The sequence below is a fragment of the Brevundimonas sp. genome, from assembly GCF_031412435.1.
Classification (GTDB): Bacteria; Pseudomonadota; Alphaproteobacteria; order Caulobacterales; family Caulobacteraceae; genus Brevundimonas.
On the sequence record NZ_JANODA010000022.1, the window covers coordinates 1 to 42,311 of the forward strand.

The window sequence follows — 42,311 nt, forward strand, 5'->3', positions numbered from 1 at the left end:
TCTTGAGAAGGTCTACGGCCTGATGGAGGGCGAGATCTCCGTGCTGCAGGTCGAGAAGAAGATCCGCTCGCGCGTGAAGCGCCAGATGGAGAAGACCCAGCGCGAATATTATCTGAACGAGCAGATGAAGGCGATCCAGCGTGAGCTGGGCGAGACCGACGACGCGCGCGACGAGATCATGGAGCTGGAGAAGCGCATCCGTAAGACGCGCCTGTCCAAGGAAGCCCGCACCAAGGCCGAGGCCGAGGTCAAGAAGCTGCGCAACATGAGCCCGATGTCGGCCGAGTCGACGGTGGTCCGGAACTACCTCGACTGGCTGCTGTCGATCCCGTGGGGCAAGACCAAGCAGAAGCCCATCGACCTGAACAAGGCCGAGGCCATCCTCGAGGAGGACCACTACGGCCTCGAGAAGGTCAAGGAACGGATCATCGAGTATCTGGCGGTGCAGGCGCGCACCAACTCGCTCAAAGGCCCGATTCTGTGCCTCGTCGGCCCTCCGGGCGTCGGCAAGACCTCGCTGGCGAAGTCGATCGCCAAAGCGACCGGGCGTGAATACGTCCGTATGTCGCTGGGCGGGATGCGCGACGAAGCGGAAATCCGCGGTCACCGTCGGACCTACATCGGGTCGATGCCGGGCAAGATCATCCAGTCGATGAAGAAGGTGAAGACGACCAACGCCTTTATCCTGCTGGACGAGATCGACAAGCTGGGCGCCGACTGGCGCGGTGACCCGTCTTCGGCCCTGCTGGAGGTGCTGGATCCGGCGCAGAACAATGCGTTCGGCGACCACTATCTCGAGGTCGACTACGACCTGTCGAACATCATGTTCGTCACCACGGCCAACAGCCTGAACATGCCCCAGCCCCTGATCGACCGGATGGAGATCATCCGCGTCAGCGGCTACACCGAGGACGAGAAGGTCGAGATCGCCAAGCGTCACGTCCTGCCCAAGGTCACGACCGACAACGGCCTGACGCCGGCCGAGTTCGTGGTCCCGGACGAGCAGATCCGAAACCTGATCCGCTACTACACCCGGGAAGCCGGTGTGCGGTCGCTGGAGCGGGCCCTGGGCGGTCTGGCCCGCAAGGCCGTGCGCGAGATGTCCAAGCAGAACCTGCTCTCCATCACCGTCGACGAGGCCAAGCTGGCCGAGTACGCGGGGGTGAAGAAGTTCCGCTACGGCGAGACGGACGAGGAGGATCAGGTCGGCATCGTCACCGGCCTGGCCTGGACCGAGTTCGGCGGCGACATCCTGACCATCGAGGCGATCAAGATGCCGGGCCGCGGTCGCATGACCGTCACCGGCAACCTGAAGGAGGTGATGAAGGAGTCGATCTCCGCCGCCGCCTCCTACGTCCGGGCCCGGTCGCTCAGCTTCGGCGTCAAACCGCCGGTGTTCGAGAAGACCGACATCCACGTCCACGTGCCGGACGGCGCCACGCCCAAGGACGGGCCCTCCGCCGGCGTCGCCATGACCGTGGCCATGGTCTCGGTCCTGACCGGCGTCCCGATCCGCAAGGACATCGCCATGACCGGCGAGATCACCCTGCGCGGCCGCGTCACCGCCATCGGCGGCCTGAAGGAAAAGCTGCTCGCGGCCCTGCGCTCCGGCGTGAAGACCGTGCTGATCCCGCAGGAGAACGAGAAGGACCTCGCCGACGTGCCCGACAACGTGAAGGGCGCGCTGGAGATCATCCCGATCTCGACGGCCGACGAGGCTCTGAAATGGGCCCTGACCGGCTCGCTGACGGCCGTGGAGTGGGATGAGGTGGCCGAGCCGCTGAACCCTGGGCCCACGGCGCCTCCCGCGGTCGATGGATCCACCGTCGTCAGCCACTGACCCGAACAGCCTCCCCGCCCACCGGCGGGGAGGTTTTTCTTTGGGCGGAAGCGACTTGAACCGGCGCGCGGGGGAGGGCACAACCCGCGTCCGTGGTGAGGGCGGCTAGCTCAGCTGGTCAGAGCATCTCGTTTACACCGAGAGGGTCGGCGGTTCGAACCCGTCGCCGCCTACCACGAAACCCTAGGACAATCAGTTGTTTGTCCAGATTGTCCCGACGGTACATGCTCCGTATGCAGAGCAAAAAGAGCCAAGGGGGGCAATAGGGGGGCAGTTTCTGCGGATTTTGGTGAACTGCACAGCGACGCGCTGAACCGCTTTCGCAGGGGGGCGCAGACCTCTTTGTGTCCCTGCAAGGCTGATAAGATGGGGGTAGCCGCGCAAGGAACAGCGCAGCGGCGGGAGAAACGGCGCGGCGCGGCGCGCGCGGAAGACGGCAGTGATGAGGTCTCGTTGCGCCAGGCAAGGCGCCGCCTTCGCTCATGATGGCGCCGCCAAGCCGCCCGCCGTCCGAAGCGGCCAGTTCGAGGGCTCTCTGTCAGCCACTGGCATTGTCTTTCAACAGCTGTTCCAGCCAGTCGTGGCGATCACCCGCCCGAAAACCCGCCCATGGCTTCGCGCTTCGAACTGGCGTTCAGGCTTGTTCAGGCGGTTTCGTGATGGGTCGGGTGCGGTGAGCCTTACCCCTCGTCCTGGCGTTTTACGCCTCAGCGCCTGTAATCGAACGGCCGTCCCGAGGGGGGACAGCGGGGTGATCAGCAAGTCGGGGTGTCCTGACAGGCCGCCCGGCCCGTGTTCGGGGTCCCGTCGGTCTGCACTGGCTGCTTCTGGTCATGTCGGCGGGCGGAGGGTGTCGCCTCTCCGGTGGGCGAGGGTGAGAGCTGGTGGAATCGTCACTGCAGGGCCGGAAGCGGGGCTGAACACGGCTGACGGCGCTTCTCTTCAACGCCGTCCGAACGCCCGGGCATGGCGTGGGAGTCATGTCGCAAACGCAGGGGGGCTTCCGGGAAGCCGAACCTCGATAGACAGGGACTTTGACGCGATACAGCCGGCTGCGGTTTTTAAGACGGCGTCGGCGAGGAGCCACAGTCACGCGTTGGCTCTTGGACACGGGATCGGCCGGTTAAGCCTGAAGCTCGCAACAGTCATGTAGAGGTCAGCGATGTCTGCCGACGATACCGGCGCCCCCGGGAAGATACCCGCCGCCCAATATCTGCGCATGTCGACCGATCGACAGCAGTTTTCCCTGGAAGCACAGGCGGTGCTGATTGCAGCCTTCGCCGAACTCGAAGGGTACGAGATTGTCGAAACCTATCAGGACGCGGGGCGCAGCGGCGTTACCATCACCGGTCGCGAGGGGCTGAAACGCCTGTTGCGCGACGTCGTCTCCGGCCCTGCGTACAAATCGATTCTCGTGGCGGACGTCAGCCGCTGGGGACGATATCAGGATCCTGACGAAGCCGCGCACTACGAGTTTCTGTGCCGCGATGCCGGGGTCCGCGTGCGCTATTGCGCCGAGGCCTTTGCGGACGACGGCAGTATAACGTCCGGCCTGGTGAAGAACATGAAGCGGCTGATGGCGGCCGAGTACAGCCGGCAACTCTCGGACCGCTGTCGCGCGGGTCTCCATCGGGCGGTTCGTGCCGGCGGTCGGGGCGGCGGTCCGACGCCATATGGCTTCGTCCGCGGAACGCTCGATCCGGCGACGAGCGAACTTCGGGCCTTGGGTCCCGGCGAACTGAAGGGCCATATCGGCGACCAGGTGCGTACGGTCCACGGTCCCCCGGACCAGGTTGCGACAATCCGCCGGATCTTCGCAATGCATGTCCGGGAAGTTCGCAGCCCAGGAGAGATCGCGCACCGCCTGAACGCATCAGCGACGCCCTATTCCCGACCAGGACCCTGGGACACGGACCGGGTCAAACGCGTCCTGGCGAACGAGCTGGTCGTCGGCATCCAGGTCACCAACAGAAGCCGGTTCCGCTTCGGTGAACGGGAGTATCTCGCCGAGGATCAGTGGGAGAGGATCCGTGTTGGAACACCCGTCGTCACAGCCGCAACCTTCGCAAAGGCGCAGGAGCGCCTCAAGAGTTCACTGGGCCTCAATCACACCGACGACGAACTACTTGCCGGAGCCCGGCGCATCGTCGCGAAGTACGGCCACCTCAGCCCCTCCCTGATTGCTCAACATGCATGGGCCTCTCTCGGGACCTATAATGTCAGGTTCCGGTCGATGGCCGGAATCGCGCGGCGAATAGACTATTCTCCTGCAAGCGGGCAGCAGCGTCTTTATGCGGATCAGAACGCGTTGGGCGCGGACCAGGTCAGAAGCGGTCTGTCGCGCCTGCTGGCGCAGGAAGGATATCTGAGCCAATCCCTGATCAATCAGACGCCCTACCTTCCTCACGCAGATACGCTCAGGAAGCAGTTTGGATCGATGAGAAACATCTATGCCTTGATTGGGTACCGGTTTGCCCGATCACACCTGCCCCGGACGGAGAAGGTGGATGCGGCGGGCGAATAAGGGGCCTGCCGACGTCGCCGACATCGAAACCCCGTCGGCGTCGCTCACGACGGGGATGTCGCGGAACGGGCGGATGGAGCGGGCCACAAGCTGGGCCAGGCGGCGGGTATGCGCCCGGCAATCGATTTGGACTGACAGAGCGCGCCGTTGCAATGCGGGCGCCCGCCTTTCGGTCCAACCGGCATCCCTGACCCTGCCGAGGTTCGCCGTGATGCGGACCCCTCTGGCTGAATCCCTTTGCCGTGCGCGACCAGGGTCTCAGTCGGCAAATGAAAGCCTGGCGGCCAGGGCGTCGTAGACGGCCCGGACCTTCAAGCTCGTGCGTAAGTCCCGGTGGGTGACAAGCCAGACGGGAAAGGAGAGGGGCTTAAGCTCGGGCAATAATCGCTGGACGGTCGAATCCGCGTCGCCGACACGAAGCGTCATGATGCCGACGCCCGCGCCCGCCCTGACCATCGCCCATTGCGCGAGGTGGGACTCCGAGACGATGCGCATGTTTCGCTCCGAGATCGGGAAGCCGAGTTCGCGCAGGCCCTTCAGGACCCAGTTCTGGCCCGGGTAGCCGACCATATCGACACTCTCCAGATCGGCCGGCGTGACCGGGACCGGGTGACGCGAGAGCCAGTCGTTTGACGCGTAGAACCCGCCCTGATCGGACCCCAGACGTTTGACGATGAGGTCGCGATGTTCGGTCGGATAACTGCGCACGGCGATGTCGGCCTCGCGGCGCCTAAGGTCTGTCCGATCGTTAGCGACCACGATCTCGATCGACAGGCCGGGGTGCTGTTGCGTTATGTCGGCGACCACGTCCGGCAACAGGCTCGTGGCGTAGACATCGCTGGCGGAAATCGCCACCGACCCCTGGAGGGTCTGGGTGCGACCATCGGCGGCCAGGCTGGTGCGTGACGCGGCCTCGCCCATTTCGCGAACATGATCCAGGAGCTCATGACCGGCGTGGGTCAGGACAAAGCCGCGCCCCGCGCGCTCGAAAAGGACGACGCCGAGCGCCTGCTGCAACGCCTCGACCTGCCGGCTCAGCGTCGGCTGGCTAAGGTCCAGCGCATCGGCGGCCCGCGACAGGGAGCCAAGCTCGGCGGTCGCGAGGAAAGCCCGCGCGTGGTTCCAGTCGAACCGGAGAGAGCGCCAATCGATACGTTCCTGCATAGGTCAGCTTCACCGCCAGGTCTGGTTATTGCAAGAGGGCCGGGGGCATCCTGCGATCAGGGAGCTTCACCATGTCCGATGTTTCGCTGACTGATCATCATGCCTCTGACACATCGCGTCGCAGGGCCGGCTGGCGCTCGGTCCCCGTCGCGCTGACCGCGGTCGTCCTGGTGGTCTTGATCCCGCTGCTTGAGGTGAACGCCAGCCATCTCGTGAACCCGGAATGGCCCGCCCACGCCAGGTTCCATGAGGCCTGGCAGCTTCTTACGAACGCAGGCTTGGCGGTCATGGCCCTGTGGCTGGCGCTGTGCCGCCGGCAAGAACGGATGGCGGCGGGTCTGTGCCTGGTCGTGGTGGGATCACTTCTGGCCGCCCACCTTCTCGGCAGTCTCTATGGCGGCGAGATTTCGCGACCCGGAAGCGATGAATTCGAGCTCTTCGGCTTGAGCTCTCCAGTCCTGATCCTGTCGGTTCTCGCCGTCGGGCTGGTCGCGGCGATCTGGCCTGCCGGTGCGAAATCGATCCGTTCTTGAATATCCGGTGACGGTCCTGGGGGCGGCCGGTCGTCAGTCTGGTCGCCGAGATTTCGCTGCGAGCACGCGAACCCGGCGCCCCGTAAGGCTCAGGCGCTGGAGTCGCGTCGTGCGGCTGCGCGCGCTTCCTTTGGGCTCTGGCCGGTCCAGCGCTTGAAGGCGCGGGAGAAGGCGGCCGGATCCGAGAAGCCGAGGAGATAGGCGGTCTCGGAAATCGAGACCTTGCCGCCGTCCATGTAGTGACGAGCCAGGGATCGGCGCAGGTCATCCAGGACCTCGGCGAAAGTCGTTCCTTCTGCGCCGAGCTTGCGCGACAAGGTACGCTGGCCCAGGCCGAGTTCCCGGGCTGCAAACGACAGATCCGCTGTCCCTGTATGGAGGGCTGGCATCAATGCGCCCTCGACACGACCTTTGAAAGTGCGGGTGCGTTCCAGTCGTTCGAGCATTTCCGTGGCGTGCTCGCTTAATATGCCGAACACATAGCCGGGCGCGGCCGCGACCCGGTGGGTGAGCCATCGCTCATCGATCCGCAGGGCGTTCCAACCCGCATCAAAGCGGACAGGCGCCCTGAACACCCGCTCGTACTCCCCTGCGTAGGACGGCGCCGGGTGCATCACCTCCGCTTCCAGGACGAACGGCGTGTCGCCGAAGGCGCGGGTGCCGCAGATCATCAGGGCGAAGGTGGTCTCGACCGTCTCCGGCCATCCGGGCGGTATCCGGCGATTGTCCACCAGCCAGAGGTCGCCGTCCCGTCGCTGGAGCTGGAAACGATCGCCTGATCCCATGTGGCTGGCTTCCATGACGAGCTGGCCAAATCGGTTCATCTCGCGAAAGGCGTCCAGCATCGTGGGCGACGCCCGGCAGATGAGGCCGAGGACCGACATCTGGGACAGGTCCACCGCCTCTCCGAACAGGAGGGCGAGGGCGGGCTCGCCCGTGAGCGCCTGGCTGGCCCGCATCAAGACGAGATAGCGGGATGAGCCGATGCGGCCGTCGTAGTCCATCAGTTCCGACGGGTCGATGCCGGAGCTGGCGAGGAGAGCCTGGCGATCCGCGCCCCTGGAGACGGCGAACTCTATGAGTTCGCGCACGACGCCGGCGCCGACCGTGGGTTCGGCAAGCGCGGCGGGTTTGGCGTCCAAAGCCAAGTTTTTGGTCGGCTGGGGCATGGTTCGTCCCTTAGGCCCTGGCGTAGCGTTCACCAACTGCGTCGAGCGTCGGGGACATCGTGAACACTAGAGTAAAACCCGGCCGGATTCCCGGTCGCGTGCGACACGAACTCGCGGACCGTGCGCTCCAATGGTCGACGATCGCCTGGTTCTCGGTCGCCACGGCGGGGCAGGCGATGTTCGCCCTGTACATCCTGCTCTTCTACGGTGGCTCGACCCTGCGCGGCGATGTCGCGGCCTGGAGGGAGGTGCTTCCCAACCGCGTCAACGCGGGCGACACGATAGGCATCGCCACCATGGGGCTTCATCTCGCCCTGGCCTTGATCGTGACCGTCGCGGGCCCTCTGCAACTGATCCCGAAGCTTCGGGCGCGGATGCCCGCCCTGCATCGCTGGACAGGTCGCCTTTACATCACCGTCGGCTTCATCATCAGCCTCGGCGGGCTCTACATGATCTGGGGCCGGAGGGACGCTGTAGACACTCTCATCGGTTCGGCTCCCCTGACACTCAACGCACTCCTGATCATGGGTTTTGCGGTCATGGCCTATCGCCATGCCCGCGCCCGGCGGATCGACGATCACCGGCAATGGGCCCTGCGACTGTTCATGGCCATGAGCGGCGTGTGGTTCCTTCGGATCGGCGTCATGGTCTGGATCCTGACCATCGGCGCCGACGGCCTCGGCGGCAGGCTCGAGGGACCGGTCGGGACCTTCCTCAAGTTCGCCTGCTATCTCGTCCCGCTTGCCGTCCTTGAGCTCTACTTCCTCGCAAGGCGCCAGGATGCGGCTGCGCCGCGATGGGGGATGGCGGCGGTCATCACCGCGCTGACCCTGCCGACGGCCGTCGGCATCGGCATGGCGGCCATCGTCTTCTGGCTGCCTCACATCTGACGAAGCCGTTCCCCGGAACCTTGAGATCGCACCAGCCACGCCAGGTTTGAGAAATGCAAGAATGAAACTTTCATATCCATCCATGAATACTTACAGAAGAAACGCCGATTCATGACAAGGAAGTAACTGGCAAGTTCAGGATATAAAACGGATACGACACCCTAGTAATCAAAGTCGATACATCTAGGGGTAAAGCCAATGAAGCGTACCAGGTTGTTTCTGCTCGCCGGCACGGCGCTTGTGACCACGGCGGGGGCGGCGGTCGCCCAGACTGCGCCGACGCCAAACCCGGCGCCAGCCCAGGCCCAGGCCCCCCAGACGGGTTCTCCAGGCGCTGCAACCAATCTCGGCGACGTCGTCGTCACCGCTCGGACGACCGAAGTTCGGAGCTCGATCGACTCGACCAGCTATAGCCTGGCCAATGATCTGCAGGCATCGAGCGGAAGCCTGGCCGACGCCCTGCGCAATGTCCCGTCGGTCGAAGTGGATCCGCAGGGCAACGTCTCCCTGCGTGGCGATCCCGACGTCACCGTCCTCGTCGATGGGAGGCCTTCGGGCGTCCTGACGGGTGAAGGCCGCGCCCAGGCCATCCTGCAACTGTCCGCCAGCGGGTACAGCCGCATCGAGGTCATGACCAACCCGTCGGCGGCCTACAGTCCCGAAGGGTCCGGCGGGGTGATCAACCTCATCACGCGTCCGAACGTCGTGAGAGAGGGCGCGGCCATAACGGGATCGGTCCGCGCCAATGGGGGTGACAATGGTCGGTGGAACGTCGGCGCCAACGGAACCTGGGCGCAGGGCGGGCTCACACTCTCGGGGGACCTGAACCTCCGCAAGGACCTCATCCTGCAAGAGACCGATCGCCTGCGTCATCGTCTTGACCCGGTGACCGGCGCCATCGTCCAGACGACCCGCCAGACCCAGGACGTGGACGGATACAACGACGTCCAGTCCGCGCGCTTCAGCGCCCAGTACGACGTCGACCCGCAGCTCACGCTCAGCGCCGAGTTCAGGGGCGCACAGATCGATAACGGGGCGAGCGCCGACGAGACCTATGAGACAGCCGATGGAACAGGCGCACTGGCCGGCCGCTACGTCCGCGACCGGGACGTCGTCTTCGACGGCGACAGTGTGGGCGTGACATCGCGGATTCTGCGGCGGTTCGCCGGCGACGGCCACGAGTGGACGAATGAGCTTCGGGTCGACCGGAACCGGAACGCGTTTTCCCTCGGCGCGGTCTACCACTACGATCTGCCCGCGGCGCCCGACCTGCTTGAGCAGTCGTATATGCGAAACAGCCAGGCGCTGATCGGCTTCACGAGCGGCTACACCCGGCCGATGACGGAGGGTGGCAAGGTTCGCGCCGGCTATGAGTTCGAGGCGCGTGACGTGAGCCTGGACAATGCGACGAGCCGGGGACCGACGCGGGGCACGCTGCTCCCCGACCCCTCGGTCACCAATCGGTTCCAGGCCGAACAGGCTGTTCACGCCGCCTATGTCACCTGGGAACGGCCCATGGGGAATCTGACGGCCCAACTCGGCCTCCGGCTGGAGTATGCGGATCTTCAGCTTAACCAGATCACCACGGGCATGCGGTCCGAACAGGACTATTTTCGCGCCTATCCCACCCTGCATCTCGGCTATCAGCTGACCGACGCCCAGCAGCTTAAGGCCAGCTACAGTCGTCGAATCCAGCGGCCGTCCCCCGGCCTACTCAACCCCTTCACCACCGACCAGGATCCGCTGAACAGACGATCCGGAAATCCCGATCTCGTTCCGCAGGAGACCGACGCCTTTGAGGTCATGTGGCAGATGCGGAGCGGGCAGACCTTCTACCAGGCGACCGCCTATTTCCGGGATACGCGCAAGGCCTTCACCGACCTCGTGACGGACGCCGGGGGTTTCCTGCTCACGCGACCGGAGAATCTCGGGTCTCGCCGCGACACGGGCCTGGAACTGGTCGCCAACGGCGCGCTGCACGCGACGCTGAGATACAGCGCAAGCGTCAATGTGTTCCGCCAGGAAATCGACGCCGGGGATCTGGTGGCGGGCGTGGGCCGCTCGGCGACGATGGTCGCGGGTCGCGCCAACCTCAACTGGCAGCCGACGCCCGGGGACTTCCTGCAGGTCTCGGCGATCTGGCCGGGTGACGTGCTCCAGGCCCAGGGGATCAAGGAAACCGGATCGACGATCAACCTCGGCTACCGCCACACGCTCACGCCGAAGCTTGCCTTCCAGGCGACGGTTCGGGATGTCTTCAGCACCTACGGGGACACGAGCGTCTACGAGACCTCGACCTTCCGGGATCGCAGCGAGCGAAGCTACGGCGGTCGCGCCTGGTACGTCGGCCTGACCTATACCTTCGGCCAGGCGCCCAGGCGAACGGCGGAGCCGCAGTTCGACTTCCAGGCTCCGCCGGGCGGCGGGTGAACAGCAAAAGCGCAGGAGAGACCTTCCATGTTCGACAGTCTCAATCTACCGGTCGGGCGGCGACGCTGGCTGGGCGTTGCGCTGATCGCCGCAGCAGGCTTGAGCGCCCAGCCCGTCCTTGCACAGGACATGTTCGGCGCCCTGGAGGCCCAGGGCGCCTTCGCCGAGCAGCAGAACTACGCCGCCAGCCTGCATGCCTACTACGGAGGCGGGCAGCGCGAGGCGCTGGAGGAAGACCGGTCAAACGTCTCGGCCGCCACGCTCACGCCAGAGCAACTCGAACGTCTCGAGCGATACAGCCGCGAGCGTGAGGCCGAGCAGCAGGCGGCGTATGACAGGTGGCGAACCGGCAGCTGGCAGTATTTCCAGGGGCGCGAGGACGCTGGTCCGGGCGAGTTCTGTTCCGCCATGTACCAGAACCCCCAGGGGATCGTGACGCTGAGCGGGTTCGACGACAGCTGGGAAGGCGGGCTGCTGATGTTGACCGGCGACAAGATCCCCAGGCCACGACGGTTCGAGGAAATCACCGTCACGCTCACACAATCCGGCGAAGCGCCGGTGACCATCCGGGCGTTCAATCGCGCTCGCGATCCGCGGATGTATGACATGGGTACGATCGTGATTGCAGTGCCGACCATGGAGGGAGCCATCGATGGCATGGCCGAGGAGCAGGAGTTCGTCCTTTCCGTACGGGGTCGAGAAGCCTTCCGACTGGCCTGGAAGGACGGTTTGACTGCAGCGGGCGAGTTGCGCAAATGCGTTGCCGATCGCTGACCGGGCCGCTGCATCTTGTCCGGCGGGCGCGACAGAGCACGGGTCTTCCATCCAGGTCGTCGCTTGCCGGCCGGCGACGCGCGTCGTCATGATCCGCGATGCCGTCCTCCCTCAAGGGCCGGCCCCCAGCGGATTCGCACTCCTCGATTCCCGACCGATCGCATGCATCCAGTTGCGGCAGTGGCTGGCGGACCTGGACGGCCCGCCCGTGTCCATCGCCGTGGTATCGGACGCTGCGGAGGACTTCCTGAGGGCCGCAGCCTTGTCCCTCCACGTCCCGTAGCGACAGCGGCACCTTCACGTAGATCATGACGACCGTCCGGATCGCCTCCCAAAGCCACCTCTCAGGCGCTTTTCTCCGACGCCGAGATGGTGTCTCCAACCCTCATCGGGACGGGCCGGATCGCCTCCCGGGGTGGCGCCCAGTCTGCGAACTGGCGATGCAGTTCGCAGACTGGCGCCTGGTCGACGGACCGGTTTTCCCTCTGGCGGCAAGGACCGCTGTCGGCCCGAGGCGGACGTTCGTCGACCCCTTCCGGATACAGGGCTTGAGCGCTGGCGAGCCTGCTTCGAACTGGACCTGGCGCGTTTCTGCTTTGGGTTTGGGGCTCTATGCCCGAGACCCAATCCGAACGCTTCGAGTCCCGGCACAGCCTCGCAGCCTTTCTCCAGGTTTGGGAGTTTCCCGCCCATGGCGACTGCGACTTTAACCCATGGATCGTACGTTCGCGGGCTCGCGAGGGCTTTCGGCGGCGCGCTCATTTTCGCCTTCCCGCTCTTGATGACCATGGAGATGTGGTCCCTTGGCGTTTCCATCACGCCTCTGCGTCTGGGGGTGTTCCTCGCGCTCAGCCTGCCACTCTTGTTCGGCCTGTCGTACTACGCAGGTTTTCGAGAGACCTTTGGGTGGCTCGATGATGCAATGGATGCTCTGGCGGCTCTGGCGGTTGGCGTCGTGACCTCGGCCGTCCTCCTGGCCTTGTTCGGCGTGCTGACACCGGCCGAGCCGGCCAATGCAATGCTCGGCCAGCTCACTCTCCAGGCCGTGCCCGCCGCCATTGGCGCTCTGCTTGCCCGGCGTCAGCTGGCTTCAGGCAACGATGCCGGTACCGACGGGTCTGAGGAGGAGAATACACGGGAGACCTACGGCTCAGAGCTGTTCTTGATGGCCGTGGGGGCGCTGTTCATCGCCTTCAACGTCGCGCCGACCGAGGAAGTCGTTTTGATCGCATACCAGATGACCCCGTGGCATGCCTTGGGTCTCATGATCCTGTCACTCGGCCTGCTCCACACAATCGTTTATTCGCTCGGATTCGCCGGCCAACATTCGCACGAGCAACCATGGCAGGCCTTCATGCATTTCACCGTCCCTGGCTACCTGATCGCGCTGTTGGTGGCGGTTTACGTCCAGTGGACGTTTGGTCATATGGACGGCCAGTTCGGAGCCCAGCTTGCGATGACAACGGTGGTTCTTGCCTTTCCAGGCGCCCTGGGCGCCGGCGCTGCCCGGCTGCTGGTGTAGGTGTGGTGAAGACCTCACCGAAACAGCCGGCCCGGCGGCCTATCCTTGAGTGGGTGGTCGCGGGCTTGGGCCTGTTGGGGGTTATGGCCGCTTTCGGTCTGATCCTGACGGAGGCGCTTGCGGGACCGGCCGGGCCGCCCGAGCTGGGTCTCGCAGCCGTCGAAACGCGTTCGACAGGGTCTGGCTGGGTGGTCGAAATCGAAGCCACCAACACCGGCGACAGAACGGCCGCCGGTGTCCAGGTTGAAGGCCGGCTGGGCACGGAGACCGCGACGGCCGAGCTGGACTACGTACCCGCGCACGGCCAGTCTGTCGCCAGCCTGGGTTTCGACCAGGATCCCCGCCAAGGCCTTCAGTTGATCGTGTTGGGGTGGCGGGAACCCTAGCACCATCGTCAATCAGGCATCCGGCGCCCCTCGCAGAGCGGCATTTGGGCCAGGGTGGCGTCTGGTGCGGCCGCTCATGGCTGCTCCGCCCAAAGTTCCAAATGAGCCGCGGGCAAGGTGAACCAGATCGTCCCGTATCGATCCCCGGCATCGCGCCCGGCTCGCTGAAGCCGCGAAGGGGCAGGGGGCGACGGTTGACGGGCGGGAGCTACGGCGTCCAAGGGCTGCGCATGGTGTTGCGGACATTGGATGTGCCGCTGCCGGCTCCAGCACCAGCGGCTTGGGGAAATCGACGTCCTTATTCCCAGGCGCGCCGCGTGTCCGCGCGCTTGGTCGCGGCGTCGAACAGCGCCTCTTCGAGGATGGCCGGCCCCAAGGCGCAGGGTCAGGATGCCTTCGCCGGTCTCGTCCTGGCGGACGATCGGGGCCGGATAGTCGGGATCGTCATCGCGGGGCTGCACGTCGTTGCGGGGAGGTCGCCGGGCCCCGGTCTGGAGCGGTGGAGACTGCACATTTCGGGTGGCTGGGACGCAGCGACGCGGTGAGGGAGTCGTCGGCCCCGGCGAGGGGTGGCGGCGCCGCCGGACCAAGCTGAAGCTATGTCAGCCTATCCAGCCCTTGATCGCGACGCCCACTGCCACGAAGGCCAGGACCGCGAGCGAGATCAGGATAAACCGCCGCAAGCGATGGAGGCTGGCGAGGATCTGCGCACTCAACGTGCGCGCCAGTCCTCAGCCCTGCCCGTAGGCGCCCTTCGGCTCATCGGCCGGCGGGCTTTTCAGGGGCTGTTGATGTTTCGGCTCACGAACGGATGCGCCGGAGCCAGAGCCGGGTCCACCGGCAGCGGGGTCAAGAGGGCGCGGCCCTGGAGACGCCTCGCCGACAATCTCCTGACCGATGCCTCGGTTGGTTTCGCCAAGGTCTCCCCGAGCGCTCTTCGTGTCGTGAAGTTCAGTCATGGTCAGACGTCCAGTTCGGGTTGCGGAATAGTCGTGTCCGAGGGCCGGCGAAGGATGACGCGAAGTGCGATCACCAGGATCAGGCTCAGGAGGGCCAGCACGCCGCCCGTACCGATCAACACCCAACCCCAGAAGGTGATCGCCATCAACGATGACCGCCTGTCGGGGACGTGTCGCCAGACATCAGGCGTCTCCTCTGCGGCGCTTGATCGCTACTGAACCGCCTTTGCGGCCGGCCTCACGCGCCAGCTCAGCATTGGTGGCGAACGCCCGCTTCTCGCCGGGGACTGATGCGCCGCCCTTGCGGGCTATCTCCAGGCGGCGCTCTGGCGTCATGCACGCAAAACCCCGCTTCAAAGGACGCTTGCCCGCGGTGTCGGGAATATCCATCCGGTCACTCCAGTTTCGATGAAGCTGGAATCGGCGAGCGCCGTCTTCGTTCCTGTGTCGGATTGCGGACAAGATCGCCTCGTCGGCCTCAACGCCCGCGGCCCATTCGGCAAAGGGCGTGTTCCGCACCATGTGCCTGTTCAGATCAGCGGCGCCGTCAGTCCACCAGGCCGGTCCACGCTCGCCGAGCGCCACCCTGGCGCGGTTCGCAGCAAGGCGGGCCTCAGCTGAGGCCCATGGCCGGTTGTCAGGGCGTCCCGGACAGCCCGGGCGCGCATCAGATCCTTCACCAGCGCCTCGCGAAGGTCGGGCGCCAGAGCAGGGTTTGACGTTCGCCGGAGACGGCTCCGCACGACGAAATAGCGGCCGTCCGGGGTAGTCGGGCATGTCAATGGCCAGCCGCCGCAAACCTCATTGCTGGGGGCGCCGTTCCAGTGACGTCGAGCGCCCAGCCGGGATGGCCCCATGAGGCCTGCGCGCGTTCACCTCCCTCACCATAGGATCGGCCGGGGCAGACCATCCGATATGTTTTTGGCCGGCGCACGCCTCCTGGGATCGGCGCCCGGAGGCCACGGCGCGCAGCACGTCAGGTTGCCGTTCTCGGTCAGCACGGACAGGAAAGCAGGCCTTGTGTTGTGCGCGTCGACCCAGCCCTGGCCCTCGTCGCCTGTCTCAAAGCTGCGCCGACCCAACCCGGGTCGCTCCCAGGCCAGCAACGGAAGATGGGAGCGATGGCTAAACGCCGTGTCCGTCCCATAGCGGACTTCAGGCGCTACGAGACTGCGCTGACATTCGACGCGCCCCGTGCTCTCGGGGCTGAGCGGTTCATCACACTTCGTGCTGCGCCGGTTGTGATGACCACGGCAACGGTCAGACCGATGTCCGGCGCCAGCCGCCAAATGCCCAGAAGCGACAAGCCGATGAAGTGTTGCAGAGCAACGACCGACAGCACGCCGACGGCGATCCACGGCGCGGCGGCCAAGGCCATAGAAGCCGTGCCGACGGATAAAGCGCGGTCGCGTCTGACCCAGCGCCTTGTCGTGAAGAAGAGCGTGATCAGCGACCAGGCGATGACCAACAGAAGCGCCATTCGCGCCCAGGGTTCGACCGGTGTCGCGGGAGGCTGAGACGGCTGCCCTCGCACGTGTGCGATGAGCGCCTGACCAAGGTCGTCCACCGGGTCATCAACACTATGGCCGCCGAGATTGGTCAGAATGACGAAGGCGCGGTTGCGTGATGGCAACATCACCATGGTGGCGCGATAGCTACCGGTCGAGCCGCTATGCCACCAGATGCGCTCGCCCTGATCCATCGCCGTGCGCCAGCCTTGATGATACGCAACCGGGTCGTTGTCAGTGAGGTTCAGGGAGGGCCATCCCTCGTCCTGGGCTGAACGGGCTTGGGCCAGGATGGCGGTCATCAACTTGCCGAGGTCGGGGGCGCTCGCCCGGATGAACCCGGCTGGTGCGAGATGACCGGGAACAGGCTCCTCGGCCCAAGGCGTCGCTAGCCCAAAGAACAGACGGTGCCCGCATTGATCCGGCGCTATCGCCGCGGTGGAGGACATGGCCAGTGGGCCGAAGACTTCACGGGCGACAACAGCCTCAAAAGCAGCTCCGGATCGCGACTGGATTTCCTGGCCCAGGACGACATAGTTGAGGTTCGAATAGGCGTAAGCGCCCTGACGTCCGGCCGGCTGGAGGTTGCGGAAACCCGCGGTGTCCGGCGCCGGGATTGAGAATCCCTGTCTACGGGTGAAACCGCTTGTCTGGTTCAGCAATTGTCGCGGCGTGATCGCAGCAGAGCCACCGGACGACGGCTCCAGTGTTCTCAGGGGTGCATCCAGGTTCAGACGGCCCTGCGAAGCAAGGCGGATCGCCACGGCGGCGGTCACGGGCTTGCTGAGGGACCCGATGACGAAGGGCTGGTCGCTCGTGATCGGGGCGCCCCCGCGACAGACGCCGAAGGTGGCGACCTCGATGGGGCCTGAACTGCTGACCAGTGCGACGACGCCCCCCGGGATGTGCGCGCGCGTGAAGGCGGCGGTCACCAGTGGACCAATGGGAGCGGCGTGGACGGAAGTCGCGAACAATAGGACAGCAGAGGCCAGCAGACCTCGGACGATCATTGGCACAAACATCCCCCGCACATCCGCCCCGTGTCGGCAGGGACGATGACGTGGCGACAAAAGGCACACAAGGCCGGAATGGCCCCGGCGCGTTTTCAGGTCGATTGTAGCCGTGAACGACCTCCCTGAAGGTCTGTAGACGCCCGCGCGTGAATACCGCTTTTCGCCCACTGCGGACCCTCCAGGTCCGCTTCCCGGCGATGAGCCGATGTCCGCATTCGACCCAAAGCGCGGAATTTAGCCATTGTCGGTCCGCGAGGGTTTGGAACGCGACGTCACTAGACGAAAAGGGTGCCGCTGACTGGTACGGGTGGGATAGGTACTCTGAGCAACCGCGCGATTCTCGCTTTCACCTGAGCCTCTGTGAACGGCTTTGTTAGATAGTCACGGGCTCCAAGGCTAACAGCCCTGCGTACGTCGCTGGCAACATGGCGGGCGGTCAGCACGAGGACCGGAAGCCGTATGGCTCTACCTTGAAGCGACCGTAGGACACCAAACCCGTCGAGTCCGGGCATGCTGATGTCAAGGACCATACCATCGGGGCGGAATGAAGAGATGCGCTCAAGAGCTTCATGTCCATCGCGAGCGACCCTCGTCTCAAACCCCGCCGCTTCAATCTGATCTCGTAATAGATCGCGAATACCTGCGTCATCGTCTGTTATGAGTATCCGCGCCTTAGTTCGCATGAGACGCGATCTCTTGGCGGTCCGCGAAGGCTGTTGCTCGCGCGACAGCACCAATCAACGAAGCCGGCTCGACTGGCTTGGAAACAAGGTCTTCGAAACCTTCGGCCCTCAGTTGGGTTCTGGTCACTGTGCTATCGTCAGCAGTAAAGGCCAGAACCGGCGTCGCGTCGTTGGGCCCTTGGGTCGAACGAATCTGACGAAGCGCACTTCGGCCATCAAGCACCGGCATTTGCAGGTCCATCAAGATTACGTCGTAAGGCAGCGCAGCAGCCATCCTGACGGCTTCGTCCCCATCGGATGCCTCAGATACTTCGGCCCCCACGCCAGCCAGGAAGAGGCGCGCGAGTTCCCGGTTCGTTGCATGGTCGTCAACGACCAGAACCCGCACCCCTCCGTAGGTGACCGCATCCGGTCCCTCTTGAAGCGCCGAGGTGTCGGGCAGGGTCGCGCACTGGGCAGGAATTTCGAACCAGAAGGTACTCCCAACGCCGACCTCGCTGGACATACCGATACGCCCCCCCATGGCTTCCGCCAGGCCTTTGCAGATCGCGAGCCCAAGCCCGGTGCCACTCTGCGCCCGCGTCATTGAACCGTCGATCTGGGAAAAGCGCTTAAAGAGGCGCCCTTGTTGATCGGCAGAAATACCAGCGCCTGTGTCGCTGACTTCGATGCGAAGCAGGTCCTCGGATGCTGCATAGCTTGCCCGCAGGGTGACTGCGCCCGCTGCGGTGAATTTGACCGCATTGCTGACGAGATTCAGCAGGATTTGCCTGATCCGGTCGGGATCGACAGCAAGTACAAGATCCTCGAGCCCATGACGGGTATCAAGGATCAGACCGAGATCCTTGGCGCCGGCCTGGGGTCCGAACAGTTCGAGGGTCGAGGTAGCAAGCTTGTGGATCGAAACGGGTTGAAGCTGAATCGAGACCTGGCCCGCCTCAAGCTTCGAAAAGTCCAGGATATCGTTGACCGTGCACAGCAGCGCCTTGCCCGCATTTTCGATTCGCTCGATAAACCTGCGGGAAAGGTCACCCAGTTCTGGCTGGTCGATAGCCAGCCCGGTGAACCCAATGATGCTCGTCAGTGGCGTTCTCAGTTCGTGGCTCATATTGGCCAGGAAATCAGCCTTGACGGCCGTTGCAGCATCGGCTGCGTCGCGGGCCTCAATGAGAGCCTGCTCAAGCTCCTTGGTCTGGGTGATATCTCTGACGACATCCTGGAACTCAACGGGCCGTCCGCTGGCGTCCCGTAGGATAGTTGGATGGGCTTCGAGCCATACGAGTGATCCGTCCTTGCGAATGCCTCGATACGGAATTCGGGGTGCGGGGGTTCCGGGTTCGCTCCGTGCATAAGCCGCGAAAGCGCTCTGCACCCTCGCCATATCTTCGGGATGGATGAACTCGTCGAACGCTCGTCCCACGAGCTCCTCTGCCCGGTAGCCCATCGGGTCCTGTATGGCAGGCGACAGATATTTGAACACGCCGTCGATCGAATAGATCGCGATGATGTCAGTCGCATTGTCGGCCAATAGCCGGTAACGCGCTTCGCTGTCCCTGACGGCCTGCTCGGCTTTTTCGCTCTCAGTCACATCCTGGAAAACGCCAAAAAGGGCAGCATTCGCCCCGTCGGGTCCGCGTTCGACACGGCATCTGGACACGACGATCCGCTCCTCGCCGTCCGGTCGAAGCAATCTCAGTTTAAGTTCACCGGCTTCGCCGGTCTCGAGAGCCGTCTCGCACCAGTCTCGGACAGCCTGTTGGTCGTCCGGATGATAAAAGCTGATGGCATGATCCAGACTCGGATCGAAAGTCTCCGGCGTTACGCCGTAGATCCGATAGACCTGCTCTGACCAGCGAACGTGGCCGGTGACCACATCCAGCTTCCAAGAGCCGATCCCGGCCAGATCCTCAGCGAGGTTAAGGGTGTGGACCAATTCCTGTTGCGCGCGCTCGGCTGCTTTCGCAGCCGTAATGTCTCTAACGCAGTCATGATATTCCGTGATCTGCCCAAGCTCATCCCGGATCGCGCGAGGCGTCGCCTCGAGCCAGACCAATGCTCCGTCCGCTTTCCTTGCTCGGTATTCATAGCGCGGGGAAGCGGCGCCTGGGACTTCTGCAGCATGTGCGACCAGGATTTGCCGAATGCGGTGAATTTCGTCCTGCGCAATAAAAGCAGAGCAATCTGATCCCAGCATATCCTCGGGCTCGCGCCCAAGTATGGTCCGAACGGCTGGGGAAACATACAGAAAGCGCCCTTTGGTGTCGAAGCGAGCCACGATATCGGTCGACGTCTCGCTTAACATCCTGAAGGATGCCTCAGTAGTGCGCAATTTTTCTTCTGTATTTACTGTATCGGTAACGTCCTGGAAGATCCCGAAAAGAGCAAGGGTTCTGCCATCTTCGTCCTGCTCAGTACGCGCCCGGGCCATGACACGCCGCTCCCCCAGTGCAGTATTCGTCAGCCTCAGTTCCAGATTATAACCTTGGCCCGTCTGGATCGCGCGCTCTACGCAGGCCGCGAGAATTTCTCGGTCATCTGGATTGTAGGCCTCCAACACGTCAGAATAGGTTGGGTCAAATGTCTCCCTGTCTTGGCCGTGGATGCGGTAAACTTCGTCGGACCACTCAATTTCCCCGCTACTTACCTCGAACCGCCAGCGCCCGAGACCCGCTAGGTCTTCCGCCATTTCCAGCATAGCCGTGTGTTTTGCCTGCTGTCTTAAAAGGCGGGCGGTATCGATTTCTTGTCCCACAAGTCGCGCCAGAACCCTGAGGCTATCCATCTGTGCGGCGCTTGGCGCCGGACGCGGCACTGTATCGATCACACAGACGGCCCCGTCTTGAGCTCCGTCGGCAGTTGTGATGACCGCTCCGGCGTAAAACCGAATGCCATCCTCCAGGACAAGGCGGTTGTCTCGGAAACGAGCGTCGACGGAAGCATCCTCAACGACGAGCGTTGAGCCTTCAGGTGTGCCAATCATATGGGCGCAAAAGGATTCTTCTCTCGTCGTCTGATCGGCACCGTACCCATGGTTGGATCGAAACCATTGCCGGCCTTCTTCGACTGCCGTGATTAGGGCAACAGGAGTGTCAAAAAGAGCGGCCGCCAGTTCTGTCAAACGGTCGAATGAGCCGAATTTGTCCAACGAGCCACTCCGAGATTGAAGCTTAAGGTTAACTGCCGCACCAGAACAAACCGTTACCCAAGACAGTTAAGGAGCGCGGTGATCCCGCAGTTGCTAGCGTGTGGAAGGGTCTTTTCGGGCCGGGATCGAATGGCGGCTTTCCATCTCTGGAGGCCCCCTTCAGCGCAGGAGTGAATTCGGGAGTTTCTGACACGTAGTCGGATGCTGCCATCTGTCCGGCCTATGGTGCGGCGGCGAACCGTCGCTGGCCTGTATGGGAGTTCGCGGATCCGGTCCAAATCACCCAAAGCGTGCTCGAGGCACGGTGGAAAGCCCTGGTTTTCCTGATCCCGTCTCGCCGACTGTTGCGCCATACGCTCCTTCGCTCATCCTACGCTTCGACGTCTCGCGTTGGTGCTGGCTAGGCCGGCACGCCCGGAGCTCGGTAGACATCGCCTTTGGCCCATAACGCCGAGACGATGCGGGCGTTCTTGTTGGCCAGGGCGACGATGACCAGCATCTTCGGCTTTCGCGCCAGCAATCTGGTCGAGCCATGACCCTGCCGGCGCGCCTCGGATGGAGGCCTGTTCGATGACGGCGCTGGCCCCGATGGTCAGGAGCCGTCGCAGTGTTCGCCCGCCCGCCTTGGTGATCGCGCCGAGCTTCAGTTGGCCGCCGGTCGATCGCTGTCTCGGCGTGAGGCCCAGCCGGGCAGCGAAGTGGCGACCGCTCTTGAAGGCTTCGTGAGAGGGAGCGAGTGCGATTAGGGCTGTCGCCGGGATTGGGCCGATCCCCAGGGATGATATTCAGGTCACGTGCGACCGGATCGTGCCGGGCGCGAGAAGCGATCTCCGCGTCCAGCACGGCGATCTGCTGGTCGAGTGTTCGCAGGGTCGAGACCAGAACCATTAGAATGGCCCGTGCGGCGAGAGGGAGCGCTTCTGCCGGGTCCTCCACGCGCGCGATCAGCCGATCGACATGGCGCACGCCCTTGGGACGACCCAGCAATACTCCGCCATAGCTTCGAATCGGAAAACCGATTGGTCCCCTTCTCGTATTTCTGAATCTGCTGAAAGGTCAGTCCAAGCGCCTTGGCGAGGTGGGTTTGGTTGAAGCCCCGGCTCTTTCGTAGGTCCGCAACCTGTCTGCCGACATGCACGTCAACCTCGTGAGGGCTAAGTTCGCCAACCGTTCTGGGCATCCGAAGTCCAGTCCTCAGAGCCGGTGCAATCAATCAATGCAATCATTGCAACGGTGATGCCACAAAAGCTTCCAATCATAGCAAAAATGGGATTAATGCCCATAGTCGCCCCTGAATGGAGAAACCCTATGGTTGATGACACCTTCGATGCATCGTCGGATTCGTTTGATGGGACCGTAGAACTTGTCTCCGCTTTTGTGAGCAACACGAACAACCGGCTCACTGCCGAAGAACTCCAATCGCTGATTCGCGATACGTTCGCGACGCTCTCAAGCCTTAGCCACGGTGGCCCCGCAGAAGCTGCCGAAGAGCCTGAGACCTATTCGAAGTCAAAGGCTGAAATTCGAAAATCCATTGGTCCAGACAGCCTGATCAGCTTCGAGGATGGGAAAGGGTATCAGAGCCTGAAGCGGCACCTTTCGGGACGCGGCCTGACGCCTGAAGGCTATCGCGCCAAATATGGTCTGCCGCAGGACTATCCGATGGTGCATCCGGCCTACAGCGCCCGTCGCTCGGAACTGGCGAAGTCGATTGGCCTAGGATCGAAAGGCCGTCAGGCGAAGGCGGCGTCACCAAAGGCGCCCGCTAGGAAGCCCAGAACGCCAAAAGCCCCTGCCGAATGAGATGATCAGCCCCGCTCCGGCGGGGTTTTTCATGTCCGGCGTTCACCGTATCGGCTGACGATCCGGCAACCGCATTCGATCACTCTACGGCCACGGCACGGGTTCGGCGGAACAGAGGAAGACGACCGAGTTGGATTGCTCCGCTACCCCCGCTCCTTCGCCTTTGTGAACGCCACCTTAGGGAAGCGATCCATTACATAGCCGGGTTCCCACGACGGCCCTTGGCGCACTCGAACCCGCCGTGCCGTGTCGAAGACTGGCGCTTAGGCAAGGCGGACGCCAACGTCTGCTTTTGAGCTGAAAGCTTTTGTCCGCTTCCCACCCGTTGCCGACGTTGGAAGCGTCCGCTTTCGGCGCTTGAGCCCGTTAGCTAGCCAGCCATTGCGACGGCTGCCGAATAGTTCTCAACGTCAGGCCGAAAATCAGACATTGACCGCCAGGCCTGAGAGCAGCCCTTCGGAACCGCCGCCTGGAGTGGAAAAAGGAAGTCGGGTGAAGACCGGCCTCCGCTCTCGACCTTGGCCGAAGCTGAGAGGGATGCCCCGGACCAGCTCTGCCTCGAAGGCCCGCCGACGACGACTCGTCAAGCTGACTTGGCGCGCTGGCACTCGCTGAGCACCTTCGCTAAAAAATCCGCATGACGAAGAAAGTTGACCAGTTCGAGGGGGACCTAGGCGAGGCTCCTGTCGAGGAGTTGCTCCGCCGCGAGCGAGACCGCATGCGGAGCGTTCTGGAGGGGATGGGCGAAGCGTTCGTGCTTCTCGGGCACGACTTTGCGGTAATCGACATCAACGCTGCGGGGCTGGCCCTAGAGACGCGAGGACGTGACGAGATCGTCAATCGCAGTCATTGGGACGTCTGGCCGAACACGAAGGGTTCCATCCTAGGCAAGCTCTATGAGCACGCGATCTCCACCGGGGAGCCGGTGTCCCTTGAACACTCCTATGAGTGGGACGACGGGCGCGAACACTGGATCGACATGCGCGCCTACCCGGTCCCGGACGGGCTGGCGATCTTCTACCGCGACATCACAGACCGAAAGCGCGCCGAGCAGGAGCTTGTAGCGCTGAACGAGAAGTTCGCGTCGGACGCGGCGGCACAGGCCGCCATCCTGGGGCAACTGACCGAAGGCGTGATCGTCACCGACACGGAAGGGCGGATCACCTTCGTCAACGAGGCCGCCGAGCGTCTGCACGGCGTCAAGCTGCTCGGCGTTGAGCCTGACGACTATACGGACGCCTATCGTCTGCTGACTGAGACCGGGGAACCCTACCCGGTTCAAGAACTGCCTCTCGCACGTGCAGTCCTGAACAGCGAAACCGTGCTTGACGCTCGCTGGCGCATCGCCCGGGAGGGTGGAGACGAGGTGCTTGCCATCGGGTCGGCTACGCCATTCAAAGATCCTCAGGGAAAGGCGCTGGGGGCGATCCTGACGCTCCGCGACGACACTGATCGCCACCTGGCTGAAAATGCGCTGGCGTCTACATCGAAGCGGCTGGACGCCATTCTCAACAACACGCGCATGGCCGTCTTCCTGATGGATGATCGCCAGCAGTGCGTCTATGCGAACACCGCCGCAGAGAAGCTGACCGGCTATAGCTTCGCCCAGATGCAGGGGCGTCCGCTGCATGATGTGGTCCACCACAAGAAACCGGACGGTTCTCACTACCCGCTTGAGGACTGCCCCATCGACCGGGCGTTCCCAGAAAGAGCCCAGATGAGCGGGGAGGAGTTGTTCGTCGCGCCAGACGGCTCCTTCTACCCTGTCGCCTTCACCGCCAGTCCCCTGCTCGACGATGAGGGCGAACCTGTCGGGACGGTCATCGAAGCGCGGAACATCGCCGAAGAGAATGCGCGCGATGCGGCTCTTCGGGAGCTTACCGAACGGCTTGAACAGCGTGTCGCCGAAGAAGTCGCCGAGCGCGCGAAAGCTGAGGAGAAGCTTCAGCAGTCACAGAAGATGGAGGCGGTGGGACAACTCACCGGCGGCATCGCTCACGACTTCAACAACATGCTGGCCGTGGTTATCGGCTCGCTCGACATCTTGGGACGCCGTCTCGGTGACACGGACCCTCGTCTGACGCGATACCTGGAAGCCGCCCAGGAAGGCGCGAGGCGAGCGACCGCCCTGACGTCGCGCCTGTTGGCCTTCTCACGCCAGCAGACGCTGCGACCGAAGCCGCTGGACGCGAACAGGCTTATTTCGGGCATGACCGAGCTGCTCCGGCACGCTCTTGGGGCGTCGGTGAAGCTGGAGACGGTCGTAGCGGGCGGGTTGTGGCGCGTTCACGCCGATGAGAGCCAGGTCGAGAACGCGATCTTGAACCTCGCCATCAACGCGCGTGATGCCATGCCGAACGGTGGACTTCTCACCATCGAAACACAAAACGCCTATCTGGACGAGCGTTACGTCACGGCGCACCCCGGACTTCACGCCGGGCAATATGTGATGATCGCTGTGACCGACACCGGCGCGGGTATGCCGCCCGACGTGGTCGCCAAAGCCTTCGATCCGTTCTTCACGACCAAGGATGTCGGAAAGGGCACCGGCCTCGGGCTTTCTCAGGTCTACGGCTTCGTGAAGCAGTCCGGCGGGCATGTCGCGATCTACAGCGAGCCAGGAGATGGCACGACGATCAAGCTCTACCTGCCACGGTTCTCTGGGACTGAAGCGGGCGATGATGAAAGGACGCCCGGTTTAGCCGCGATCAAGGGCTTCTCGGGCGAACTCGTTTTAGTCGTTGAAGACGAACCCGCTGTCCGTTCCTTCAGCGTCGATGCGCTGCTGGAGCTAGGCTACACCGTCATCGACGCCGGAAGCGCCGCCGAGGCGCTCACTTTGCTGGACGACCATCCGGACGTGGTGTTGCTGTTCACCGATGTCGTGATGCCTAACCAGAATGGGCGCAAGCTCGCGGAGGAGGTGCGCCGTCGCCGTCCGGGCCTGCCGGTTCTGTTCACGACAGGCTATTCGCGCAACGCCATCGTCCACAATGGCGTGCTCGATCCCGGCGTCCAGATGATCGGCAAACCATTCACGGTCGCCGAACTCGGGCAGCGCGTGCGGGAAGTGCTGGACGCAGCGGAGCGGGAGAGTTTGGGGTAATCGCACGCTCGGTGGCGACGCCGCTTGCACTCTCTCTCAGCGCGCGGTCCGGGACGTGTGGAATTATGGCTATGGGTCGAGGCCGTCCTGGGCAACGGCCACAGAGGTGACCTCTAGGCGCAGAAATCGCTATCAATCCTGTCGCCACGGGACTGACCACAAACTAGGCGGGGTGGGACAAAGTGTCTGATCCACAGTGATTGATGCGACGAGGACGAAGCCGAGGACGCTGTCGGCGGTCTTGTCGTATCGCGAGGCCAGTCGTCGGCTGTGTTTGAGCTTTGAGAAGCATCGCTCGACGAGGTTTCTCAGGCTGTAGATGTGGCCGTCGATGACGGGCTGCACCTTGCGGTTCCGCTTGGCCGGGATGACGGCGGCGACGCCTCGAGCCGCCAGGTCGGCGAGGATGAAGTCGGCGTCGTATCCCTTGTCGGCGAGCGGGACGCGAGGCGCAGGCCCGGGCTCGTTCATGACGGGGCCGTAGCCTTTCATATCCGAGACCTGACCGCCGCTCAGCGTGACCGCGACAGGGAGGCCCAGAGCGTTGCTGCGGAGATGGATCTTGGTCGAGAAGCCACCACGCGAGCGGCCAAGACCCTGGTCCTGATCCCCTTTTTTAGCGCGCCGGCGGCGTGCTGATGGGCGCGGATGATGGTGGAATCGATCATCTGGACGCTGGCGTGACCTTCGCCGGTCTCGGTCAGCGCCTCCAGCATGACGTCCCAGGTCCCCGCCTGTGTCCAGCGCCGGAACTGGCGATAGACCGAGTTCCATGTCCCGAAATGGCTGTGCAGGTCACGCCATGCAGTCCCCGTCCGGGCGATCCAAAATGCCCCGTCCAGCACCAGCCGATGATCGCGAGGACGCCGCCCTCGCCTTGGCCCCGTCTCGACCACGAACGGCTCGAAGAACGCCCACTCCGCATCCGACATCAAACCACGAACCAAGGCTGCTCTCCGCAAAGAACAGCCTTGAATCAGCGATCAGGCGATTTGGGAATCCTCTTTGTCCACACGGCCTAGACTCTCGCTAAGGCCGACGATTGGGCCACTATCGGCCGAGAAGCCAATGACCGCGACCTAAAGCGGACGCTAGCCGCGCGCTGAAACAGGTCCGACCTTGCGGGTCCGACGAGGGGGCGTTGCTGAGACCGTTGTCGACCTAGACCGAAGGCAGATCGAAAATGGCCGTGGCGAGGTCGTTGATCGTCGTCTGCGACATGTCGGTATTGTTCAGGACCACTACCGACCGACGATCCGACAGTCGGTAGGTGAGAAGGGATTTGTAGCCTCCCACGGATCCGGTCTCCCAAGCGACAGGTCCAGCGGCGCCCACGCGCACCCTGCCGCCCAGCGCGTAGCCTTCGTCCGCGTATCGCACGTCCAGGAGGTCTGACTTGGATTGCCGTGACAAGTGCGGCCCGCTCAGCAGCCGGTCCGCGAATGTCAGCAGGTCAGCTGCGCTGGCATAGAAGGTCCCTGAGGCGGCCCCGTAGCCATAGCAGGTGCTCATATCCAACCCCGCAGCGGCGGTCCGCCCGTCGAAGGCGGGGACCAGGCTGGGAACCGCCTCGAACCCCCGATCAGCAATACCCGTGTTTCGCAGGCCCATCGGTTGGAACAGCAGGCTCTGCGCCAGATCCTCGAAGCTTGCGCCGGTCTGGGCTTCAATCACAGCGCGAACGATTACCCAGTTCATGAAAGCGTAGTCGAAGTTCGAACCGGGGACGAACATGGTCTCCGCCGGTGCCCAACGGCTGACGATCTCGCCCGCGGAAGCCGTTGATGTCCGCAGATCGGCGTCAGCCTTGGCCGCAGGCATTAGGAGATCGGGAAGCCCGCTCGTGTTGGACAATAGATGCGCCAAGGTCACGGTTGCTCCGCTGCTCGCAGGGAAGCCGGGAAGAAGCGTGGATAGCGGCGTGTCCAGGCGCATCAAGCGGCTGTTCACGGCGTTCGATCGGCTGGGCGCCGAGCGCAGGAGCGGGGCCGAGGGTTCGGGTCTGGGGCTCGCGCTCTCGCGCGGGCTGGCTCGGGCCCAGGGCGGCGATGTCCTTTATCGACCGCGAACCGATCGGTCCGGCGCGGTCTTCATCCTGGACCTGATCGATGCACCATCTAACACCGGAGACGCCGAATGAGGATCGTGCCTGATGACGCCGCGCTGAAGGCCGCGCGGATCCTGGCCGTGGATGACGAGGCGGCCAACCTCAGCCTGGTGGACCGCGCCTTTCGAAGAGAGGGGTTCGGCGACGTCGCCACTTTTCTGGACGCTCGCGACGCCCTCGCCGACTTCGCCGCGACGCCGCCGGATCTCGTGCTGCTGGACCTGATGATGCCGGGATTCGATGGCTACGAACTTCTGGAGAGCTTTCGCCGTCTGACGCCGGAGACGGACTATCTCCCAATCCTGGTGCTGACGGCGGATTCGACCATGAACGCCCGGCTCCGTGCGCTGTCGCTCGGCGCCAACGATGTGCTTCTGAAACCCTATGACGTGGCGGAGCTTCTGATGCGCAGTTGGGTGGTGCTGGACACCCGACGCAGGTTCGGAGTTACCCGCGGCCTCTAGAACGCCGACGGTTTGCAGTTCCTGCGCTGCCATCCGGTCACCTCCCCAGAACCGGGCAGGTGCCCGGCAGTGTCGCTGACAGGCATGTGTGGGCACGGTTTTAAACCCCTTGGCGACAAGTCTGGCATTGGGGCGCCGTTTGTGTGGAGAATGGGTGCCGGTCCTGAAGGCGGAGCCGACGCGGCGCCACGTGGCACGGCTGGAACGGCTGGCCAATCATAAGCGTGCGTTATGATACGAATAGACCTTTCTGATTTGTCTTATGACGCACGCCGAGTACTGTCCTCAAGCGGCCCGGGCCCCTCTGACGATCATGGTGATCGTGATGTCGGACCGCATCGGGTGCGCTCGATGACGTGGGTCCGGCGAAACATCAACACGACGACCGGCTCATCCTCGAGTGCTCTCCGACAGACAGGAGAGGCATAATGTCGATGGTTCTATCGCGCCGGCTCAAGGCGTTGGAGGCTCTGGCCAAGCTGATGCTTGCCAAGGTCGGGCCCGAGTCTCAGCCTAGGGCGAGCTGGGTCAGCCCCAGTGGTTCAAGGCGCACGACCGCCAAGGTGTCTCGGCTCGGCCTGATAGCCGGCCTGGTACGCCGCCTCCGCAAGCGCTGAGACCATTCACCGCCACGAGCGGCGAGCCCAAATACCCTCATCCCATTGCAAGTCCGGCTGCCCTGTCGGCCAGCCAGGAGTCCCTCATCATCACCATGACCACGCCCACCCGCAAACGCGCTCCGGTCGATCACACCGATGTTTTCAGCGCCGGCGACGTCGAACAGATGGACGCGGTCGTCGCCGCCTGCTCCATGGTCGCCCAAGCCGACGGCTGGGTCACGCCCGACGAACGTCGGCGCATGATCGAGCGTATGCGGACCTCCCCCACCATCGCCTTCTTCGGCCCCGATGAAGTCACGATCCTGTTCGAGGCCCTCAACCTGCGCTTTGATCGCGATCCGGACGATGGGGAAGCGACGGCGGAGGTCGCTATCCGGAGGCTCCGTGGCCATCCCCGCGCGGCCCGGGCCTTGGTGGAGACGGCCTGTTCGGTCGCCGAGGCCGACGGCGGCTTCGACGGGGAAGAGCGGGCCGTGATCCTCCGGCTATGCGCCTTGCTGGATCTGGACCCCGCAAAGTTCGATCTGGAGGCGCCGCGCCCGGCCCGGGTGAGTGGTCCATGAGAGCGGGAGCCGTTAGCGGCGCGCCGATGCTAGCACTCTGGGCCGCCCAACTCGCCCAGACGACTCAGCGCGTAGCCGCGCACACGAGCAGCCCGACCGAACAGCCCGTCCAGGCACCCGGCGCGATCCGCGGCGACGTCTCGCTGCGCCGACCCAGTCGGCATACGTTCGACATCCGCGTCTGAAGCTGATTCACTCCCGAGTCTGCAGAAATGAGCCCGGTGCTGTCAGCCCAACGCTAACTCGTCGTCGCTAGGTGGAGTCAGGGCGGGGGACGCGAGCTCTATGCGGCGAGCGTCTGCCACTGAGCTAGGGCAGCTGAGCCTTGGGCCTTGTATGTCTCTCTGCTGATGAGGTGGCGGTCTTAACTGAAGTGGTTGCGGAGGCGGCGTGGACTGAGCTGAACTTCTGTAGCGTCTTCTATCTGGCGGAATCTCACCATGGCCCGGGAGCTGTCAAAATAGCAGACCGCGTTGGACGAGCGGGCCCTGGTGCGACACTAGGTGCACCGTTTCCAGCCGGCGATCAGCTTGGGCTGACAGAGCCCCGTCGGCTAGGGCGTGAAGCATAACGATGATACTGAGGTGCCCATGGAAGGGGAACGGGCACAAGATATCAGCAAGACCCAAATGCAGCCCTTCGCCGGGCTCGCGGCGCAGTATTTCGCCCCCCTGGTTCGGTTTTTCAGACGTCGCGGATATTCGGCCGATGCCGCCGAGGACGGCGCCCAGGAGGTATTCGTGAGGATGCTTGGGCTGGAAGATCACGCCCGCATCGAAAATCCCGATGCTTATTTGTTTCGTGTGGCCAGTACTGTCGTGACGGACCGGGCTCGTCGCGACGGCGTGCGGCACGTGTCGCGACACGAAAGTGCCGACGATCTTTCGATTGCCGGTGAGGAACCCTCGCCAGAGCGCGTCTTGTCCGACAGGCAGCAACTGGAACGCCTGCGCGTCGTCCTGGACGAAATGCCGGCGCGTCGCAGGGAGATACTGATGCTCAGTCGAATGGACGGTCTGAGCTACAGCCAATTGGCTGCTCGCTATGGAGTGACGGTGAGTGCGATCGAGAAACAGATGATGAAGGCGATCGCCCACATGCATCGCCGCATGGGGGAGGAATGACGATGCAAGACCGTCTCCGCCTGATCACGACGCCTGAGATCGCCGAAACGCCGCGCGATGCCGCGGGGTGGGTGGCCCGCATCTTGTCCGACCAGCACACGCCGGAGGATGTCGCCGCATTCGAGCGGTGGTCGTTGGACCACCCGGAAGGCCGCGCGGACTATGAGCGAATGGCGGATCTGACCGCGATGCTGTCGGGGGCGGCCGGGGATCCCCAGGCGCGGGCTTTGCTGCGCAGCAGTCGGCCGGCACAGGTACTCGGGCGGCGCAGCGCTACCGCGGCCTTCGTGGCATTGGCCGCCAGCGTATTCGCCGCATTCATCACCCCGACTCTGTTGGACCGCCCGGCTGTTTATGAGACCCGCGTGGGCGAGACGCGGCGCGTGCAACTGAAGGACGGATCGGTGATCACGCTGAACGTGGGCTCGCGGCTGCGGGTCCGGATGCAAGAGAGCGAAAGATTGTTGTGGCTCGACCACGGCGAGGCCCGGTTCGAGGTGGCCCACGACGCATCGAGGCCCTTCCGCGTCTTCTCAGACAATCGTGAAGTTCGCGCGCTGGGGACTGTGTTCGACGTCCGTCGCACGGATGGCAACTTCAGGGTTGTCCTGGAAACCGGGTCCGTGGGGCTCTTCCCGGCCGATGGCCCTCGCCTTCGTCCTGTCGCCGAGACCGGGCAGCCCGTGACGGTTCTGGCCCCCGGGCAGATGGCCGAGGCTTTGGCCGACGGCGCGGCGCTGGACGTTGAGGCTGCTGATCTCGCCGTCACAGGAGCCTGGCGGGATCACCGGCTGGTGCTGGATGACCGACCCCTCGGCGAGGCGGTGGCGGAGATCAATCGCTACAACGCGCGCGTGCTCGTGGTGGACGATCCGGTTCTGGCTGCCATGCCGATCAGTGGCGTGTTCCGCACCGATGAGCCCGATGCCTTTGCCCAGGCCGTTGTTATGATCCTGCCGGCCCGGGTCGCGGCGCGCGATGGAGAAATGGTCAGGCTGGAACGCCGTCCTCAAGGCTGAATCGCTGGTCCGAGACGAATTCGCCATCGGCCCGTCACATTTTCTTCGGGCAGGGGGGTGAGCGCCAAGCGTCACCTTGCGTCGAACAGGGTGAGAGCGCCCGGGGGCGCGCGATCTTTATCCGGGGGATGACCAATGATTCGATCCGACACGCACGGCCTGAAGCTCGCCCTTATGCTCGGCGTCGCTATGGCCACACTGGTGACGACCGCAGGCGCCGCGCACGCGGCCAGGGCCCAGGAAACTGCGCGGGCCATCACGGTGCCGGCAGGCGCCCTTGACGATGCGCTCCGCCGCTTTGCACTGGTCACCGGTCGCGATGTCCTGTTCTCCAGCCAGGCCACGTCCGGCCTGCGCAGCGGCGGCGTGTCGGGAGCCACGACCCAAGGCCAGGCCCTGGACGCCATCCTCGAGGGCAGCGGCCTAGGATGGTCGCAAACCACGTCGGGAGCCTATGCGATTTCCATGAGCGGTGCCGCGGACCAGCCCGACACGTCTCAACTGGATACCGTCACCGTGACGGGCTCACGCATCCGCGGCCTTCCAACCGACGGACCGGTCCAGGCCCGCACCATCACCGCCCAGGACATCCGCGAATCCGGCGCGACACAGATCATCGACGTCCTGCGTGATCTGCCCGCCACCTCGGGCGGGTCCGGGACCTTCTCAACCTCGACCTCGGGTCCGCTCTCGTCCAACACGCCGGTCGGGGCCGCCGGTGTCTCGCTGCGCGGGCTGGGGACCAGCGCGACCTTGACGCTGATCAACAGTCGCCGGGCCTCCATCTCTTCGTTCGCGCGGGGCCAGGAGTCCTTCATCGACGCCAACTCCATACCGCTGGCGGCCATCGAGCGGGTGGATGTGCTGCCCAACGGCGCCTCGGCGCTTTACGGCGCTGATGCCGTCGCCGGTGTCGTCAACTACATTCTCAAGGACGATTTTGAGGGGGCCGAGGTGTCGGTCTCCTATGGCGACTCGACCGCCGGCACCGACGAAGGACGGGTGGATGTCAGCGCTGTAGCCGGGACGACCATCGGCAATCAGTCCTTCATGATTGTGGCGAACTGGTATCGTCGCAACGCATTCTACGATCGCGACCGCAGCTATACGGCCGACAGCTTCCGTCCCAGCCAGCAGGGCTTCTATCCCAGCTTCAACGACCTGTTCGCCATGTTGAACGACCAGACCGAGTCGCCTGCGAACGGTGGCTGCCCGGCATCGGATTTCCGCACGGGCAACCTGGGTGAGTATTGCCAGGTCGACACCAACGACTTCACCGCCACCGACGAGCAGTTCGAAAGCCGGGGCGCGTTGTTCACCCACAAGGCCCGGCTGGGAAACAACACCGAGTGGTTCAACGAGCTTCTTTACCAAGAGTCCGATTCCAGCGGAACGGGCTCGCCCTCCAACTTCTCGCGGGCGCCGATCGACCCTGAAAACCCGAACTTCCCGGCCAGTTTCCGCGAGGATCTGCGCCGGGAGGCGCGCTTCTCTAACTTCTCCAGCTTCAACCGTTTTCCTATCTTCGCCTGGGGCAAGCTGCTGGAGCCCCGCGCCGTCGAGGTCGAGAGCCAGAGCCTGCGCTTCGTCTCCGGTCTGAACCACCAGTTCGAGAACGGCTGGACGGTCGAGGGGGCGCTGACACTGGGCGGCAACGACCGCACGCAGACCGGCACGTCCGGCCTGGTCCGATCCGCGGCCTTCTATGACGCCAATCTCGGCAACATCTGTACGGACGGCAGCCGGGTTCGGCGCTGGACCGTCGATCTGACGCGCCCCTCGGCCCGCTATGTCGGCAACACCTGCGAGGCCGCGGGCAAGACGACCCTCTGGTACAATCCCTTCAACGGTCAGCGGAACCAGGCGGTGGGCCTCGAGGGCATTCTGGAGACGACGGCGAAACGCGAAGGCGAGTCGCGTCTGTGGGCCCTTGACGTGTCGGGCGACGGCGATCTGTTCACCCTGAACGGCCGCACCATCAAGGCCGCCTTCGGCGCCGAGTACAGGCATGAAGAACTCTCCGACACGCCCTCGGGCGAGGCGGTCGCCACCTCCACCAATCCCGAGCCGATCCTGGGCTTCAGCTCCACCTCAGCCTTTGGCGAGCGCGACCAGTGGGCCGTATTCGGCGAGCTCTATGTGCCGCTGACCGACACGCTGGAAGTCCAGTTGGCGGGCCGCTTCGACGACTACGATGACTTCGGATCGGACTTCAATCCGAAGGTGGCCGTGCGCTGGCAACCGCTCGGGCCTCTGATCCTGCGCGGCAACTGGTCCACGTCGTTCCGTGCGCCTTCGCTGGCGCAAAGCGGTGCAGGCGTGCTGTTGTCCAGCTACCGCGTCAACTGTCGCATCACGCCCGGAGCCTGCAATGGCTCGACGACAGCCACCGGCCAGGCGTTGCTGTCGGAAGACGTCGGCAATCCCGAACTGGAAGCCGAGAATGCCGAGACCTACGGCTTCGGGGGTGTGGTCAAGCCGACCGACGACATCGCCATCGGCCTGGATTACTGGGACATCCGTCACGAGAGCCTGGTCGGTCTGGACCGCGACGACTTCATACGCCGTGCCCTGGCCGGCGAGTTCCCCGTGGTGGGCCAGGGCCTTCTGCCCACCGGCACGCCGGGGCTGGAGCGGTCGGCGACCGGCTTTGTCACCGATGCCCATTTCCGATTGTCGAACCTGGGTTTCCAGCACACGCGTGGCGTGGACTTCACCTACACCCAGCATATCGACGACATGGCCTGGGGTGACTTTACCGCCCTGGTCGACGCCAGCTATCTGATCGCCTTCGACCGTCAGGCCTCGGTCGGCTCAGCCGTCATAGACGAGGCGGGAGAGTACCAGTATCCGCAGCTGGTCGCGACGGCCAAGCTGCGCTGGCGGAACGGCGACTGGCGAGCCAGCGGACAGGTCAACTACACCTCCGATTACCGCGACGATCCCGACCCCCGGACCTTGACCGCGGTCGGCCTTCCGACGACGGCCATCGTCAACGTCGATGCCTGGACCACGGTGGACGTGAGCCTCAGCCGCGATTTTGGTGCGAGCACCTACGTCCAGCTGAACATCCGAAACCTTTTCGACCAGGATGCACCGCGGGTTCTGGGCAGCGGGGCGAACGTGGATCATATCAACCACGACACCCTGGGTCGCTTCATCACCGTCAAGGCGACCCGGCGGTTCTGAGGCGTGGGCGGGGAGGCTGATCGCCGTCCCGCCGGTCCTGACCCTGTACTCTCATGATAGTTCCCGATCCCGATCCCATCGTGCCGCCCAAGGCGCAGGGGCCCGACACCCTCCTGATTCTCCTCGCCGTCGCCATTCTGGCATTCGCCGCGAGTTGGCTGGCCCCCAAGGGCGTGTTCGAGCTGGCGGGTGTCGTCGGCGCGGGGGGCCGTCCCGCGATCGATCCAACCTCGTTCCACATCGTTCCGTCTTCGGAGGGGGGCGGGGCGCCGTTCTTCGGGTCGGGGGGAGAGGTCGGGTTTCTGAACTTCCTTTTCGAAGGTCTGGTGAGCGGCGACCGCAACGCCGCGACCGTCGGGCTGATGGCCTTCTTGCTGATCGTCGGTGGCTCGTTCGGTGTGGTCATGCAGACGGGAGCAGTCGAACGCGGCCTGCGAATCCTGATGGCGTGGGGAGGGACCGGGGGCGGCTGGTTGATCCCGCTGCTGTTCGCAATCTTTGCTCTGGGTGGGGCCGTCTTCGGCATGGGCGAGGAGGCGATCGTCTTTGTGCTGATCCTGTCGCCGGCTCTGATCCGGGCGGGCTACGACAGCCTTACGGCCGTGCTCGTGACCTATGTCGCCACCCAGGTCGGGTTCGCCACCTCCTGGATGAACCCCTTCGGTCTGGTCATCGCGCAGGGGATCGCCGGTGTCCCTATCCTGTCTGGGATGGCGCTGAGGCTTGTGATGTTTGCGGCCTTCACCGGGCTGGCGGCACTGGCGACCTGGCGCTACGCCCAGCAAATCAAGGCGCGGCCCGAACGGTCGCTGACCCATCGGGTCGACGCGGCGGTCCGCGCGCGATCCGCCGATACGGTGATCGAAGTCCGCGCACTGGGGATCGGTGACATCGCGATCCTCGTCCTGCTGGCGGCAACGATCGGGTGGATCGCCTGGGGCGTCGTCGCCGAGGGGTATTACCTGGCTGAGATCGCCGGTCAGTTCTTTGCCCTGGGCCTGGCGGCTGGAATTCTGGCCTTGGCGTTTCGCCTTCCCGATGTCGATGCCAACGGCCTGGCCGGTGCCTTCCGTGAGGGGGCCGTGCAGATGGCTCCGGCGGTGATCGTGGTGGCCATCGCCAAGGGCGTGGTCCTGCTTCTGGGCGGCGACGATCCGACCCGACCGAGCGTGCTGAACACCCTGCTCGACCTGGTCGGAGGCTGGGCGTCGCATCTGCCGGACTGGGGGGCTGCCCTCAGTATGCTGGGCCTGCAGAGCGTGCTGAATCTGTTTATCGCGTCCGGTTCGGGACAGGCGGCGCTGACAATGCCTCTGATGGCCCCGCTTGCCGACCTGACGGGTGTCACACGTCAGACTTCAGTACTGGCCTTTCAGCTCGGCGATGGCCTGACCAACATTGTCTGCCCTGCTTCGGCGGCCCTCATGGGATCGTTGGCGGCGGCGCGCATCGACTGGGCGACCTGGCTCAGGTTCATCTGGAAGCCGACCCTGGCGCTGCTGGCTCTGGCCGTGGCCTTCGTTGTTGTCGCCACGCTGACGGGATATCGCTGATGACCCGTCCCGGGCATGTCCTCAACGTGGTTCTCGGAGGTCTTTTCAGCCTGCTTATTGCGGCCCCCTCCGCTGCCGAGCCAGGACGACTGGTGATCGTCGGCGGCGCGCTCGATGCTAGGAATGCCGAGATCTGGGGGGCCTTTGTGGACGGGCTGCCCCACCCGGCGACCGACCGTGTCGCCATCGTCGCGGCAGCATCGGGCGAGCCTGTAGCGTCTTTTGAGTCGGCCCGCGCGGCGCTGGCGCTCCACGGCGTTTCCCCTGACCGGGTCGTCCTCGTTCGTGCCGCCCTCATCGATGATCCAGCCACGACCGATGACGAGAGTCTTTGGGCGAATGGAGGCGACGATCCGGCGATGGTCGCGATCGTCGAGGGGGCGGGCGGGATCTGGTTTACGGGTGGTGATCAGGCAAGGACCGCGCGGGTGCTGTTCGATGCGGCAGGATCGTCGACCCCGCTCCTGATCGCGCTACATCGCCGCCTTGCCGAGGGCGCGGTCATCGGTGGCTCCAGCGCAGGAGCCGCCGTCCAGAGCGCCACCATGATCCTGCGCGGAGACGGCCTGATCGCTCTGACCCGGCCGATGAAATCCCCCGGCACCGACGCGGAAATGGAAGATGGCCGACTGATCCTGGGCACGGGTGCTGGGTTCTTCACCGACGGGATCATCGATCAGCATTTTGACCGACAGGCTCGACTGGGCCGATTGTCCAGGGCGGTGACCGAAAGTCCGGGGGATCGGTTCGGCTATGGTATCGACGAGAACACGGCGTTGGTCGTCGATACGGCCACTCATACTGCGACCGTCAGGGGTGTCGGGACCGTGACGATGATCGACGACGCTCAGGCGTCTCGCGCTGAAGGCCCCGACTTCGCGGTCACAGGCCTGCGCCTGTCCATCGCGGCATCCGGCGACCGGATCGACCTGGCCAGCGGTGACGTTACCCCCGCCGCCGGTCGTCACGGCAGCCCCATGGCCGATCTGGCTCCCCCCTCGGGCGACGGCGCCGGTGTTGGCCCCGCCTATCCGGCGCGGCCATTGGTCGATCTGCTGGATCAGGCCCTGATCGAAACGAACGCAAGCGCCCTTGACCGGATCAGCCTCGGGGACGCCGGTGCAGCTGTCCGTTTTCGCTTCGAGGAGACCGACCGCACCTCGGCGATGAGCGGTCGTGGCTCTGAGCCCGGCGCGGGGTTGACCCTGCGCGATCTGCGTTTTTCGATCATACCTGTGGCCGTTACGGTGCAGGATATCCGGCCATGAGCGCACCCTGGTCGCTGGTGATCCACGGCGGTGCGGGCGTTCAGGCCGGCCGCTCCTATCTCCAAGCCGAAGCCTGTATGTCCGAGCTCGTCGGGCGGGGCGCCGGTGATCTCGCCGCTGGAGCTCCGGCGCTCGACGTGGTTCAGGCGATGGTCGCGGCGCTGGAGGCCTCCGGCCTGTTCGTCGCCGGCCGGGGGTCCGCTCCCAATGCGCTCGGCGATGTCGAGTTGGACGCCTCGATCATGGATGGATCGGACGGACGCGCCGGCGCGGTATCGGCGATCCGTGGCTTTGCCAGCCCGGTCGTTGTGGCGCGACGGATCATGGATGGGTCTCCCCATGTGATGCTGACCGGAACCGGGGCCGAGTTGTTCGCCAGGGAGCAGGGTTGCGAGCCGATCGTCGATCTCGCGACATGGCTGACGCGACCTGACGGGTTCGATCCTGCAGACTTGGACGAGGGTCACGGCACCGTTGGTGCGGTTGCCCTGGATCAAAAGGGCCGCCTGGCCGCCGCCACCTCGACCGGCGGAATCTATGGCAAGCGGCCCGGCCGGGTGGGCGACACCCCCCTGATCGGCGCGGGCACATGGGCCGACGACCGCGTGGCGGTATCCTGCACCGGCCTGGGAGAAGCGTTCATCCGCGCGGCTGCTGCTCACGATCTGTCTGCCCGTATGCGTTATGGCGGTGCACAACTCGCCGAGGCGGCCGCGCAGGTGTTGGAGTCGGTCGCGCGGTTGGGTGGCGACGGCGGGCTGATTGCCGTCGATCGCGAGGGCAACATCGCAAGGCCCTTCGATACGGATGGGATGAAATGCGCTTGGCGGACGAGCGCCGGCTCACAGGGCGTGGAATCCTGGCGGGCCTGAAGGTGTCGCCAAGTTTTTGTCAGTCTGCGAACTGGAGGTGCGGTTTCGCGGAATGGCGCTTAGGCGCAAGGTCGGCTTCTAGCACCGACTCCAAGGACTGCTTTCGACCCAAAACGGGCTCTCGCGACGACGCACTACCGGCATCAACGGAAGCCATCGGAACGTTGAGCTACCCCGTTGCCTTAAGCGTCTGAAGATCATCCATCGGGTGATTGAGATCGGCCGCGGCTAGCAAAAGGGACAGTGCACAAGGCCAATAGGGTCAGAATCGCGATCAAGGCCCACGCTTCGTTGATGGCGCGAACCAGCGCCAGTTTCTCCACCAGAGGGGTCAGCGTCTGAATCATCGCCGGATCAATCGGTTGCCCAATCCGGGCTACGAACAGGGCGACCGGGATGCCGAGGGCCTCGGCAGTCGGCACGTCGCCGGCCTGCAGCCGCGCAACGATCTCGCGCCCAAGCACCGGGGCCCGGCCGTAAATCACCGTATCGATCAGTGCAAGGCCGATCGCCCCGCCTAGGTTGCGCATGAGGTTGAACAGGCCGCTGGCGTCCGGCACTTCTGAAGCCGGGAGATGGCCAAGGGCGAGACGGGTCGGCGGCAGCAGACACAGCATGATGGCCACGCCGCGCAAAATCTGGGGCCACAACATCTCGTCGAAATCGGTGGCGGAAGTCTGGAATGCGCTAAGCCCCAGCCCAATCGCGAACAGCGCAAAGCCCATCGCTGTCATCAGCCGCGCGTCTATGCGCCGCTCCATGACCACGGCAACAGGTGCGGTGGCTAGCTGAGCAAGTCCCGTGACCAGCATGATCGATCCGATCGCCAGCGGCCCGTGACCTCGCACGAACGCAAGGAACACCGGCATCAGATAGACGGATCCGAACAGGCCGATGCCCAGTACGAAACTCAGCACACAGCCAATCGCGAAGCTGCGGTTCGACAATGTCCTCAGCTGCACCACCGGCTGGACGGCCACGAGGCTCCGGCGCACGAAGGCTACGCCGGAGGCAAGCGTTACCGCGGCCAGTCCAATCACCAGCGGCGAGGCCCAGCCGCGCTGCGGGGCCTCCTTCAGCGCGATCTCCAGCGCCGCGAGGGCCAAGGCCATCAGAATCAGCGACACCAGATCCAGCCGCCGGACCGCGCCCGGGTTCGGGCGGTCGCGGGGCAGCAGCCAGACGGCCAGAAAGGCGCAGATGACCCCGGGGCCCAGATTGATCAGGAACAGCCAGTGCCAAGAATAGGTCTCGGTGATCCAGCCGCCGACGATCGGCCCGACCGTCGGCGCCAACACCGCCAGCACGCCCGCGATCGTGGTCGCGACGCCCTGGCGGTTCTCGGGAAACAGCAGGAAGACTGCGGCGAACACCCCCGGGATCAGGGTCCCGCCAGAAAAGCCCTGCACCACCCGCCAGAAGATCAGGGTGTTGAAATCCTGGCTGAGCGCGCAACCCAACGAGGCCAGGCTGAACACACAGATCGCGGCCACGAACAGCCAGCGCATAGTGAAGGCGCGGGTGAGGAACCCGGTCAGCGGGATCGCTATGACCTCCGCAATCAGATAGGCCGTCTGGACCCAGCTCATTTGGTCCGGGGCGACGCCGATCGCGGCCTGGATTGTCGGCAGGGAAGTGGCCACGACCTGAATGTCCAGGATGGCCATGAACATGCCCACGCACATGACGATGAAACCCGTCCACAGTCGGATGGCGTTCTGTGCGGGTGCGGGCGGGAGGCTGGCCGACATCGAGATTTCCCAGGCAACCGAACGAAGATGGCATGCGGTTCGCAGGCCCCGGCCCCTGCGCGATAAGGTCACGCTCGACGGCCTATGGGAACTGCGACACGGCGATGTTGTTTGTGAAAGTCACCGCCCGGTGTCGACTTCCAGCCGGAGGCCGGTGCGGCGGTCGGAGTCGCCAATGACCGCGCCCGTCGCCCTGCTGTCCATCGGGACCGCCGACGCCCCTCACGACATGCCACAGACCGAGGTTGCCGCGGTGGCCCGGCAGCTTTTCCAGGACCGATTTCCGCAGTTCGACCGGATGGCCAAGGTTTTCGACACTGCAGGCATCCGGCATCGGCAGTCGGTCATGCCGATCGACTGGTACATGACGCCGCGGACCTGGCCCGAGCGGACCGAGGCATATGTAGCCGGGGCTGTAGACCTGTTCCGCCGGGCGGCCGCCAGTGCGCTGGAGAATGCTGGGCTGACCGGTCCTGATGTCGACATCATCATCACCGTCTCGTCCACTGGTATCGCGACCCCCAGCCTCGAGGCCCGTGCCATGGCGCATCTGGGGTTCCGTCCGGACGCTGCGCGCATCCCGCTCTTCGGTCTCGGCTGCGCCGGGGGCGCGACCGGGCTGGCGATCGCCAGCCGGATGGCCCGGGCCACCCCGGGGGCCGTCGTCCTGCTGGTCGCGGTCGAGGTCTGCACCCTGTCGTTCCGCATGGAAGGCCTGACCAAGGCCGACATCGTCGCCACCGCCTTGTTCGGCGATGGCGCGGCGGCCTGCGTCCTGCGCTGCGGCGAGGGCGGTTTCGCCCATGTCCAGGCCACTGCGGAGCACACCTGGCCCGATACGCTGGACATCATGGGCTGGCGGGTCGAGTCTGACGGTCTCGGCGTCATCTTCGCCCGCGCCATCCCGCCCTTCGCCCGCGAACATCTCCGGCCCGCCATGGACTTCATGCTCGCCAGCCACGGAGACCGGGTCGAGGCCGTCGACCGTTTCATCTGCCATCCCGGGGGTATGAAGGTGATTGACGCCATGGAGGCTGCCCTTTCCATGGATCAGGGCGCGCTGGACCATGAGCGGACCGTCCTTGCCGACCATGGCAACATGTCCGCGCCCACGGTCCTTTATGTTCTCGACCGCGCCCGCCACGCCGGCCTTCCGCAGCGCTCGGTCGTCACTGCTCTCGGACCCGGCTTCACGGCCAGCACAGTGACGCTGAGCCGCGCCGCATGATCACTTCGATCGTCATCCTCGCGCTCGTCACGGCCCAGCGGCTGGGCGAACTGGTTCTCGCACGAAGGAACACCGCCCGCCTGATAGCGCACGGCGGTGTGGAAACCGGAGCCGCCCACTATCCCGTGATCGTGGCACTGCATGCGGCCTGGCTTATCGGCCTCTTTGTTCTGGCATGGGATCGACCTGTGAACTGGATCTGGATGGGACTTTTTGTTGTGCTCCAGCTTGGCCGAGTCTGGGTCATCGCCTCGCTGGGCGCGCGCTGGACGACACGGATCATAACAGTGCCAGGCGAGACCCTGGTGCGGCGCGGCCCCTACCGGTTCGTTTCGCACCCAAACTACATCGTCGTGGCGGCCGAAATCGCGGTCTTGCCTCTCGCCTTTGGCCTGAACGCATTTGCGGCAATCTTCTCGCTTCTCAATGCGGCCATCCTCGCGATCCGAATCCGAGCCGAGGCCGAAGCATTGCGAAGAGCATCAAAGGTAGCTTGAGCCCGAAAGCAATGGTGCGGTCGACCGCGACGCATTCGAACTGACGGTGCCGTTTCGCGAAATGGCGCTTAGGCGCAGAGTGGGGGAGGGGAATGTCTGCTTTCGGCCTGGAAGCTTTTGACCGCTTCCAACCCATAGCGGACCCTTGGTCCAGGTCACGAGGGACAAACCGCGTCGGGGAACATGGCATGGCGTCGGCAGTTCTATGTGTCCCTTCAACAAAGGACACTCCTCAATGCACACCGGCAATGATCGCGCCATCAAGGCCCTCAACGATCTTATCGAGACGACGCTGGATAGCGTGAATGGCTATCGTCATGCCGCCGAAGGCGTCAGCAATCCGGAACTGAAAACCCTGTTCACAGAGCGCGCCGGCAAGCGTGAAGAACTCAGCCGTCGGCTCCAGGCCGAAGTTCGCACCTTTGGTGGCGAACCAGAGGATGACCAGTCTCTGTTGGGTCGCATACACAACAAGTTCGCGGAGATCAGAGGCGAACTCATGGGCCGTGATGACAGCGGGGTGATCGACGAGGTCGAGCGTGGCGAGGACGTGATCAAGGCGCGGTTTGAAGACGCGACCAAGGACGCCGATCTTCCCGACACGCTC

At 64.3% G+C, this 42,311-nt stretch carries 33 protein-coding genes, 1 tRNA gene and 2 pseudogenes; 24 read left to right on the plus strand and 12 right to left on the minus strand.

The features are described from left to right. The 3 genes from lon to RMO01_RS04100 form a co-directional block, all read left to right on the plus strand. A partial coding sequence (gene lon / locus RMO01_RS04090; RefSeq protein ID WP_309627773.1) for an endopeptidase La occupies positions 1–1,840 on the plus strand: 1,840 nt, incomplete at its 5' end. Positions 1,841–1,939: 99 nt separating this feature from the next. Then, a tRNA-Val gene (locus tag RMO01_RS04095) sits at positions 1,940–2,016 on the plus strand. Positions 2,017–3,002: 986 nt separating this feature from the next. Beyond that, positions 3,003–4,364 (plus strand): recombinase family protein, encoded by a 1,362-nt coding sequence (locus tag RMO01_RS04100; protein WP_309627774.1) that lies wholly within the window; start codon positions 3,003–3,005, stop codon positions 4,362–4,364. 258 nt (positions 4,365–4,622) lie between these two features. Here RMO01_RS04100 and RMO01_RS04105 read toward each other — a convergent pair whose 3' ends face one another. After that, positions 4,623–5,528, minus strand: a complete 906-nt coding sequence (locus tag RMO01_RS04105) for a LysR family transcriptional regulator (RefSeq protein ID WP_309627775.1) — start codon at positions 5,526–5,528, stop codon at positions 4,623–4,625. A gap of 71 nt (positions 5,529–5,599) precedes the next feature. Between RMO01_RS04105 and RMO01_RS04110 the strand changes: the two genes are divergently transcribed. Continuing rightward, positions 5,600–6,061: a DUF6640 family protein gene (locus tag RMO01_RS04110; protein WP_309627776.1), complete on the plus strand. Its 462-nt coding sequence runs from the start codon at positions 5,600–5,602 to the stop codon at positions 6,059–6,061. A gap of 89 nt (positions 6,062–6,150) precedes the next feature. On the opposite strand, the gene RMO01_RS04115 is transcribed toward RMO01_RS04110, so the two are convergent. Then, positions 6,151–7,230: an AraC family transcriptional regulator gene (locus RMO01_RS04115; protein WP_309627777.1), complete on the minus strand. Its 1,080-nt coding sequence runs from the start codon at positions 7,228–7,230 to the stop codon at positions 6,151–6,153. Between the two features lie 98 nt (positions 7,231–7,328). Between RMO01_RS04115 and RMO01_RS04120 the strand changes: the two genes are divergently transcribed. From RMO01_RS04120 to RMO01_RS04145, 6 genes are all read left to right on the plus strand, one after another. Further along, positions 7,329–8,120 carry a DUF2306 domain-containing protein gene (locus RMO01_RS04120; protein WP_309627778.1) on the plus strand — a complete coding sequence of 264 codons (792 nt, stop codon included), beginning with the start codon at positions 7,329–7,331 and terminating at the stop codon, positions 8,118–8,120. A gap of 198 nt (positions 8,121–8,318) precedes the next feature. After that, the gene (locus RMO01_RS04125; RefSeq protein WP_309627779.1) at positions 8,319–10,550 is read left to right on the plus strand and encodes a TonB-dependent receptor domain-containing protein; all 2,232 of its coding nucleotides are present in this window, start codon (positions 8,319–8,321) and stop codon (positions 10,548–10,550) included. 27 nt (positions 10,551–10,577) lie between these two features. Then, positions 10,578–11,324, plus strand: a complete 747-nt coding sequence (locus tag RMO01_RS04130; RefSeq protein ID WP_309627780.1) for a hypothetical protein — start codon at positions 10,578–10,580, stop codon at positions 11,322–11,324. Positions 11,325–12,015: 691 nt separating this feature from the next. Then, a complete protein-coding gene (locus RMO01_RS04135; RefSeq protein WP_309627781.1) occupies positions 12,016–12,846 on the plus strand; it encodes a TIGR02587 family membrane protein in 831 nt (276 codons plus the stop codon). Positions 12,847–12,851: 5 nt separating this feature from the next. Further along, complete coding sequence (locus tag RMO01_RS04140) at positions 12,852–13,232, plus strand: hypothetical protein (protein ID WP_309627782.1); 381 nt, start codon at positions 12,852–12,854, stop codon at positions 13,230–13,232. A gap of 317 nt (positions 13,233–13,549) precedes the next feature. Then, positions 13,550–13,777, plus strand: coding sequence for a hypothetical protein (locus RMO01_RS04145; protein WP_309627783.1), 228 nt, complete (start codon positions 13,550–13,552; stop codon positions 13,775–13,777). 416 nt (positions 13,778–14,193) lie between these two features. Here RMO01_RS04145 and RMO01_RS04150 read toward each other — a convergent pair whose 3' ends face one another. From RMO01_RS04150 to RMO01_RS18070, 7 genes and pseudogenes are all read right to left on the minus strand, one after another. After that, complete coding sequence (locus tag RMO01_RS04150) at positions 14,194–14,337, minus strand: hypothetical protein (RefSeq protein WP_309627784.1); 144 nt, start codon at positions 14,335–14,337, stop codon at positions 14,194–14,196. Between the two features lie 37 nt (positions 14,338–14,374). Continuing rightward, on the minus strand, positions 14,375–14,581 hold the full coding sequence (locus RMO01_RS04155; RefSeq protein WP_309627804.1) for a general stress protein: 207 nt from the start codon (positions 14,579–14,581) through the stop codon (positions 14,375–14,377). A 772-nt stretch (positions 14,582–15,353) separates the two neighbouring features. After that, positions 15,354–16,631, minus strand: a complete 1,278-nt coding sequence (locus RMO01_RS04160; RefSeq protein WP_309627785.1) for a serine hydrolase domain-containing protein — start codon at positions 16,629–16,631, stop codon at positions 15,354–15,356. Positions 16,632–16,987: 356 nt separating this feature from the next. Further along, a complete protein-coding gene (locus RMO01_RS04165; protein WP_309627786.1) occupies positions 16,988–17,395 on the minus strand; it encodes a response regulator in 408 nt (135 codons plus the stop codon). After that, positions 17,385–20,540: a PAS domain-containing protein gene (locus RMO01_RS04170; protein WP_309627787.1), complete on the minus strand. Its 3,156-nt coding sequence runs from the start codon at positions 20,538–20,540 to the stop codon at positions 17,385–17,387. Before RMO01_RS04170 ends, RMO01_RS04165 begins: the two co-directional genes overlap by 11 nt. Positions 20,541–21,163: 623 nt before the next feature. After that, positions 21,164–21,325, minus strand: a pseudogene (locus RMO01_RS18065) (transposase); the annotation flags it as partial. Positions 21,326–21,330: 5 nt separating this feature from the next. Then, positions 21,331–21,720: a helix-turn-helix domain-containing protein gene (locus RMO01_RS18070; protein ID WP_409013042.1), complete on the minus strand. Its 390-nt coding sequence runs from the start codon at positions 21,718–21,720 to the stop codon at positions 21,331–21,333. 128 nt (positions 21,721–21,848) lie between these two features. Between RMO01_RS18070 and RMO01_RS04175 the strand changes: the two genes are divergently transcribed. Continuing rightward, entirely contained in the window at positions 21,849–22,343 is a 495-nt protein-coding gene (locus RMO01_RS04175) for a MucR family transcriptional regulator (RefSeq protein ID WP_309627788.1), read from the plus strand. A gap of 637 nt (positions 22,344–22,980) precedes the next feature. Then, positions 22,981–25,449, plus strand: a complete 2,469-nt coding sequence (locus RMO01_RS04180; RefSeq protein ID WP_309627789.1) for a PAS domain-containing protein — start codon at positions 22,981–22,983, stop codon at positions 25,447–25,449. A gap of 132 nt (positions 25,450–25,581) precedes the next feature. On the opposite strand, the pseudogene RMO01_RS04185 reads toward RMO01_RS04180, so the two are convergent. Together RMO01_RS04185 and RMO01_RS04195 are read right to left on the minus strand one after the other, a co-directional pair. Then, positions 25,582–26,381: pseudogene (locus RMO01_RS04185) on the minus strand (IS5 family transposase). A 229-nt stretch (positions 26,382–26,610) separates the two neighbouring features. Beyond that, positions 26,611–27,384 carry a serine hydrolase domain-containing protein gene (locus RMO01_RS04195; RefSeq protein ID WP_309627790.1) on the minus strand — a complete coding sequence of 258 codons (774 nt, stop codon included), beginning with the start codon at positions 27,382–27,384 and terminating at the stop codon, positions 26,611–26,613. On the opposite strand from RMO01_RS04195, the gene RMO01_RS04200 reads away from it, so the two are divergent. The 9 genes from RMO01_RS04200 to RMO01_RS04240 all read left to right on the plus strand — a co-directional run bounded on the left by RMO01_RS04200 (position 27,371) and on the right by RMO01_RS04240 (position 38,228). After that, on the plus strand, positions 27,371–27,589 hold the full coding sequence (locus RMO01_RS04200; RefSeq protein ID WP_309627791.1) for an ATP-binding protein: 219 nt from the start codon (positions 27,371–27,373) through the stop codon (positions 27,587–27,589). The genes RMO01_RS04195 and RMO01_RS04200 overlap by 14 nt on opposite strands. Next, a complete protein-coding gene (locus RMO01_RS04205) occupies positions 27,586–28,020 on the plus strand; it encodes a response regulator (RefSeq protein WP_309627792.1) in 435 nt (144 codons plus the stop codon). The genes RMO01_RS04200 and RMO01_RS04205 overlap by 4 nt, the downstream gene beginning before the upstream one ends. Before the next feature lie 712 nt (positions 28,021–28,732). Continuing rightward, positions 28,733–29,203, plus strand: a complete 471-nt coding sequence (locus tag RMO01_RS04210; RefSeq protein ID WP_309627793.1) for a TerB family tellurite resistance protein — start codon at positions 28,733–28,735, stop codon at positions 29,201–29,203. Between the two features lie 590 nt (positions 29,204–29,793). Continuing rightward, complete coding sequence (locus RMO01_RS04215; protein WP_309627794.1) at positions 29,794–30,327, plus strand: sigma-70 family RNA polymerase sigma factor; 534 nt, start codon at positions 29,794–29,796, stop codon at positions 30,325–30,327. Between the two features lie 2 nt (positions 30,328–30,329). Then, entirely contained in the window at positions 30,330–31,346 is a 1,017-nt protein-coding gene (locus RMO01_RS04220) for a FecR domain-containing protein (protein WP_309627795.1), read from the plus strand. Between the two features lie 135 nt (positions 31,347–31,481). After that, positions 31,482–34,535 carry a TonB-dependent receptor gene (locus RMO01_RS04225; protein WP_309627796.1) on the plus strand — a complete coding sequence of 1,018 codons (3,054 nt, stop codon included), beginning with the start codon at positions 31,482–31,484 and terminating at the stop codon, positions 34,533–34,535. Positions 34,536–34,588: 53 nt separating this feature from the next. Further along, entirely contained in the window at positions 34,589–36,088 is a 1,500-nt protein-coding gene (gene yfcC / locus RMO01_RS04230) for a putative basic amino acid antiporter YfcC (protein WP_309627797.1), read from the plus strand. Further along, positions 36,088–37,356, plus strand: coding sequence for a cyanophycinase (locus RMO01_RS04235; RefSeq protein WP_309627798.1), 1,269 nt, complete (start codon positions 36,088–36,090; stop codon positions 37,354–37,356). Before yfcC ends, RMO01_RS04235 begins: the two co-directional genes overlap by 1 nt. Further along, positions 37,353–38,228, plus strand: a complete 876-nt coding sequence (locus RMO01_RS04240; protein WP_309627799.1) for an isoaspartyl peptidase/L-asparaginase — start codon at positions 37,353–37,355, stop codon at positions 38,226–38,228. Before RMO01_RS04235 ends, RMO01_RS04240 begins: the two co-directional genes overlap by 4 nt. Before the next feature lie 197 nt (positions 38,229–38,425). On the opposite strand, the gene RMO01_RS04245 is transcribed toward RMO01_RS04240, so the two are convergent. Further along, complete coding sequence (locus tag RMO01_RS04245) at positions 38,426–39,979, minus strand: DHA2 family efflux MFS transporter permease subunit (RefSeq protein ID WP_309627800.1); 1,554 nt, start codon at positions 39,977–39,979, stop codon at positions 38,426–38,428. A 175-nt stretch (positions 39,980–40,154) separates the two neighbouring features. Between RMO01_RS04245 and RMO01_RS04250 the strand changes: the two genes are divergently transcribed. The 3 genes from RMO01_RS04250 to RMO01_RS04260 form a co-directional block, all read left to right on the plus strand. After that, positions 40,155–41,207 carry a type III polyketide synthase gene (locus RMO01_RS04250; protein WP_309627801.1) on the plus strand — a complete coding sequence of 351 codons (1,053 nt, stop codon included), beginning with the start codon at positions 40,155–40,157 and terminating at the stop codon, positions 41,205–41,207. Then, positions 41,204–41,704, plus strand: a complete 501-nt coding sequence (locus tag RMO01_RS04255; protein WP_309627802.1) for an isoprenylcysteine carboxylmethyltransferase family protein — start codon at positions 41,204–41,206, stop codon at positions 41,702–41,704. Before RMO01_RS04250 ends, RMO01_RS04255 begins: the two co-directional genes overlap by 4 nt. 235 nt (positions 41,705–41,939) lie before the next feature. After that, positions 41,940–42,311: PA2169 family four-helix-bundle protein (locus RMO01_RS04260; RefSeq protein WP_309627803.1), on the plus strand; the 372-nt coding region annotated here is incomplete at its 3' end.

Coding starts and splice junctions, on each gene's coding strand:
- RMO01_RS04135 (WP_309627781.1), top strand. CDS start 12,016: ATGGCGACTGCGACTTTAACCCATGGATCGTACGTTCGCGGGCTCGCG.
- RMO01_RS04125 (WP_309627779.1), top strand. CDS start 8,319: ATGAAGCGTACCAGGTTGTTTCTGCTCGCCGGCACGGCGCTTGTGACC.
- RMO01_RS04210 (WP_309627793.1), top strand. CDS start 28,733: ATGACCACGCCCACCCGCAAACGCGCTCCGGTCGATCACACCGATGTT.
- RMO01_RS04175 (WP_309627788.1), top strand. CDS start 21,849: ATGGTTGATGACACCTTCGATGCATCGTCGGATTCGTTTGATGGGACC.
- RMO01_RS04225 (WP_309627796.1), top strand. CDS start 31,482: ATGATTCGATCCGACACGCACGGCCTGAAGCTCGCCCTTATGCTCGGC.
- RMO01_RS04130 (WP_309627780.1), top strand. CDS start 10,578: ATGTTCGACAGTCTCAATCTACCGGTCGGGCGGCGACGCTGGCTGGGC.
- RMO01_RS04165 (WP_309627786.1), bottom strand. CDS start 17,395: ATGCGAACTAAGGCGCGGATACTCATAACAGACGATGACGCAGGTATT.
- RMO01_RS04100 (WP_309627774.1), top strand. CDS start 3,003: ATGTCTGCCGACGATACCGGCGCCCCCGGGAAGATACCCGCCGCCCAA.
- RMO01_RS04205 (WP_309627792.1), top strand. CDS start 27,586: ATGAGGATCGTGCCTGATGACGCCGCGCTGAAGGCCGCGCGGATCCTG.
- RMO01_RS04215 (WP_309627794.1), top strand. CDS start 29,794: ATGGAAGGGGAACGGGCACAAGATATCAGCAAGACCCAAATGCAGCCC.
- RMO01_RS04180 (WP_309627789.1), top strand. CDS start 22,981: ATGACGAAGAAAGTTGACCAGTTCGAGGGGGACCTAGGCGAGGCTCCT.
- RMO01_RS18070 (WP_409013042.1), bottom strand. CDS start 21,720: ATGCCCAGAACGGTTGGCGAACTTAGCCCTCACGAGGTTGACGTGCAT.
- RMO01_RS04105 (WP_309627775.1), bottom strand. CDS start 5,528: ATGCAGGAACGTATCGATTGGCGCTCTCTCCGGTTCGACTGGAACCAC.
- RMO01_RS04110 (WP_309627776.1), top strand. CDS start 5,600: ATGTCCGATGTTTCGCTGACTGATCATCATGCCTCTGACACATCGCGT.
- RMO01_RS04150 (WP_309627784.1), bottom strand. CDS start 14,337: ATGGCGATCACCTTCTGGGGTTGGGTGTTGATCGGTACGGGCGGCGTG.
- RMO01_RS04250 (WP_309627801.1), top strand. CDS start 40,155: ATGACCGCGCCCGTCGCCCTGCTGTCCATCGGGACCGCCGACGCCCCT.
- RMO01_RS04195 (WP_309627790.1), bottom strand. CDS start 27,384: ATGCGCCTGGACACGCCGCTATCCACGCTTCTTCCCGGCTTCCCTGCG.
- RMO01_RS04240 (WP_309627799.1), top strand. CDS start 37,353: ATGAGCGCACCCTGGTCGCTGGTGATCCACGGCGGTGCGGGCGTTCAG.
- yfcC (WP_309627797.1), top strand. CDS start 34,589: ATGATAGTTCCCGATCCCGATCCCATCGTGCCGCCCAAGGCGCAGGGG.
- RMO01_RS04255 (WP_309627802.1), top strand. CDS start 41,204: ATGATCACTTCGATCGTCATCCTCGCGCTCGTCACGGCCCAGCGGCTG.
- RMO01_RS04220 (WP_309627795.1), top strand. CDS start 30,330: ATGCAAGACCGTCTCCGCCTGATCACGACGCCTGAGATCGCCGAAACG.
- RMO01_RS04115 (WP_309627777.1), bottom strand. CDS start 7,230: ATGCCCCAGCCGACCAAAAACTTGGCTTTGGACGCCAAACCCGCCGCG.
- RMO01_RS04155 (WP_309627804.1), bottom strand. CDS start 14,581: ATGGATATTCCCGACACCGCGGGCAAGCGTCCTTTGAAGCGGGGTTTT.
- RMO01_RS04235 (WP_309627798.1), top strand. CDS start 36,088: ATGACCCGTCCCGGGCATGTCCTCAACGTGGTTCTCGGAGGTCTTTTC.
- RMO01_RS04245 (WP_309627800.1), bottom strand. CDS start 39,979: ATGTCGGCCAGCCTCCCGCCCGCACCCGCACAGAACGCCATCCGACTG.